General features: G+C 63.9%; 34 protein-coding genes and 1 other RNA gene (1 of these 35 cut by a window edge). 21 read left to right on the top strand and 14 right to left on the bottom strand.

The window, feature by feature from the left end:
* From ASF90_RS04610 to ASF90_RS04545, 14 genes are all read left to right on the top strand, one after another.
* Nucleotides 1-780 (top strand): methyl-accepting chemotaxis protein (locus ASF90_RS04610; RefSeq protein WP_236699200.1); only part of this gene is annotated, 780 nt, incomplete at its 5' end.
* A 107-nt stretch (nucleotides 781-887) separates the two neighbouring features.
* Complete coding sequence (locus ASF90_RS04605) at nucleotides 888-3,359, top strand: methyl-accepting chemotaxis protein (protein WP_055846554.1); 2,472 nt, start codon at nucleotides 888-890, stop codon at nucleotides 3,357-3,359.
* A 785-nt stretch (nucleotides 3,360-4,144) separates the two neighbouring features.
* Nucleotides 4,145-6,409, top strand: coding sequence for a methyl-accepting chemotaxis protein (locus ASF90_RS04600; protein ID WP_055846551.1), 2,265 nt, complete (start codon nucleotides 4,145-4,147; stop codon nucleotides 6,407-6,409).
* 755 nt (nucleotides 6,410-7,164) lie between these two features.
* Nucleotides 7,165-9,426, top strand: coding sequence for a methyl-accepting chemotaxis protein (locus tag ASF90_RS04595; protein WP_055846548.1), 2,262 nt, complete (start codon nucleotides 7,165-7,167; stop codon nucleotides 9,424-9,426).
* 469 nt (nucleotides 9,427-9,895) lie between these two features.
* A complete protein-coding gene (locus ASF90_RS04590; RefSeq protein WP_055846545.1) occupies nucleotides 9,896-12,568 on the top strand; it encodes a Cache 3/Cache 2 fusion domain-containing protein in 2,673 nt (890 codons plus the stop codon).
* A gap of 1,426 nt (nucleotides 12,569-13,994) precedes the next feature.
* Nucleotides 13,995-14,783 (top strand): flagellar brake protein, encoded by a 789-nt coding sequence (locus ASF90_RS04580; protein WP_055846540.1) that lies wholly within the window; start codon nucleotides 13,995-13,997, stop codon nucleotides 14,781-14,783.
* Between the two features lie 121 nt (nucleotides 14,784-14,904).
* Nucleotides 14,905-15,390, top strand: a complete 486-nt coding sequence (locus ASF90_RS04575; protein ID WP_011037040.1) for a chemotaxis protein CheW — start codon at nucleotides 14,905-14,907, stop codon at nucleotides 15,388-15,390.
* A gap of 313 nt (nucleotides 15,391-15,703) precedes the next feature.
* Nucleotides 15,704-16,087 (top strand): hypothetical protein, encoded by a 384-nt coding sequence (locus ASF90_RS04570; RefSeq protein ID WP_005993867.1) that lies wholly within the window; start codon nucleotides 15,704-15,706, stop codon nucleotides 16,085-16,087.
* A gap of 82 nt (nucleotides 16,088-16,169) precedes the next feature.
* Nucleotides 16,170-18,548, top strand: a complete 2,379-nt coding sequence (locus ASF90_RS04565) for a methyl-accepting chemotaxis protein (RefSeq protein ID WP_055846537.1) — start codon at nucleotides 16,170-16,172, stop codon at nucleotides 18,546-18,548.
* Between the two features lie 53 nt (nucleotides 18,549-18,601).
* Nucleotides 18,602-18,677: non-coding RNA, sX9 sRNA (locus ASF90_RS21385), on the top strand.
* A 219-nt stretch (nucleotides 18,678-18,896) separates the two neighbouring features.
* Nucleotides 18,897-19,763, top strand: coding sequence for a CheR family methyltransferase (locus ASF90_RS04560; RefSeq protein WP_055846534.1), 867 nt, complete (start codon nucleotides 18,897-18,899; stop codon nucleotides 19,761-19,763).
* Nucleotides 19,760-20,356: a chemoreceptor glutamine deamidase CheD gene (gene cheD, locus ASF90_RS04555; RefSeq protein ID WP_005993860.1), complete on the top strand. Its 597-nt coding sequence runs from the start codon at nucleotides 19,760-19,762 to the stop codon at nucleotides 20,354-20,356. Before ASF90_RS04560 ends, cheD begins: the two co-directional genes overlap by 4 nt.
* Nucleotides 20,353-21,429, top strand: a complete 1,077-nt coding sequence (locus ASF90_RS04550) for a chemotaxis response regulator protein-glutamate methylesterase (protein ID WP_055846532.1) — start codon at nucleotides 20,353-20,355, stop codon at nucleotides 21,427-21,429. The genes cheD and ASF90_RS04550 overlap by 4 nt, the downstream gene beginning before the upstream one ends.
* A 6-nt stretch (nucleotides 21,430-21,435) precedes the next feature.
* Complete coding sequence (locus tag ASF90_RS04545; protein WP_115559964.1) at nucleotides 21,436-23,799, top strand: EAL domain-containing protein; 2,364 nt, start codon at nucleotides 21,436-21,438, stop codon at nucleotides 23,797-23,799.
* A 958-nt stretch (nucleotides 23,800-24,757) separates the two neighbouring features.
* Here ASF90_RS04545 and ASF90_RS04540 read toward each other — a convergent pair.
* The 4 genes from ASF90_RS04540 to ASF90_RS04525 all read right to left on the bottom strand — a co-directional run bounded on the left by ASF90_RS04540 (nucleotide 24,758) and on the right by ASF90_RS04525 (nucleotide 29,079).
* Nucleotides 24,758-25,573 (bottom strand): alpha/beta fold hydrolase, encoded by an 816-nt coding sequence (locus ASF90_RS04540; RefSeq protein WP_055846567.1) that lies wholly within the window; start codon nucleotides 25,571-25,573, stop codon nucleotides 24,758-24,760.
* 193 nt (nucleotides 25,574-25,766) lie between these two features.
* Complete coding sequence (acnB, locus tag ASF90_RS04535) at nucleotides 25,767-28,358, bottom strand: bifunctional aconitate hydratase 2/2-methylisocitrate dehydratase (protein ID WP_055846528.1); 2,592 nt, start codon at nucleotides 28,356-28,358, stop codon at nucleotides 25,767-25,769.
* Between the two features lie 65 nt (nucleotides 28,359-28,423).
* Nucleotides 28,424-28,834, bottom strand: coding sequence for a type II toxin-antitoxin system VapC family toxin (locus ASF90_RS04530; protein ID WP_011259444.1), 411 nt, complete (start codon nucleotides 28,832-28,834; stop codon nucleotides 28,424-28,426).
* Entirely contained in the window at nucleotides 28,831-29,079 is a 249-nt protein-coding gene (locus ASF90_RS04525) for an AbrB/MazE/SpoVT family DNA-binding domain-containing protein (protein ID WP_016903180.1), read from the bottom strand. The genes ASF90_RS04530 and ASF90_RS04525 overlap by 4 nt, the downstream gene beginning before the upstream one ends.
* A gap of 148 nt (nucleotides 29,080-29,227) precedes the next feature.
* On the opposite strand from ASF90_RS04525, the gene acnA reads away from it, so the two are divergent.
* Nucleotides 29,228-31,996 carry an aconitate hydratase AcnA gene (gene acnA, locus ASF90_RS04520; RefSeq protein ID WP_055846526.1) on the top strand — a complete coding sequence of 923 codons (2,769 nt, stop codon included), beginning with the start codon at nucleotides 29,228-29,230 and terminating at the stop codon, nucleotides 31,994-31,996.
* 224 nt (nucleotides 31,997-32,220) lie between these two features.
* Here acnA and ASF90_RS04515 read toward each other — a convergent pair whose 3' ends face one another.
* Nucleotides 32,221-32,670, bottom strand: a complete 450-nt coding sequence (locus ASF90_RS04515) for a nuclear transport factor 2 family protein (protein ID WP_055846524.1) — start codon at nucleotides 32,668-32,670, stop codon at nucleotides 32,221-32,223.
* A 97-nt stretch (nucleotides 32,671-32,767) separates the two neighbouring features.
* Between ASF90_RS04515 and ASF90_RS04510 the strand changes: the two genes are divergently transcribed.
* The 3 genes from ASF90_RS04510 (at nucleotide 32,768) to ASF90_RS04500 (ending at nucleotide 36,409) form a co-directional block, all read left to right on the top strand.
* Nucleotides 32,768-34,450, top strand: a complete 1,683-nt coding sequence (locus ASF90_RS04510; protein WP_055846521.1) for a long-chain fatty acid--CoA ligase — start codon at nucleotides 32,768-32,770, stop codon at nucleotides 34,448-34,450.
* A 184-nt stretch (nucleotides 34,451-34,634) separates the two neighbouring features.
* On the top strand, nucleotides 34,635-34,913 hold the full coding sequence (locus tag ASF90_RS04505; protein ID WP_055846519.1) for a hypothetical protein: 279 nt from the start codon (nucleotides 34,635-34,637) through the stop codon (nucleotides 34,911-34,913).
* 626 nt (nucleotides 34,914-35,539) lie between these two features.
* Nucleotides 35,540-36,409: a crotonase/enoyl-CoA hydratase family protein gene (locus ASF90_RS04500; RefSeq protein ID WP_055846516.1), complete on the top strand. Its 870-nt coding sequence runs from the start codon at nucleotides 35,540-35,542 to the stop codon at nucleotides 36,407-36,409.
* Nucleotides 36,410-36,459: 50 nt separating this feature from the next.
* On the opposite strand, the gene ASF90_RS04495 is transcribed toward ASF90_RS04500, so the two are convergent.
* The 5 genes from ASF90_RS04495 to ASF90_RS04475 all read right to left on the bottom strand — a co-directional run bounded on the left by ASF90_RS04495 (nucleotide 36,460) and on the right by ASF90_RS04475 (nucleotide 43,971).
* Nucleotides 36,460-38,646: an ATP-binding protein gene (locus ASF90_RS04495; RefSeq protein ID WP_055846513.1), complete on the bottom strand. Its 2,187-nt coding sequence runs from the start codon at nucleotides 38,644-38,646 to the stop codon at nucleotides 36,460-36,462.
* Between the two features lie 3 nt (nucleotides 38,647-38,649).
* Nucleotides 38,650-39,786, bottom strand: coding sequence for a two-component system response regulator (locus ASF90_RS04490; RefSeq protein WP_055846510.1), 1,137 nt, complete (start codon nucleotides 39,784-39,786; stop codon nucleotides 38,650-38,652).
* A 139-nt stretch (nucleotides 39,787-39,925) separates the two neighbouring features.
* A complete protein-coding gene (gene lysS / locus ASF90_RS04485; protein WP_055846507.1) occupies nucleotides 39,926-41,443 on the bottom strand; it encodes a lysine--tRNA ligase in 1,518 nt (505 codons plus the stop codon).
* Between the two features lie 195 nt (nucleotides 41,444-41,638).
* Nucleotides 41,639-42,764, bottom strand: a protein-coding gene (prfB, locus tag ASF90_RS04480) for a peptide chain release factor 2 (protein WP_115558961.1) whose coding sequence is annotated in 2 segments (ribosomal slippage) — nucleotides 41,639-42,688 and nucleotides 42,690-42,764 — 1,125 coding nt in all. Because the reading frame shifts where the segments join, the coding sequence is not laid out codon by codon here.
* 256 nt (nucleotides 42,765-43,020) lie between these two features.
* Nucleotides 43,021-43,971 carry a LytTR family DNA-binding domain-containing protein gene (locus tag ASF90_RS04475; RefSeq protein WP_055846506.1) on the bottom strand — a complete coding sequence of 317 codons (951 nt, stop codon included), beginning with the start codon at nucleotides 43,969-43,971 and terminating at the stop codon, nucleotides 43,021-43,023.
* A gap of 159 nt (nucleotides 43,972-44,130) precedes the next feature.
* Between ASF90_RS04475 and ASF90_RS04470 the strand changes: the two genes are divergently transcribed.
* The 3 genes from ASF90_RS04470 (at nucleotide 44,131) to ASF90_RS04460 (ending at nucleotide 47,974) form a co-directional block, all read left to right on the top strand.
* A complete protein-coding gene (locus tag ASF90_RS04470; protein ID WP_055846503.1) occupies nucleotides 44,131-45,342 on the top strand; it encodes an acyltransferase family protein in 1,212 nt (403 codons plus the stop codon).
* 264 nt (nucleotides 45,343-45,606) lie between these two features.
* The gene (locus ASF90_RS04465; RefSeq protein ID WP_055846501.1) at nucleotides 45,607-46,644 is read left to right on the top strand and encodes a DUF1176 domain-containing protein; all 1,038 of its coding nucleotides are present in this window, start codon (nucleotides 45,607-45,609) and stop codon (nucleotides 46,642-46,644) included.
* A gap of 298 nt (nucleotides 46,645-46,942) precedes the next feature.
* Complete coding sequence (locus ASF90_RS04460) at nucleotides 46,943-47,974, top strand: DUF1176 domain-containing protein (protein ID WP_055846498.1); 1,032 nt, start codon at nucleotides 46,943-46,945, stop codon at nucleotides 47,972-47,974.
* A gap of 99 nt (nucleotides 47,975-48,073) precedes the next feature.
* Here the strand turns inward: ASF90_RS04460 and recJ are convergent, their stop codons facing one another.
* The 4 genes in view from recJ to carB are tightly spaced (at most 18 nt apart) and all read right to left on the bottom strand, a layout consistent with a single transcriptional unit that may run on beyond the window.
* Nucleotides 48,074-49,813 carry a single-stranded-DNA-specific exonuclease RecJ gene (gene recJ / locus ASF90_RS04455; protein ID WP_055846495.1) on the bottom strand — a complete coding sequence of 580 codons (1,740 nt, stop codon included), beginning with the start codon at nucleotides 49,811-49,813 and terminating at the stop codon, nucleotides 48,074-48,076.
* Nucleotides 49,810-50,730 carry a hypothetical protein gene (locus ASF90_RS04450; RefSeq protein WP_055846492.1) on the bottom strand — a complete coding sequence of 307 codons (921 nt, stop codon included), beginning with the start codon at nucleotides 50,728-50,730 and terminating at the stop codon, nucleotides 49,810-49,812. The genes recJ and ASF90_RS04450 overlap by 4 nt, the downstream gene beginning before the upstream one ends.
* Before the next feature lie 18 nt (nucleotides 50,731-50,748).
* Complete coding sequence (gene greA / locus ASF90_RS04445; RefSeq protein WP_193552439.1) at nucleotides 50,749-51,213, bottom strand: transcription elongation factor GreA; 465 nt, start codon at nucleotides 51,211-51,213, stop codon at nucleotides 50,749-50,751.
* A gap of 8 nt (nucleotides 51,214-51,221) precedes the next feature.
* Nucleotides 51,222-51,869 carry the 3' end of a carbamoyl-phosphate synthase large subunit gene (gene carB, locus ASF90_RS04440; RefSeq protein ID WP_055846488.1) on the bottom strand. The gene runs 2,595 nt beyond the window's last position, so only the last 648 of its 3,243 coding nucleotides appear in the window; the start codon falls outside the window, past its right edge; the stop codon is at nucleotides 51,222-51,224.

Raw genomic sequence — 51,869 nt, 5'->3', positions numbered from 1 at the left:
CACATCGGCGACCAAACAGGTGGCCAAGCCCGCGACCAAACCGGACAAAGCGAGGGTGCACGCCAGGCCAACCAGCTCGCCATCGGCGCCGCCAGCGTGGCAGTGCAAGGTGGCGAAGTGGTCGGCAAGGTGGTCCAGACCATGTCCGGCATCGAAGCCTCGTCCAAGAAGATCGCCGACATCATCTCGGTCATCGATGGCATCGCCTTCCAGACCAATATTTTGGCCTTGAATGCGGCGGTGGAAGCGGCACGTGCCGGTGAGCAGGGCCGCGGGTTTGCGGTAGTTGCCTCGGAAGTGCGGACGCTGGCCCAGCGTTCCTCGGGTGCGGCCAAGGAGATCAAGGACCTCATCGACGACTCCGTGCACCGCGTCGCCGAAGGCTCCGCCTTGGTGCACACCGCCGGCAAGACCATGAGCGAAGTGGTTGCCAGCGTGCAGCGCGTCACCGACATCATGGGCGAGATCTCCGCCGCCTCGCAGGAGCAGTCGGCCGGCATTGAACAGGTCAACCAGACCATCACCCAGATGGACGAAACCACCCAGCAGAATGCCGCGCTGGTGGAAGAAGCCACTGCCGCCGCACGTGCACTGGAAGAACAGGCGATGGGCCTGACCGAAGCGGTTGCCGTGTTCAAGACCGATGCGACCTATGCGGCCCCGGCCGTGCGTGCCGCACCCGCGCGGCCGGTGGTGAGTTCGGGGGTCAAGGCGAAGGTGGCTGCAGCCGGGCGGACTCCCGCCGCCTCCAGCAACGACAGTAGCTGGCAGGAGTTCTAAGCAAGCGGACTGAACTGCCTGAACGGATCCGGTCGGCAGCGATGCCGGCCGGCTCAAGGCATAACAGGTATTGGCCGATAGCCTGCGTACGCCCATGAGACGCACCGATGACCACTGCTTCCGCGCTGCTGCCGCAGACCGCTTCACCCGCCCCGCGTCGCTGGACCAGCCGCTGGGACGACTTGGCCATTGCCAAAAAACTCGGTGCGATCGGTGTGCTGGCATTGGTCGGCCTGGTGATCCCGGTGCTGCTCTATAGCGGCAAGCTCAATGAGAGCGTCACCATCAGCAACAACGAATTGCGCAGCTACGCCCCGCTTGGGCAGATGCTGGGCCTGATCACCGATCTGCACGCGGCACACGTCGATAGCGGCAGCGCCGCCGACGCCGCAGCACAACGCGCCGAACGCGATCTGCAGCAACTGCTCGCCACGACCGCCGCCATGCCCGGCTTCGAACGCAGCCAGACACAACTGCTCGCCCTGCAGCAGCGCCACGTCGCCACCACGGCGGCCAGCGGCTATAGCAGCGTGAGCGAACAAGCCTTCGCTGCGCTGGATGCACTGCGCGACGACAGCCAACTGGTCTACACCCCGTATATCGAAAGCTACCACCTGGTGGTGGCGACCTTGATCTATAGCCCCGACGCCACCGAATCGCTGACCCGCCTGGATGCGGCCAACGATCCGTCGCAGGCAGGTGGCGAGCGCGCCATGCTGCGCGAACAGCTCAATCAGCTGCAGCGCAACCACGTGCGTTTCCGGCATGAGCTGGACAAAGCAATGGGCCTGCTGGAACAGCCCGACCCTGCCCTGGCCGATGCCGCCAACGCCGAAGCCACGCGTGCCAACGCCGCACTGCAAGCTCTTGGCGCGGCGCTGAAAGGCAGCGATACGCAGGCCGATACGCAGTGGAATGCCGCACTCGATACGCTTGGCCAGGCCATGCAGGACCTCAGCAGCACCTCGCTGCAGGCCTTGCAGCGGCAATCCGAACGCCACCTGGTGGATGCGCGCAACGCGATGTGGCAAGCCGTCGCCGGCCTGTCGCTGCTCGCGCTGCTGATCGCTGCGTTGGGCTGGTACACCTTGTCCAACCTCACCCGCAACGTGCGCCGCGCCGCGACGGTGGCTGCCAACATCGCGCAAGGCGAGCTGGACGAACGCATCGTGCCGCCCAGCCGCGATGAAACCGGCCAACTGCTCGACAACATGCGCCGGATGCAGGAGCAGGTGCAGCACGTGCTGGCCGCACAGAGCGAGATGGCGCAGCGCCACGACGCCGGCCAGATCAGTTACCGCATGGACGCAGACAGCTTCCCCGGCGCTTACGCCACCATGGTGCGCGATACCAACGCGCTGGTCGGCTCGCATATCGCGGTAAAGATGCAGCTGGCGCAGATCATGTCGCGCTACGCCATCGGCGACTTGAGCCAGGACATGCAACGCCTGCCCGGCGAAAAGGCCGTACTTACCGACACCATGGACACGGTCAAGGCCAACCTGTCGGCGATGAACAACGAGATCAAGCTGCTGGCGCAGGCCGCAGCCAGCGGCGACTTCAGCGTGCGCGGCGATGCGCAGCGCTTCCAGTACGACTTCCGCGCGATGGTGGACAGCCTTAATCAGCTGATGGCCACCGCCGACGCCAACCTGCAATCGCTGTCCAAGGTGCTGCAGGCGATCGCTGCAGGCGATCTCACCGCGCGCATGCATGGCGATTTCCACGGTGTGTTCGCACGCATGCGCGACGATGCCAATGCCACGGTGACGCAGCTGGCCGATATCGTCGGGCGCATCCAGCGCTCCACCGATGCCATCAACGATGCGGCCAGCGAGATTGCGTCCGGCAATCAGGACCTGTCGCAACGTACCGAGCAGCAGGCCGCCAACCTGGAAGAAACCGCGGCCTCGATGGAAGAACTCACCTCCACCGTGCGCACCAACGCCGAACATGCCAAGCGCGCCAGTCAGCTGGTGGTCGGCGCCGCCGCCGTCGCCTTGCAAGGCGGCGACGTGGTCGGCCAGGTGGTCGGTACCATGGCCGGCATCCAGGCGGCCTCCAGAAAAATCGCCGACATCATCGGCGTGATCGACGGCATCGCGTTCCAGACCAATATCCTGGCCTTGAACGCTGCGGTGGAAGCCGCGCGTGCCGGCGAACAGGGCCGCGGCTTTGCCGTGGTGGCCTCGGAAGTGCGCAGCCTCGCGCAGCGGTCTGCCGGTGCGGCAAAAGAGATCAAGCACTTGATCGACGATTCGGTCAGCCGGGTCGAACACGGCAACCAGCTGGTCGGCCAGGCCGGCCGCACCATGCAGGAGATCGTCGATTCAGTGCAGAACGTCACCACGATCATGCACGAGATCAGCGAAGCCTCGCTGCAGCAGTCGCAAGGCATCGAACAGGTCGGCCAGACCGTGGCGCAGATGGATCAGGCCACCCAGCAGAACGCCGCGCTGGTGGAAGAAGCCACTGCCGCCGCACGCGCGATGGAAGAACAGGCGCAGCAGTTGCGCGATGCGGTATCGGTGTTCCAGTTGCAGGTGGCGGTGTCGCCCCGCCTTGGGCGGGCCGCCTAAACGTTGCGGCGCGCGATGACTGCCGCGTGTGCAGCACGCTGCAGATGGCCGGTGATGGGACCGGCGACCTGATCGCCTGGCGATGGAACACACCCGCCATCGCCATCGTATCGATGCCCTGACAAGACGACCGGTGTCGCTACCCTGAGGGCACTGCGGCAACCGCGATGTCACCTTCCATCGTAGGGCGCGCCGTCATCCGCGCGTCCTGATCTGCGTCATGAGCGATGGCACACACCCGCCATCGCCGCCGTGTCAATGCTCTGACAAGACGACCGGTGTCGCTGCCCTGAGGGCACTGCGGCAACCGCGATGTCACCTTCGACTGTAGGGCGCGCCGTCATCCGCGCGTCCTGATCTGCGTCATGAGCGAATGCGGCATTGCGCCGATTCGCTTCCCAAAGCCGGTGCACTCACCCGGGAACCCACCTGCCTGCACACCGCCGTCACGCTTCAGCACGTGATCGAACAGTGAATTCGCAGCGCACCGGTCGCGTGCTGGTAGCGCTCCCATCAGGGTTTCCGGGTCATTTGTGCACACGAGCATCATCTTGGTGACGGCCGCCCATACACAATCAGCCAAGCGAGTTCAGCTGTCGCCACCAGCGCCGTTACCGAGCACAAGCATGCAGACCTGCCTTGCAATCGAGCGCAGCGTGACAGCCGGTCACGCGCACCGATGGATCGGCCGGATGCATGCCCGCCCTGGCAGCGCTCGACGTACCGACGACGCGACCCTGCCGATGCGCACTTCCCCTTCCTGCCCATCGCCTTCGAGACTCAACATGATCGCTCTTCTTCAACGGTACAACGTCGGCAAGCGCCTGACCTTCGCGTTCGGCACGCTGATCCTGCTGTCGTGCGCACTGGTGGCCGCTGGTCTTTACACGCTAGCGCAAGCGCGTCAGAGCCTGGATACGCTCACCAATCGCAACATGGTCATCGTCCAGCATCTGCAAGAGATGAATGACGCCGTCTCGGTGATTGCCGTGCAGCTGCGCAATGTCGTGCTGCCGACCACCGCTGAAGAAAATCGTCGCTTCGCCGCCATCATCGAAGAACAGCGCAGCACCTACGACAAGGTGCGCGAGCAGCTCTACGCCTTCTCGGCGACGCCGACGGCACAAGCCATCCGCGAAAAGATCGACCAGAACAACAAGACCGCCACCGCGCTCAACCGCCAGGTGCTCGATCTTGGGTTAGCAGGCAAAACCGATGAAGCCTTGCCGTTGATGCTGCAACGTGCGGCGCCGGCCACACAGGCGTGGCAGGACACGTTGCTGGAATACACGGCGCTGCAGCGCAAGCGTGCCCAGGAAGCTAACGCGGTGGCCACCACCGCGATGGCACGCGGCCGCACGATGTTGATCGGCGGCGGTCTGGCGGTGGTGTTCATCAGTGGCCTGCTGGGCTGGGCCATCACCCGCAGCCTGGTGCGCCCGCTGTCGCAGGCCACCCGTGCCGCCGAAGCCATTGCCAACGGCAATCTGGACAACGATGTGCTCACCACCAGCAACGACGAAACCGGTCGCCTGTTGCAGGCGATGGACAAGATGCAGGACCAGGTACGCAACCTGATCAGCGCGCAGCTGGAGATGGCCAAGCGCCACGATGCAGGCCAGATCAGTTTCCGCATGGATGCCGGCGCGTTCCCCGGCGACTTCGGCCGCATGGTTAAGGACACCAACGAGCTGGTCGCCGCGCACATCAAGGTCAAGATGCAGACCATCCACCTGGTGGAGCGCTACGCCATCGGCGATCTGAGCGAAGACATGCCGCAATTGCCAGGCGAAAAAGCCGCGATCACCACGGCGATGAATCAGGTCAAGCACAACCTGTCCACGATGAATCACGAGATCAAGCACCTTGCCCAGGCGGCAGCCAATGGCGACTTCACCGCACGCGGCAATGCCGAGCAGTTCCAGTTCGACTTCCGCGTCATGGTGGAAAGTCTCAACACCTTGATGGCCACTGCCGATGGCAACCTGCAGTCGCTGTCGGGCCTGTTGCAGTCGATCGCCGCCGGCGACCTCACCGCACGCATGACCGGCCAGTACCAGGGCGTGTTCGCACAGATGCGCGACGATGCCAATGCCACCGGCGAACAGCTGGCCAATATCGTGGGCCGCATCCAGGAAGCAGCCGGCGCGATCGGCCTGGCCTCCGGCGAAATCGCCACCGGTAATCAGGATCTGTCGCAGCGCACCGAACAACAGGCCGCCAATCTCGAAGAAACCGCCGCCTCGATGGAAGAACTCACCTCCACCGTCAAGCAGAATGCCGAACACGCCAGCCAGGCCAATCAGCTCGCCATCGGTGCCGCTGCAGTGGCGTCCCAGGGTGGCGCTGTGGTGGCGAGCGTGGTCACCACCATGTCCGACATCCAGGCGTCTTCGAAGAAGATCGCCGAGATCATCAGCGTCATCGACGGCATCGCTTTCCAGACCAACATTCTTGCTTTGAATGCGGCGGTGGAAGCGGCACGTGCCGGCGAACAGGGCCGTGGTTTTGCGGTGGTGGCCTCCGAGGTGCGCACGCTGGCACAGCGGTCGGCCGGCGCAGCGAAAGAGATCAAGCACCTCATCGACGACTCGGTGGAAAAGGTGGCGCAAGGTGCAACCCTGGTCGACCAGGCCGGTACCACCATGGCCGATATCGTGGCCAGCGTGCAGCGCGTCACCAACATCATGAGCGAAATTTCGTCGGCCTCGCAGGAGCAGTACGCCGGCATCGAGCAGGTCAACCAGACCGTGACCCAGATGGACGAAACCACCCAGCAGAATGCTGCACTGGTGGAAGAAGCCACCGCCGCCGCACGCGCCATGGAAGAACAGGCGCAGCAGCTCACCGAAGCCGTCGCAGTGTTCAAGGTGGCCGAACACACGCCGATTGCACGCCGTCTGTCGGCCATTGCCAGCACACCGGCCAATGCACGCACCGCGCCGCGTCCGGTTGCACGCCCCAATGCGGCAACAGCACCGCGACGTGGCACGATGCAGACCACGGCGTCGGCGTCGGCCAACGACGCTGGTGATTGGCAGGAGTTCTAAGCGCAGTAACGCCGCGCAGTACGCGCGACCTGGGTAAACAGCCTGGTCGCGCAACACTGGCGCATGTGCAAGATCAACTCTGCGCGCACCGATCGCTATACGCACCAATAGCAGCAGACGAGACACCGCGCCGCATCAAACACAAGGCCGGCCCGCTTAGCGGGTCGGCTTTGTGCGTTTTGGCAGGCAGGCAACTTGCTCGCGTGCAGGAAGCTAGACAGACACGCAGCAACAACTGGAAGAGATCGCAGCAGCGCCCAAACGCCTCGCAGAATCGCACCGCCCGTCACCAATGATCAACCACGCAGCGCATGCAACAACGAAGCCCCAACGCCCAACGCTAAAGCCCCTCTCCCCTCGGGAGAGGGGTTGGGGTGAGGGTACGGCGAAGCAACAAACTCAAAACCATTACCCCAACCGCACTCACTCGAATCGAAGCCCACGTAGCCAAAACCCGTGCAGCGCACGTGAAACCCAACGATGACAGCCAGATGTCACTTCGCTGCACACGCGCATAAACACCACATTCCAACGCCGAAATCGAACAACTCAGCACAATTTTTCACCAGCGCCAACCCGACCCACACGTGCTGTTCACCAGTGTGATCCAGCGCTGTACAGGCACCGCGCATCCGGTCAATTCGAGGCAGTTGCAGCCGTTACCACTGGGCATGCCGCAAAGCGGACACGAGCGCACGGCGACGTGCCACCCGGTCGATGTCATGCACCCCATCCCTATCGAGCCGAGCGACTCCATGAACTCTTTCTTGCTGCGTTTCAATGTCGGACCACGCCTGGCGGGCGCCTTTGCCGTGTTGATCCTGCTATCGGGCTTCATTGCCTTTATCGGCTATCGCGGCCTGACCTCGGCACGCGGGTTGGTCGATGACCTGGTGAGCCAGAACATGACCAAGATCCGCCTGTCCAACGACATGATGAATGCGAACTACATCATCGCCGCGGAATTGCGCAACCTGGTGCTGCCCACCAGCGATGCCGACAATCTGAAGTTCATCGAAAAGATCAAACGCGCACGCGCCGACTACGCCAAAGCGCGCGACGCCTTGTACGCCATGCCCGTCTCGGAACAAGGCAAGGCCATTCGCAACGACATCGATCAGCTCACCCCCACGGTGCGCGACTTGAACAACCACGTCATCGATCTGGTGACGTCCGGCCACAGCGACGAAGCGCTGCCGCTGCTGCTCACCAAGGCAGCGCCCGCGCTGCAGCAGTGGCAGGACAAGATCGGCGACAACATCGTTTTGCAGGACAAACTCGCCGCCGAAGCCGCTGCAGTTGCGCTGCAATCGATGAACGATTCGCGCAAGCTGCTGGTGGGCGGTTCGCTGCTGGTGGTGCTGCTCAGCAGCACGCTGGGCTTGCTGATCACCCGTAGTCTCACTCGGCCGCTGAGCCGTGCCACACGTGCTGCCGAAGCGATTGCAGACGGCAAGCTGGATAATGCCGTGCATACCGATGCCGGCGACGAGACCGGCCGCCTGTTGCAGGCGATGGACAAGATGCAAACGCAGGTGCGCAACCTGATCACCGCGCAGCTGGACATGGCCAAACGCCACGATGCCGGCCAGATCAGCTTCCGCATGGATGGCGGCGCATTTCCTGGCGATTTTGGCCGCATGGCAGGCGATACCAATGCGCTGGTCGACAGCCACATCCAGGTCACCACACGTCTGGCGCAGATCATGGGCCGCTATGCAATCGGCGACCTCAGCGAAGACATGCAGCAGCTCCCCGGCGAAAAGGCCGCACTCACCAACACCATGGCGCAGGTCAAGGCCAACCTGGCTGCGATGAACCAACAGATCAAGCACCTGGCAAACGCTGCTGCCAATGGCGACTTCAGTGCACGCGGCGATGCGGCGCAGTTTCAGTACGACTTCCGCATCATGGTCGAAAGCCTCAATCAATTGATGGCCACCGCCGATGGCAGCCTGCAATCGCTGTCGGGCATGTTGCAGGCCATTGCAGCGGGTGATCTCACCGCACGCATGGACGGCGACTTCAAGGGTGTGTTCGCACAGATGCGCGACGACGCCAACGCCACCGCCAGCCAGTTGGCCGACATCGTCGGGCGCATCCAGACCTCTGCGTTGTCGATCAACGCCGCGGCCAGCGAAATCGCCACCGGCAATAACGATCTATCGCAGCGCACCGAGCAACAGGCGGCCAATCTGGAAGAGACCGCCGCATCGATGGAAGAGCTCACCTCCACCGTCAAACAGAACGCGGAGGGCGCACGCCAGGCCAACCAGCTCGCCATCGGTGCCGCCAACGTGGCCTCGCAAGGTGGCGAAGTGGTCGGCAAAGTGGTCGACACCATGGCCGGCATCGAGGCCTCATCGAAAAAGATTTCCGACATCATCAGCGTGATCGACGGGATCGCGTTCCAGACCAATATCCTGGCCTTGAATGCGGCAGTGGAAGCGGCGCGCGCCGGCGACCAAGGCCGTGGTTTTGCGGTCGTTGCTTCTGAAGTGCGCACGCTGGCGCAGCGTTCGTCGGCGGCCGCCAAGGAGATCAAGGACCTGATCGGCGATTCGGTACAGCGCGTGGCCGATGGCTCGCAACTGGTGGATCAGGCCGGCAAGACCATGGCGGAGATCGTTTCCTCGGTGCAGCGTGTCACCGACATCATGAGCGAGATCTCTGCCGCCTCGCAGGAGCAGTCGGCCGGCATCGAGCAGGTCAACCTCACCGTGACGCAGATGGACGAAGCCACTCAGCAGAACGCAGCGTTGGTGGAAGAAGCCACCGCCGCTGCACGCGCCATGGAAGAACAAGCGCAGCAACTCACCGCAGCCGTGGCCGTGTTCAAGGTCGAGGCACAGGCGCCGGTCGCGCGTCACCTGTCTGCCATCACCAGCGCGCCACGCAATGCGCGCCTGCCAGCGCGTCCGGCGGCACGCACCACCGCCACGCCAGCGATGGCGCGCCGCCCTGCGGTGAGTGCGTCTGCGTCGACAGCCAACGCCAGCGGGTGGCATGAGTTCTGAATTCACCCGCAACAAGGAATGCGCTGATACCCGTCAGCGCATGCACCGACGCAGCCATGTACCACCGTTGCAGCAGGTAACTGCGCGGTGAGTGATCTACGCGTTGCGCACCACCACCATCAACATCAGCACTACAGAAAGTTCGAGAGTCGTTCGAGTCCGCGCTTCGCGGATCTTGTGGGCCGCATCCCGTGCAAGGGGATGCGGCCCTTTTTTATGTTCGCGTTTTTATGTCCGCGTCGTCGGCACGCGCAGATCGGGGTCGATGGTGTCCTTCACGCTCCCAACTTCACATAGTCCTTACATATGCCGATTGTCGGCGGCGTAGCTGGAAACGCTTCCAATGAGCGGAAACTGAATACAGCGCACCCTGTTGTGCTGATTTCTACAAAAACGATCAATTTCGCGCATAGACGGCCGTTATCGCATTCACGCATCCGTAACGCCCTCCCCCGGGCAAGGCACTCTCATGCATTTCTTCAACCGACTTTCCGTTGGTACGCGGTTGTCCGCATTGCTGACCCTGGTCATCGCGATGTCGCTGGGGCTGCTCGCCCTCACCATCTACCGGCAATCGGCCGGCGACATCGAATCGCAGGTCAAGGCCGAACTGCGTTCGAGCACGCGGCTGATGCAGCAGTCGGTGGCGATGTACGACGTCACCCTGACCGAAGGCACCGAGCGCCTGGGCAGCGTCTTCGACGACATGCTGCCGCGCGGCGCACGCGAGCTGGATACCGCCAGTACCGTGAGCATCGGCGAGCAGAACACGCCCACGCTGCGCTCCGGCAAGCAGGCCCTGAATCTCAACTTCGACGCGGTGGATCGCTTCGCGCAGACCACCGGCGGCGTTGCGACCATCTTCGCGCGCACCGGCGACGACTTCGTACGCATCACCACCTCGCTGCGTAACAAACAGAACGAGCGCGTGATAGGCACCCTGCTCGATCGCAAGGGCAAGGCCTACGCCGCGCTGTCCGAAGGCAAGCCCTTCACCGGCCAGGCGCAGTTGTTCGGCGACCAGTACATGACCTATTACGCGCCGCTGCGCAACGCTGCTGGCGAGGTGATCGGCGCGCTGTTCGTCGGTCGCAACTACACCCAGGGCCTGGCCGCGCTCAAGGCCCAGGTCAGCACGACCAAGCTGGGACAGGACGGCTATTTCGTCATCGCCGACATGGCGCCTGGCGAGCACCAGGGCCAGATCATCGCCGCACCGCCTGGTGCTCCGGCGACGTTGTCGGCACTGGTGCCGGCCGAGCAGCAAGCGGCATTGCAGTCGGTGCTGGACGGCAAGCAGCCCAGCGCCAGCCTGCAGCTGCGCGATGCCAAGGGCAACGCGCAGGCGTTCGAAGTCACCGCACAGCGCTATGCGCCGTGGCAGTGGGCGGTGATCGGCACCCAGCCGCGCAGCGCCATCGACGGCCCGCTCGACCAGCTGATGGGCAGCATGCTGTTGTTCTCGCTGGTGGTGCTGGCGCTGTGTATCGCGGTGGTGTTCATCGCCGCACGCAAGATGGTCACCCGGCCATTGATTGCAGTGGAACGCGTGCTCGGCGATGTTGCCGCCGGCCGCCTGGACAACCCCATCGAGATCGATCGGCACGATGAACTCGGCCGCCTGCTGCTCAGCGCCCGCACCATGCGCGACGACCTGCGCGCGCGGCTGGAGCGCGATCACCTGATCGCCAGCGAAGCACTGCGTGTGCGTACCGCGCTGGACGATGTCAGCACCAACGTGATGATCGCCGACATCCATCAGCGCATCATCTACGTCAACCGGCCGCTGCAACGCCTGCTCAAGGGCGTGCAGGAACAGTTGCGTGGCGTTGCGCCCGGCTTCGATGCGGACAAGCTGATCGACACCAGCATCAATCAGTTCCATGCCGCACCGAAGGAGCACGAGCGCATGCTCGAACAGCTCACCGGCACCAACGTCGCCCAGATCACCGTTGGCGACCGCATCGTGCGCCAGGTGGTCAGCCCGGTACTGGATGCCGCCGGCGAGCGCATGGGCTTTGTCATCGAGTGGGCCGACCGCACCCAGGAAGTGCAGGTGGAAGAAGAAGTCGCGCGTATCGTGCAGGCCGCCGCAGCTGGCGATCTGAGCGGCCGTGTGGACACCGCCGGCAAGCAGGGCTTCCTGCTCCAACTCGCCCAGCAACTGAACATGCTGCTGGACAACAACGCCGATGGCCTCTCGCGTGTCTCCGCGCTGCTATCGTCGTTGTCGCAAGGCGACCTCACTGCGCGCATGGACGGCGATCTGCAAGGCGTGTTCGCCACCATCCGCGACGACGCCAACGCCACCGCCGACCAACTGGCCGGCATCGTACGTCGCATCAAGGACGCGTCGCTGGCGATCAACTCGGCCGCCAGCGAAATCGCCACCGGTAACGGCGACCTGTCGCGTCGGACCGAACAGCAAGCCGCCGCACTCGAAGAAACCGCCGCGTCGATGGAAGAGCTCACCGCCACCGTCAAGCAGAACGCCGACAACGCCGACCAGGCCAACCGCCTGGTGCTGGATGCGGCCGGCGTGGCCGCCAAGGGGGGCGACGTGGTTTCCCGCGTGGTCACCACCATGTCCGATATCGACGCCTCGTCCAAGAAGATCGCCGACATCATCAGCGTCATCGACGGCATCGCCTTCCAGACCAACATCCTGGCCTTGAACGCTGCGGTAGAAGCCGCGCGTGCTGGCGAACAGGGCCGCGGCTTTGCCGTGGTGGCCTCGGAAGTGCGCACGCTTGCCCAGCGCTCGGCCGGTGCGGCCAAGGAGATCAAGCACCTGATCGAGGACTCGGTGACCCGCATCGGCAACGGCGCCGCACTGGCGTCGGAAGCGGGCAGCACCATGCAGCAGGTCGTCAGCTCGGTGCAGCGAGTCACCGACATCATGGGCGAGATCACCAGCGCCTCGCGCGAGCAGGCCGCCGGCATCACCCAGGTCAACCAGACCGTCACCCAGATGGACGAAACCACCCAGCAGAACGCAGCACTGGTGGAAGAAGCCACGGCAGCCGCACGCTCGATGGAAGAACAGGCTACGCAGCTGGTGGACGCAGTGGCGGTGTTCCGTCTCGAACAGCAGGACAGCCTGAGCACCTTGCTGGCCAACGCACGCCACGCATATCACTGATGCGACAAACGCTGTCTGAGGCAAACGCTGGGTGAGTCGAGAGAGGTCCAGGCGTTGTTGGTTGCCGTGCTCAAACACTGCGCGCCGACCACCTTCACTGGCCCTTGCCCGCTCACCGTCGCAGGACCCTTGGCGGCATGGATGCCGCCACGGAGCTTACATGGACGTACTTGCAGCGTGTCCTNTGGCCCTTGCCCGCTCACCGTCGCAGGACCCTTGGCGGCATGGATGCCGCCACGGAGCTTACATGGACGTACTTGCAGCGTGTCCTGCGATGGTGAGCAGGCAAGGGCCCTGAAGCAAACTCGCAGTATCGAGCGCGCGGCGCCCTCGCCGCTCGCGGGACACGCCGTGAACCCATCCCTGGGGGCTCGATGGCGGCATCCATGCCGCCAACGGTCCCGCAATCGGCAAGGGCCCCGCACCAGAACGTTGGTTGGCTGTTTGATGAAAGCAGCCAGTGATGCGACGGCACCGCGGGCGAACGTCGCCTGTCGCTTGCACCAGCGCGCCGACCACCTTCACTGGCCCTTGTCCGCTCACCGTCGCAGGACCCTTGGCGGCATGGATGCCGCCAAGGAGCTTACAAGGACGTACTTGCAGCGTGTCCTGCGATGGTGAGCGGGCAAGGGCCCTGCAGCAAACTCGCAGTATCGAAGGCGCGGTGCCCTCGCCGCTCGCGGGACACGCCGTGAACCCATCCCTGGGGGCTCGATGGCGGCATCCATGCCGCCAACGGTCCCGCAATCGGCCAGGGCCCCGCACCAGAACGTTGGTTGGCTGTTTGATGAAAGCAGCCAGTGATATGACGGCACTGCGGGCGAACGTCGCCTGTCGCTTGCACCAACGCGTCGACCACCTTCACTGGCCCTTGCCCGCTCACCGTCGCAGGACCCTTGGCGGCATGGATGCCGCCACGGAGCTTACATGGACGTACTTGCAGCGTGTCCNCGACCACCTTCACTGGCCCTTGCCCGCTCACCGTCGCAGGACCCTTGGCGGCATGGATGCCGCCACGGAGCTTACATGGACGTACTTGCAGCGTGTCCTGCGATGGTGAGCGGGCAAGGGCCCTGCAGCAAACTCGCAGTATCGAACGCGCGGTGCCCTCGCCGCTCGCGGGACACGCCGTGAAGCCGTCCCTGGGGGCTCGATGGCGGCTTCCATGCCGCAAGCGGCGAGGACACCGCACCAGGCTGGTGGCTGGTGGCTGGTTGCCTTGCCGAAGAACGAAGACATCGCGCCCCAGAACCTCGATGGATGCTGCGTTAAAAGCTCTGCACACCGCCCATCGCGACGGGTCATGAGCAGCGTCAGGCGTACGAGTTTTATCAGCGGCACTTAAAGATTTCGCTTTGCCGCCGATATCAAGGCGACGCCGGGACAACCCTCCGGGCTTCTTCCCGCTACCACTGTGCTTGTGCCCATGTCCCAAGGCGATACCTCAGAGTCAGAGCTGGACCACGACGATCACCTTGCAGAAGGTGACGAACGCTATCTGCTGCGCAACAAACGGCAGATCCGTGGCTTGCTGCGCCAGCTGCTCGACCAACGCGCCGTAGTGACCATGCATGTGGCAGGCCGCGACATGGCCGTGCCCACCGCCGTGCTCGAAATCGATGAAGACGACGATTGCGTGATTCTGGACGGCAGCCACAACGACACCTCCAACCGCGCCATCGAAGATGCCAAGTACCTGCTCTGCTATGCGCAACTGGAGCGGGTCAACGTGCGTTTCCGGTTGGAAAAGGCCGAGCGCATCGAGCGCGACATCCACGTTGCCTTCCGCGCCGAGCTGCCGGACGCGATGTACCACATGCAACGCCGCGAATCGTACCGGCTGGAAACGCCGATCACCGACTCGCCCATGTGCATCATCCGCCAGGACGAATCCGAGGGCGGCAACCTCAATCTGCAGCTGCGCGTGATCGACATCAGCAGCGGCGGCCTGGCGGTGTCGCTCACCGCCGGAATGCCCTTGCTGGAGCCGCAACGCACCTATCGCGACTGCACGCTGCACCTGCCCGACGTCGCACCGATCGCCCTGCCGCTCACGGTGTGCAGCCAATACAAGCAGACTCTACCCAATGGCAGCGAAGGCTTCCGCGTCGGCCTGCAGTTCAGCGATCTGCCGCGTGGCGCCGACGAAACCATCCAGCGCTACATCTTTCGGGTCGACCGCCAGCGCAACGCGCGCAAGAGCGGCGTGTTCTGAACCCGCACGTACCACTTGGTCCACGCACCTAAAGTTGCCGAGCGCTGCGCCGATGTTGCTATGGCAGCCTTCTCAACCTAGTGCCGCAACCTGACACTCAGCCGCAACGCCCGGAGTTTTCATGAACGACAAAAGCACTGCCACCGGCACCGGTGGTGAATTCCTCAGCTTCGCATTGGGCGAAGAACACTACGGCGTGGACATCCTGAAAGTGCAGGAAATCCGTGGCTACGATTCGGTCACCCGTCTGCCTGACGCGCCCGACTACATCAAGGGTGTGATCAACCTGCGCGGCACCATCGTGCCGGTGATCGACCTGCGCCTGAAGCTGCGCCTCAAGGAAGCGCGCTACGACGCGTTCACCGTGATGATCGTGCTCAACGTCGAAGACCGCGTGGTCGGCATCGTGGTGGACAGCGTCTCCGACGTCATCCCGCTCAATGACGACCAGATCCGCCCGACGCCCGAGTTCGGCGCCGCAGTGGACACCCGCTTCATCTCCGGCATCGGCACCCAGGACGATCGCATGCTGATCCTGCTGGATATCGAAACCCTGCTGGACAGCACCGAGCTGGGTCAGCAGCAGCTGGCTGAAGAAGCTGCCTGATTCACGGCGGTTGAGTGCGGCGACCTGCGGTCGTCAGAGGGATGCAGTGGTTGGCAAGCGCGGCAATGCAGCAGGTGTGCATCGCCGCGTTTGAACACCCGGCGGCCCTCTGACGGCCGCAGTGGTTTATGCCTAATGCGCATACCACCATCAGGTGTCGGGAGCTTCCCGACACGAGACGCACTACTAGATAGAAGTGCCATGTGAATCACATTTTTTTTCTTCAAGTTGAATCCCAGTTAGCCGATAGCTGAATAGAAGCCCGCGTTCATAAGCGGGTCACCGTTCGACTTTCGATTCTGGAGAATCCCCAATGAAGTTCCTGCTCTCGCTCCTCCCCGTCGCTGCTCTCGTGATCGTTGCCCCCACGCTGTCGGCTCAGTCGCAGGAAATGATTCCGCCGGAGATGGCCACCCGCTTCGTCGGCAAGGACGGCATGGTGTGCGGCAAGGTCGAAAAGGCCAAGTACGCGCAGAGCTCGGAAGGCGAACCCACCTTCCTGTACATGGGCGGCATGTTCCCGCGTCACACCTTCTCGGCCCGCATCGACGGCGCCAACCGCGGCAAGTTCAGCTTTGCCCCCGAATCGTTGGAAGGCAAGGACGTCTGCGTCCTCGGCAAGATCCAGCGCGACAGCTCGCGCGCCGAAATCGAAGTCAGCTCCCCGGCCAGCCTGAAGCTCGCCACCATCAAGTAATCGCATCGCACATCGCCACGCCCATGCGTGGCGATGTGCTGTCTGGATTATGCGGACTGACTTCTACGGGGGAATCGTGTCAATGCAATGGATTAATAATCTGAAATTGATGCCGCGGCTTATGCTGGCGTTCGGCATCGTGCTGCTGATCATGCTGGTGCAGGGAATCATCGCGTATTCGGGCCTGGCATCGCTCAACAACGTGACGCGCGATCTGGCCGGCAACACCATGTCCAGCGTGCGCGAAGCCGGCGATCTGCGCGGCATGCTCGGCGAATACCGGAATGCGTCTTATCAAAATCTGGTGCGCGCCAGCGATGCGGTCAAGCAGGAAGCCAGGGTCCGCGCCAAGAAGCTCAACGGCGAAATCGAGGCAACGATCAAGGGCTATCCCCGCCTGATCGAAAGCCCGCAACAGAAAAAACTCTTCAACGTGTTCGTGGCCGACTGGAAGAAGGCCTCGGCCTCGTACGCCAGCGTCGATGAAATGATCGAGCTCAATCTCCCCGACGATGCCATCGACACCTTTGTCGGCGAGACCCGCACCCTGCACAACAAGGCCAAGGATTCGCTGGCTGCGTTGATCGCCGAGGACAATCTGCTGGCACAGGCCGCCAAGACCAAGGCCGAAAAGGTCCACGCAACCTCGGTCTCGCTGACCATGGTGGTGTTGCTGATCGGCATTGCCGGTGGCCTGGGCCTGGCATTCCTGTTCGCCCGCTCCATCGTGCGCAGCATGCGCGGCGCGGTGAGCACCGCCACCGAAATCGCCGGCGGCAAGCTGGATGGCCAGATCAATGCGCACGGCAAGGACGAAGTGGGCGAACTGATGCGCTCCATGCAGCGCATGCAGCGCGATCTGAAAGAGCGTATCGAACGCGATCAGAAAGTCGCCGACGAGAACCTGCGCATCCGCACCGCGCTGGACAAGTCGTCCACCGGCACCTTCATCACCGATCCCGACCGCGTCATGATCTACGCCAACGATGCCTTCAAGAAGATCGTGACGCAGTACGAAAGCAGCATCCGCCTGGCATCGCCCGAGTTCGATGCGAGCAAGGTCATCGGTCAGCACATCAGCTACCTGGGCCTGTCGGACGCGACCGTGCGCAAGGCCGTTGCTGCGCTCGAACGCGATGGTGTCACCAGCTTCGAAGAGCGCTTCGGCGAAGTCGTGCTGGCGCAGACCGTCACCGGCATCAAGAACGAGCAAGGCGAAACCACCGGCGAAGTCTGCGAATGGCGCGACCGCACCATCGAAGTCCAGGTTGAAGAAGAAGTCGCCCGCATCGTGCGTGCCGCTGCCAGCGGCGACATGAGCGGCCGCGTCGAAACCGACGGCAAGCAGGGCTTCTTCCTGCAGTTGGCGCAGCAGCTCAACGGCTTGCTGGATGCCAATGCCGGCAGCCTGGAGCAGATCTCTGCGCTGTTGTCTGCGCTATCGCGTGGCGACCTGACCGTGCGCATGCAAGGGCAGTTCAGCGGCGTGTTCGCGCAGATGCGTGACGATGCCAACGCCACCGCCGAGCAACTGGCCGATATCGTCGGTCGCATCAAGCTCTCCTCCAGTGCGATCAACTCGGCAGCCGGCGAAATCGCCTCTGGCAACAGCGATCTGTCGCACCGCACCGAACAGCAGGCCGCCAACCTGGAAGAAACCGCTGCCTCGATGGAAGAGCTCACTTCCACCGTCAAGCAGAACGCCGAAAGCGCACGTCAGGCCAATCAGCTGGCCATCGGCGCCACCGGTGTGGCCTCGCAGGGCGGCGACGTGGTGTCGCAGGTGGTCACCACCATGTCCGGCATCGAAGCCTCGTCCAAGAAGATCGCCGACATCATCTCGGTCATCGACGGCATCGCCTTCCAGACCAATATTTTGGCCTTGAATGCAGCGGTGGAAGCGGCACGTGCCGGTGAGCAAGGCCGCGGGTTTGCGGTGGTCGCCTCGGAAGTGCGCACGCTGGCACAGCGTTCGGCCGGCGCCGCCAAGGAGATCAAGGGCTTGATCGACGACTCCGTGCACAAGGTCGCCGAAGGCTCTGCGCTGGTGCGCAAGGCCGGTGCGACGATGGCTGAGATCGTTGCCAGCGTGCAGCGCGTCACCGACATCATGGGCGAAATTTCTGCCGCCTCGCAGGAACAGTCGGCCGGCATCGAGCAGGTCAACCAGACCATCACCCAGATGGACGAAACCACCCAGCAGAACGCAGCCCTGGTGGAAGAAGCCACTGCCGCCGCCCGCTCGATGGAAGAGCAGGCCGGTCATCTGGCCGAAGCGGTGTCGGTGTTCAAGCTGGACGAATCGGCAGCGGTTGCACAAGCGCGTGTGCGCCCGGTGGCCTCGCGTCCGGTTGCGGTCAAGACGGCGGCCAAGCCGGCCGTGCGGACAGCCGCAGCGCCGTCGGCGCGATCTGCCAAGCCACAGGCCGCACTGGCCGACGGTAACTGGCAAGAGTTCTAAGAGCAGCCAACAGAAGGGCTGTGCAGGCGCCAGGCGGGCGCGGCGGATGCGGCAGGTACCACGCGTACACTCCGCCTCCTTCGCGCCGTCCGCACCCAACTGACGACTGCTCGCTACGTTCTGGTAACCGCTCCAAGTCACCGCTGTCACCCACAACGCCCCGGCACTGCCAGGGCGTTGTGTTTCTGCCTCTCGCAACGACAGGCAGCCTCCACCCCGCCGCGTCGTCGCTGCACGCCGCCGCACCGCAGCATTGCTGCGACACCGAGCCCAACCGCAGTCATCGATGCATTGGTGCTTCAGTTGCACGGCTACATGGCCGATACCACGTTATAGCTCCCGACGTGTATGGATATGACGACTACGACTCCCGCTTCAGACACGCGCGAATTCGATTTTGGCGACCGCGACTTCAAGCGCGTTTGCGACCTGATTTACCAACGCGTCGGTATCTCGCTGGCACCGGCCAAGCGCGACATGGTGTATGGCCGCCTGTCGCGCCGCCTGCGCGTGCTCGGGCTGCGCTCGTTTCGCGAGTACATCGACCAGCTGGAAGCCGGCAACGACGAAGAAGAATGGCAGGCGTTCACCAACGCCCTGACCACCAACCTGACCTCGTTCTTCCGCGAGCCGCATCACTTCGACAAATTGCGCGAAGAACTGCAGAAGCGCGCCTCGCAGGCGCCGCTGAAGATCTGGTCGTGCGCCGCATCCACCGGTGAGGAACCCTACTCCATCGCCATCACCGCCTGCGAGGCGTTCGGCACACTGACCCCGCCGGTGAGCATCGTCGCCACCGACGTCGACACCCAGGTGCTGGAAACCGCCTCGCGCGGCGTCTACGCCATCGACCGCGTCGCCTCGCTGGATGCGGCGATCAAGCGCAAGTATTTTCAGCGCGGCAGCGGCCCCAACGAAGGCAAGTGCCGGGTGATTCCTGCGCTGCGCCAACTCATCGAATACCGCCAGTTGAATCTGCTGTCGCCGCGTTACGACGTCGGCGGCCCATATGCGGCGCTGTTTTGCCGCAACGTGATGATCTATTTCGACAAACCGACCCAGCGCGGCATCCTGTCGCGTCTGGTCAGCCACATGGGCGACGACGGTCTGCTCTACACCGGGCACTCGGAGAATTACCTGCACGCAGCCGATCTGATCCAGCCGTGCGGGCGCACGCTGTATCGGCGCGCTCCGCGTTCGGGAGCCTCTGCATGAGTACCGCCGTGCAAGTCGACGACGTGATGCGCTACCGCGATTCGCGGTTCCAGACCATTACCGCCAAGCTGCTGCCCACTCAATATCTGGTGGTGGACGACGACACCGCGTTGACGACCACCTTGGGATCGTGTGTTGCGGCCTGCTTGCGCGACCCGGTGCTCAAGATCGGCGGCATGAATCACTTCCTGCTGCCCGAAGGACAGGTCGGCGACGGTGCACCGGCGCGCTACGGCAGTTATGCGATGGAGTTGCTGATCAACGACATGCTCAAGCGCGGCGCGCATCGCAAACGCATCGAAGCCAAGGTCTTCGGCGGCGCCAACGTGCTCAAGGGCTTCACCAGCAATCCGGTCGGCACCCGCAACGCCGAGTTCGTGCGCCAGTACCTGCAAGCCGAACACATCCCCATCATTGCCGAAGATCTGTGCGGCATCCATCCGCGCAAGGTGTGGTTCTTTCCGACGACCGGCCGGGTAGTCGTGCAGCGTTTGCCGCATGCGCACGAAGCCGAAGTCGCCGCCACAGAATCGGCCGTGCGCGCCCGTCTGTCCAAAGCACCGGTCACCGGTGGAGTGGAGTTGTTCGAATGACGCTGGAAACTCCCGTACGTGTACTCATCGTCGACGACTCGGCGGTGGTCCGTCAGATGCTCACCGAAATCCTCTCGCGCGATCCGGGCATCGAAGTCATCGGCTCGGCCGCCGACCCGATCCTGGCGCGCGAAAAGATCAAACGCCTCAATCCGGACGTGATCACGCTGGACGTGGAAATGCCGCGCATGGACGGCCTGGTGTTTCTGGAAAACCTGATGCGCCTGCGCCCGACGCCGGTGGTGATGATTTCCTCGCTCACCGAGCGTGGTGCCGACACCACCTTGCAGGCCTTGTCGCTGGGTGCGGTGGACTTCATCTCCAAGCCCAAGATCGACGTCGTGCGTGGACTGGAAGGCTATGCCGAAGAAATCGTCAGCAAGGTCAAGATGGCCGCCAAGGCCAAGGTCAGTGCACTGCATCGCCCCAGCACGCCCAAGCTCACCCTGGACATGCAATCGGCACCGGTGCCGGGCAGCGCGCTGCGCTTCCGCACCACCGACCGCCTGATCGCCATCGGCGCTTCTGCCGGCGGCACCGAAGCGCTGCGCGTGGTGCTCGAACACATGCCCGCCGATGCACCGGCCGTGGTGATGACCCAGCATCTGCCGGCCAGCTTCAGCACCGCATTCGCCGAGCGCCTCAATCGCCACTCGGCGATGTCGGTGCGCGAAGCCAGCGACGGCGAAGCCATCCTGCCCGGCCACGCTTATCTGCCGCCGGGCGGCCAGCACCTGCGCATCATTCGCGACGGTGCGCGTTGGCGCTGCCGTATCGACGACGGCCCGCCGGTCAATCGCCACAAGCCGGCGGTGGACGTGCTGTTCCGCTCGGTCGCCGCCAACGCCGGGCCGAATGCGGTCGGCGCCATCCTCACCGGCATGGGCGACGACGGTGCGCGCGGCCTGCTGGAAATGCTGCAGGCCGGCGCCCCCACACTGGTACAGGACGAAGCCAGCAGCGTGGTGTGGGGCATGCCCGGCGCCGCCTACAAGCTGGGCGCCGCGCAGGAAGTGGTACCGCTGGACCGTGTTGCCGAACGCCTGATCGCATTGTCGGCACAAGCGCGCTGATCGCCCATGCGCGCCCTGCCCCCGCATCCGACCGATCTGCCGCCGCACGACGGCGCACCGGACACCGACGCCAACACGGCGACGGATGCGTGGGCGACAGCGGAACTGGTCGGCGATACGTCGTCGGTTACCGCATTCGATCATGCGCGCACGCCGATCAAGCACGGCCCGCTCACGGCCGGCATGGCCAAGCCCGGCGAAGCGCCGGATGACCGTCGTTCGCGCTTGCTGGCCGAAGCGCTGGATGGCAGCAGCAGTGCCATCCTCATCTGCGACCTGCAATCGCGCCTGCTCTATGCCAACGATGGCTTCCAGCGCATGTTCGGCTACACCGAAGCCGAGCTGGTCGGCCAGCGCCCGTCGGATGTGTTGACCCGCGCGCAGAGCGACCAGGGCGAGGTTGCGCGCATCCGCGATCGCGCCGATGCCCTGCAGCAAACCCGTGCCGACTTGCTGGTCTATCGCAAGGACGGCTCGCCGTTGTGGATCTCGCTCAACTTCAATCCGATCTACGACGCCAAACACAATCCGTCGCATTACGTGGCGGTGCTGACCGACATTACCGACACCAAGATGCACGAAGTGCTGCAGCACCGCGTGCTGGAAGCGCTGGTGCAGGAGCGCCCGCTGATCGAGGTGATGACGCTGATCTGCACCGAGGTCGAACGCATCGCACCGGAAGTGTTGGCGACTGTCATGAGCGCCGACAACCAGGGCTGCCTGCATTCGCTGGCCGCGCCGAGTCTGCCGCCCGAGTATGCCGACGCCGTCAACGGCCTGAAGATCGGCCCCGGGGCAGGTGCATGCGGCACCGCTGCCTGGCGCGGCCGTGCGGTGATGGTGGAAGACATCGCCACCGACCCGTTGTTTACCGCCTACCGCGACCTGTTGATGCCGATGGGTCTGCGCGCCTGCTGGAGCACCCCGATCCGCGCCAATAGCTCGCGCGTGCTCGGCACCTTTGCGCTGTATTACCGCAAGCCGCAACGTGCCGATGCCTGGCACGTACGGCTGACCGAACTGTGTCAACAGCTGTGCACGCTGGCACTGGAGCGCGAGCAGATCCGTCAACGCGTGCATCAGCTCGCGTTCTACGACGCGCTGACCGGCCTGCCCAATCGCATCATGTTCAGCGCACGCGCCGAGCAGGCGCTGACCCAGGCCGAATACGCTGCCGAGCCGGTCGCGTTGATGTTCATCAACATCGACCGCTTCAAGCTGATCAATGACAGTCAGGGCCATTCTGCCGGCGATGGTTTGTTACGCGACATCGCGCTGCGCGTCGGCGACCAACTTACCGCCACCGCCATGCTGGCACGCGTGGCCGGCGACGAATTCGCACTGGCCCTGCCGCAATGCAGCGCCGAGCAGGCCAGCGCCGCGGCCGAACGCGTGTTGGGCACCATCGCCGGCCCGCTGTCGGTAGGCCACATGACCGTGCATCCCTCGGCCAGCATCGGCGTGGCGATGTTTCCCGAAGACGGGCGCGACATCAACATCCTGCTGCGGCATGCCGATCTGGCGATGAATCGCGCCAAGAAGGAAGGCGGCGGACGCTTCCGTTTCTTCAGCTCCGACATGAATCGCATGGCGCAGGAGCGCGTGGCGCTGGAAGCGGAACTGCGTCAGGCCATCGGTCGCGATCAATTGCAGCTGCATTACCAACCGCAACTGCATAGCGCCGCCCCGCACGCGCTGTACGGCGTGGAAGCGTTGCTGCGCTGGAATCATCCGCAACTCGGCGCCATTTCGCCGGCACGGTTTCTGCCGGTCGCCGAAGAGCAAGGCATGATGCCCCAGCTCAACGCCTGGGTCCTGCGCCGCGCCTGCGAACAAGTGGCCGACTGGCGTCTGCGCGGCATTCCGGTCACACGCGTGTCGGTGAATCTGTCGGCCAGCGGCTTCGAAAGCCCACGCATGCTCCCCGACCTGCTTGGGCTGATCGCCGACACCGGCGTGCAAGCCTCCGACCTCACCCTGGAATTGACCGAAAGCGTGATGCTGTCCGGGCAACCGGGCGTGTTGGAGAACCTGCACGCCATCCGCGAAGCCGGCATCTCGTTATCGCTGGACGACTTCGGCACCGGCTATTCCAGCCTGAGCCATCTACACCGCCTGCCGATCGACGAACTCAAACTGGACATGAGCTTCGTACGCGATATCGAACACAGCGAAGACGCACGCGCGCTCACCACATCGGTGCTGCGCATCGGCGAGCACCTGCGCAAGCACGTCGTCGCCGAAGGCGTCGAGAACGAAGCACAGCGCCTGTTCCTGGCCGACCTGGGCTGCGAAGTCCTGCAGGGCTACCTGTTCTCGCGGCCCCTCCCGGCCCCGGCACTGGAAGCCTGGCTAGGCGCGCAACCGTAACGACGCAGCGTCCAGACGACTGCAGGCCTTAGACGACCGCAGCGCGTAGACGGCTGCAGCGTTTGTAAGCCCCTCTCCCTGCGGGAGAGGAGTTGGGGTGAGGGTACGGCCACCCACAAATCCCGCCGAAACCCTACCCTCATCCGCCCTAAGGGCACCTTCTCCCGGCGGGAGAAGGAAAGCAGCTGCCGGCACTGGAAGCCTGGCTAGGCGCGCAACCGTAACCACGCAACATCCAGACGATTGCAGGCCTTGGACGACCGCAGCGCGTAGACGGCTGCAGCGCTTATAAGCCCCTCTCCCNGGCTAGGCGCGCAACCGTAACCACGCAACATCCAGACGATTGCAGGCCTTGGACGACCGCAGCGCGTAGACGGCTGCAGCGCTTATAAGCCCCTCTCCCCCCGGGAAAGGGGTTGGGGTGAGGATACGGCCACCCACAAATCCCGCCGAAACCCTGCCCTCATCCGCCCTACGGGCACCTTCTCCCGACGGGAGAAGGAAAGCAGCTGCCGACACTGGAAGCCTGGGTAGGCGCGCAACCGTAACCACGCAACATCCAGACGATTGCAGGCCTTGGACGACCGCAGCGCGTAGACGGCTGCAGCGCTTATAAGCCCCTCTCCCTGCGGGAGAGGGGNGCTAGGCGCGCAACCGTAACCACGCAACATCCAGACGATTGCAGGCCTTGGACGACCGCAGCGCGTAGACGGCTGCAGCGCTTATAAGCCCCTCTCCCTGCGGGAGAGGGGTTGGGGTGAGGGTACGGCCACCCACAAATCCCGCCGAAACCCTCCCCTCATCCGCCCTACGGGCACCTTCTCCCGACGGGAGAAGGAAACACATCTGAAGCTCTCAACGGGAGACGCAAAGCAGCGATAAGCCATCTCACCCTATCGAAGAGCGCTTGGAGTAAGGGCACACGCGTTATTCCACGCGCACCCTCCCCGCTTCAACCTCACGACAAGGTGCGTTTGAACCACCCGAGCAACTGCGCATTGACGAACGCCGGATTCTCCAGCGATGCGATATGCCCGGCATCGGGCACCAGTTCGTAATCGCAGCAGATCGCTTCGGCCATCATCCACAACTCTTCCGGCGGCCGCGCAATATCCGCGTCGCCACCAAGCAGGAAGGTGTTGGCAGGATCCAGCGCAGACATGGCATCCAGTCGGTCGGCACGTCCGAAGATCAGGCGGCCAAGCGGCACGATCGACGTCCGTAGCTGCTCGGCCGTCATCGCCGCCAGGCGCTGCGCGAACGCGGCCGGCAATGCCGATGTCAGATCGATGCCGGGGCGGAAGAAGATCGGCACGATCGCCTCGATCAGCGCAGGCGTCACCTGCCCGGCCGCCTCGATCGCATCCAGCATGCCGAAGTAACGCGCACGCGTGGCCTGCGGCTCGGCGCCCAGGAAGGTGTCCATCAACACCAGGCTGCGCACGCGCTCTGGCGCCATCAAAGCAAGCTCGGCGCCCCACATGCCGCCCACCGACAGGCCCACCACCGCGCACTGCGGCAGCTCCAGCGCGTCCAGCAGGCCAAGCATCTGCCGGGCAAGATCGTCGATTCCCTGCGTGCCTTGCGGCAGTTCGCCCGACTGCCCATGGCCCCACAGCTCAGGAACGATCACCTGGTAGTACTGCGAAAGCGCCTGGATCTGCGGCTCCCACATCGCCGCGTCCCACAGGTAGCTGTGGCCGAGCAGGATCGGAAAACCTTGACCGTGCTGGGTGTAATGGAGTGTTTGACCTGCGATCGTGCAAGAAGGCATCGGCATCGACATAAATGGGAGGGCGGCGGAACTCTAGACCTCTTCACATCAGAAATTTGTTGCAGTGCGGCAAGCGGTTTAACTGCGATTTGTTTTGACGCACGTCACGCTCTACGCGAAGCGAAGTCATTGCCCGATAAACGAAAAACGCCCGGCATTGCCGGGCGTTTTAAGGTCCATCCAATCCGCTGGATCAGGCCGCGACGGTATCCGCAACGTCCTGATATTCCTGGATCTGATCGAAGTTCATGTAGCGGTAGATCTGGTCGCCACTGGTCTTGATCACGCCCACATCGGCCATGTACTCCTCCTTGGTCGGAATCCGGCCCAGGCGCGAGCAGATCGCCGCCAGTTCCGCCGAGCCCAGGTACACATTGGTGTTGCGGCCCAGACGGTTGGGGAAGTTACGCGTAGAGGTGGAGAACACCGTGGCGCCCTCGCGAGCCTGCGCCTGGTTGCCCATGCACAGCGAGCAGCCCGGCATCTCCATGCGCGCGCCGGCTGCGCCGAAGGTGCCGTAATGGCCTTCCTTGGTCAGCTCGGAGGCATCCATCTTGGTCGGCGGTGCCACCCACAGGCGGGTCGGGATGTCGCGCTTGCCTTCCAGCAGCTTGGCCGCGGCACGGAAGTGACCGATGTTGGTCATGCACGAACCGATGAACACTTCGTCGATCGCCGCACCGGCTACGTCGGACAGCGTCTTGACGTCGTCCGGGTCGTTCGGGCACGCCACGATCGGCTCGTGGATGTCGGCCAGGTCGATCTCGATGACCGCGGCATATTCGGCATCGGCATCGGGCTGCAGCAGCTGCGGGTCGGCCAGCCACTCTTCCATCTTCTTGATGCGGCGGCCCAGGGTGCGCGCGTCGGCATAGCCTTCGGCGATCATCCAGCGCAGCAGGGTGATGTTGCTGGTCAGGTATTCGATGATCGGCGCCTTGTCCAGGTGCACGCTGCAACCGGCCGCCGAACGCTCGGCCGAGGCATCGGACAGTTCGAACGCCTGCTCCACCTTCAGATTCGGCAAGCCTTCGATTTCCAGGATGCGGCCGGAGAAGATGTTCTTCTTGCCCTGCTTGGCCACGGTCAGCAGACCGTCCTTGATCGCATACAGCGGGATCGCGTTGACCAGATCGCGCAGGGTCACGCCCGGCTGCATCTCACCCTTGAAACGCACCAGCACGCTCTCGGGCATGTCCAGCGGCATCACCCCGGTGGCGGCGGCGAACGCCACCAGGCCGGAGCCGGCCGGGAACGAGATACCGATCGGGAAACGCGTGTGCGAGTCGCCGCCGGTGCCCACGGTGTCGGGCAGCAGCATGCGATTGAGCCAGCTGTGGATCACGCCATCTCCCGGACGCAGCGACACGCCGCCACGGGTGGAGATGAATTCCGGCAGCGTGTGGTGGGTCTTGACGTCCACCGGCTTGGGGTAAGCGGCGGTGTGGCAGAACGACTGCATCACCAGGTCGGCGGAGAAGCCCAGGCAGGCCAGGTCCTTCAGCTCGTCGCGGGTCATCGGGCCGGTGGTGTCCTGCGAACCCACCGAGGTCATCTTCGGCTCGCAATAGGTGCCCGGGCGCATGCCCTGGCCTTCCGGCAAGCCACAGGCGCGGCCGACCATCTTCTGTGCCAGCGAGAAGCCCTTGCCGGTGTCCGGCGGGTCCATCGGCAGGCGGAACAGATCCGAGGTCGGCAGGCCCAGGAATTCGCGCGCCTTGGCGGTGAGGCCGCGGCCCACGATCAGCGGAATGCGGCCACCGGCGCGCACTTCGTCGAACAGCACGTCCGACTTCATCGCGAACTCGGCAATCACCTGCCCGTTCTTCAGCGCCTTGCCGTCATACGGACGCAGCTCGACCACGTCGCCGTGCTCCATCTGCGACACGTCCAGCTCGATCGGCAGCGCACCGGCGTCTTCCATGGTGTTGTAGAAGATCGGGGCGATCTTGCTACCCAGGCACACGCCGCCGAAGCGCTTGTTGGGGATGTACGGAATGTCCTCGCCGGTCCACCACAGCACCGAGTTGGTCGCCGACTTGCGCGAAGAACCGGTGCCGACCACGTCGCCCACATAGGCCACCAGATGGCCCTTGTCCTTGAGGTCGGCAATGGCCTGGATCGGGCCACGCTTGCCGTCTTCTTCCGGCACGAACGCCGCGCCTTCGCGGGCGTTCTTCAGCATCGCCAGCGCGTGCAGCGGGATGTCCGGGCGGGTGGTCGCATCCGGCGCCGGCGACAGGTCGTCGGTATTGGTTTCGCCCGGCACCTTGAACACGGTGACGGTCATGCTCTGCGGCACTTCCGGCTTGCTGGTGAACCACTCGGCATCGGCCCAGCTCTGCAGCACGGACTTGGCGTGCGCGTTGCCGGCGTCGGCCTTTTCCTGCACGTCGTGGAACGCATCGAACACCAGCAAGGTGTGCTTGAGCGCTTCGGCGGCGGTGGCACCCAGCTCGGCGTTATCCAGCAGGTCGATCAGCGGCTGGATGTTGTAGCCGCCCAGCATGGTGCCCAGCAGCTCGGTTGCACGCGTGGGGCTGATCAGTGCGGTTTTCTCGGTACCGAACGCCACGGCGGCCAGGTACGAGGCCTTGACCTTGGCGGCGTCGTCGACGCCGGCCGGCACGCGCTGGCTCAGCAGCTCGACCAGGAAGGCTTCTTCGCCGGCGGGCGGAGCCTTCAACAGTTCGATGACCTCGGCGGTCTGCTGCGCGGTCAGCGGCAGCGGCGGGATACCGAGCGCGGCGCGCTCTGCAACGTGGTGGCGATAGGCTTCCAACATGCGGGTTCTCCAAAAGGACAGCAGTGAATGTGTAAAAACGTCAGACGTGGATCAGAAGGCGTGGATCAGGCAACGGGCTTGGGGACGGTGATCTTCAAGCCCTTGAAGTAATCGCGGAAGAAGCCCTCGTCGCGGGTAATCAACCCATCGCACTGGAGCATCGCGTGGGCGCCGATCAGAAAATCCGCCACCACCCGCTCGCGCTTGCCGCCGCGTGCACGGAAGCGCTTGTTCATATGGCCGGCGCGCACTGCCGCCGCTTCCTGGGTGGCTTCGTAGCGCACCCCGATCGAGGCCAGGGTTTCCATCAGGTCGACCTGGGTGTCCAGCATGGCCAGCACTTCGGCCACCACCGCGTCGCAGACCACGACCTCGTCGCGCGCCAATGCATCGCCGATGCAGATTTCCGACACCTCGCCATACACCGGGTCGCCGATGAGGATGTCCAGCAGCACCGAGGAATCCAGGGCGATCATGGGTCGAACGGGTCCCCGGGCGCGCGGCCGCGGATGGCGCGCATGGCCTCGTCGGTGCTGGTCAGGCCATCGACCAGCTTGAACTTGCCGCGCACCTTGCGCAGCGCTTCGCTGACATCTTTACGCAAGATGATGCGCCCACCATCGAGCTCGATCTTGAGGGTGGTGCCCTTGGTCAGGCCCAGGGCATCGCGCACGGCCTTGGGCAGCGTGATCTGTCCACGTTCGGCAACGGTGGCTTCCATGAGCATGCTCCAGAAAGTATGCGCACATGATACGTACTTGGGCGGTCGTACTCAAGCGAGCAGATCGACCCGGACACACCGTGCGTACACACTGAACTGCTCAGAATAGGGCCCCTACCTAAAGCCTTCGACGCCATAGGAGTGATGCATGAGCGATTCCTTTTCCACCCGCGCCTTATTTGAGGTCCACGGCAAGCGCTACGACTATTACAGCCTGCCCAAACTGGGCGAGCGATTCGATATTGCCCACCTGCCCTACTCGATGAAGATCCTGCTGGAGAATCTGCTCCGGCACGAGGACGGCGGGGTGACCGTCGGCAAGGACCACATTGAGGCAGTCGCCAAATGGGACCCCAAGGCCGAGCCGGAGATCGAAATCGCCTTCATGCCCGCGCGCGTGGTGCTGCAGGATTTCACCGGCGTGCCGTGCGTGGTCGACCTGGCCGCGATGCGCGATGCGGTGGTCAAGCTGGGCGGCGACGCCGACCAGATCAACCCGCAGATTCCCTCCGAGCTGGTCATCGACCACTCGGTGCAGGTGGACGTGTTCGGCAAGCCCGACGCCCTCGACCTCAATGGCAAGATCGAATTCCAGCGTAACCAGGAACGCTACGGCTTCCTGCGCTGGGGCCAGAAAGCGTTCGAAAACTTCAAGGTGGTGCCGCCCAATACCGGCATCGTCCACCAGGTCAATCTGGAAAACCTCGCCCGCGTGGTGATGAGCGCGGACAAGGACGGCACCCTGGTCGCCTATCCCGACACCGTGTTTGGTACCGACAGCCACACCACCATGATCAATGGCATCGGCGTGCTGGGCTGGGGCGTGGGTGGCATCGAAGCGGAGGCCGCGATGCTGGGCCAGCCCTCCTCAATGCTGATTCCGCAGGTGGTGGGCTTCAGGCTCACCGGCAAACTGCCCGAAGGCGCCACCGCCACCGATCTGGTGCTCACCGTCACCCAGATGCTGCGCAAGGCCGGTGTTGTGGGCAAGTTCGTCGAGTTCTTCGGCGAGGGCCTGCAGCACCTGCCACTGGCCGACCGCGCCACCATCGGCAACATGGCACCGGAATACGGCGCCACCTGCGGCATCTTCCCGGTCGACGAAGAATCGCTGACCTACCTGCGCCTGTCCGGCCGCAGCGAGGAGCAGATTGCGCTGGTGGAAGCCTACGCAAAGGCGCAGGGCCTGTGGCACGACGCCACCACCCCGCCAGCGCAGTACAGCGCCACGCTGGAACTGGACATGGGTGAGGTCAAGCCGTCGCTGGCCGGCCCGAAGCGCCCGCAGGACCGCGTGCTGCTGGAAGACATGCAGTCCAACTACCGCGAAAGCCTCAAGCCGTTCGCCGAGGCGCGTAGCAAGCGGCTGGGCGACATCAAGCAGGAAGATCGCCTGAAGAACGAAGGCGGTGGCGGCACCGCAGTCGGCGCCAAGGAGGCGCATGCCGAAGGCGCGGCCGACAGCGGCGCCGGCTGGCAGCTGCGCGACGGCTCGGTGGTGATCGCCGCCATCACCTCGTGCACCAACACCTCCAACCCGGCAGTGATGCTCGGTGCCGGCCTGCTGGCACGCAACGCGGCCGCCAAGGGCCTGAAGGCGCAGCCGTGGGTCAAGACCTCGCTTGGGCCGGGCTCGCGTGTGGTCACCGATTATCTGAGCAAGGCCGGCGTGCTGGCCGACCTGGAAACGCTCGGCTTCTACGTGGTTGGCTACGGCTGCACCACCTGCATCGGCAACTCCGGCCCGCTGCCGGAAGACGTGTCCGCCGCGATTGCCAAGGACGATCTGGTTGTCGCATCGGTGTTGTCGGGCAACCGCAACTTCGAAGGCCGCGTGCATCCCGAAGTCAAAATGAATTATCTGGCCTCGCCGCCGTTGGTCGTCGCCTATGCGATCGCTGGCACCACCGATATCGACCTCACCACCGAGCCGCTGGGCACCGGTAGCGACGGTCAGCCGGTGTACCTGCGCGACATCTGGCCGAGCAACAAGGAAATCGGCGACACCATCGCCGCGACCGTCGGCCCGGAGATGTTCAAGCAGAACTACGCCGATGTGTTCAAGGGCGATTCGCGCTGGAACACCATCGCCTCGCCCGATGGCGCGTTGTACGAGTGGGATGCCGCATCCACCTACATCAAGAACCCGCCCTACTTCGATGGCATGACCATGCAGGTCGGCCATGTGGAGGACGTGCACGGCGCGCGCATCATGGGCCTGTTCGGCGACTCGATCACCACCGACCACATCTCCCCGGCCGGCAACATCAAGAAGGATTCGCCAGCAGGACGCTTCCTGCAGGAACGCGGCGTCCAACCGGCCGACTTCAACAGCTACGGCAGCCGCCGCGGCAATGACGATGTGATGGTGCGCGGCACCTTCGCCAACATCCGCATCAAGAACCTGATGTTCGGTGGCGAAGAAGGCGGCAACACGCTGTATTACCCAGCAGCTGGCGGTCAGCCGGAAAAGCTGGCGATCTACGACGCGGCGGTGAAGTACAAGGCCGATGGCGTGCCGCTTGTAGTGCTGGCCGGCAAGGAATACGGCACCGGCTCCTCGCGCGACTGGGCGGCCAAGGGCACCAACCTGCTGGGCGTCAAGGCAGTGATCGCAGAGAGCTTCGAGCGCATCCATCGCTCCAACCTGGTCGGCATGGGCGTGCTGCCGCTGCAGTTCCTGGAAAACGAAAATGCGCAGACGCTGGGTCTGGATGGCTCCGAAATCTTGGACATCACCGGCCTGCAGGACGGTGCCAGCCGTCGCGCCACCGTCGATGCCAAGAAGTCCGATGGCAGCGTCAAGCAGTTCCAGGTCAAGGTGCTGTTGCTGACGCCGAAGGAAGTGGAGTACTTCAAGCACGGCGGCTTGCTGCAGTACGTCCTACGCCAGCTGGCCGCACGCAAGGCGGCGTGATCCTTAGCCGCTGACGCTGGACCGACATTCCCGCCGCTTGGCGGGAATGTCGTTTCTGGGTCCGGTGCGCTTGTAGCGGAGTGCGACGCATGCTGCGGGCTGTCGATGCAGTGCACGCGCTTGCCAGGCAACAACGCGTTCGTCCGCCACGTCATCGTTTTACCCTGCGGCTCGCCCGTCACGGTGATGGCGTTAGGGCCGGCATACGCGGCACCCAACCGCCCTCACTGCCCTGCCGGTTCCCATTGCGCGTGGTACAGCCTCCAATCGCCGTCCTGCAGCCGCCAGCCAGTGACCACCTGATAGGTCTGCGCCTGCTCGGGCACCCAGCCACCACTGCCGCCGGTCAGCAAGGCCGTGAAGCGCACGGTTGCCGTTTGCCCGCGCAGCTCTACCTCCAACGGGCCCACGGTGACGCCAATCTGTCGATTCCCCAGCATCTGCAGCTGCATCAAGCGCCGCAGCCCGGCCGCGTCCAGACCGTTTTCGCCTACGAAATCGGCGGACACCGGCGCCATCGCGTCGCCGATATCGCGCGCTTCGATCGCCTCATGCATGTGTCGCAAGGTTGCACGCAGGCGTTGCTCCGGCGCATCGCGCGCGCAAGCGGCCAGGAGCACTGCACAAATCACCAGCCACCACAGCCGCTTCCACTGCCGAATGCTGCCGTGCATCACGCTTCGCCTTTTCCATCCATGACGGTATGCTGCCAGGAGTTGTAGTGCCGTGGAACACACCGCGTCACGTACTAAACACCCTGGAGGGGGGCAGATGAATCAGGCACGTCCTTGGTTGCAAAGTTATCCGGCCGGCGTCGCCGCCGAGATCGATCTCGAGCAGTTCCGCACCATTGCCGAAGTGTTCGCGACATCCGTCGCGCGCTTTGCCGATCGTCCTGCGTATCACAGCTTCGGCAAGACCATCACCTATCGGGAAGCCGATCAGCTGGTCGAGCAATTCGCGGCCTATCTGCTCGGCGAGCTGCAGTTAAAGAAAGGCGACCGCGTCGCCTTGATGATGCCCAACTGCCTGCAGTATCCCATCGCCACCTTCGGCGTCCTGCGTGCTGGCCTGACCGTGGTCAACGTCAACCCGCTCTACACCCCGCGTGAGTTGAAGCACCAGCTGATCGATTCCGGCGCCAGCGTGCTGGTGGTCATCGACAACTTCGGCACCACCGTGCAGCAGGTCATCGCCGACACCCCGGTCAAGCAGGTGATCACCACCGGCCTGGGCGACATGCTCGGCTTTCCAAAAGCAGCGCTGGTCAATTTCGTCGTCAAATACGTCAAGAAGCTGGTGCCGGAATACCGCATCAACGGTGCCATCCGCTTCCGCGATGCATTGGCGCTGGGCCGCAAGCACAGCGTGCCGACGCTGCAGATCGAATCAGACGACATCGCGTTTTTGCAGTACACCGGCGGCACCACCGGCGTGGCCAAGGGCGCGATGCTGACCCACCGCAACCTGGTCGCCAACATGCAGCAGGCGCACCAGTGGCTGTCCGGCACCGGCAAGCTGGAAGAAGGCGCTGAGGTGGTGATCACCGCGCTGCCGCTTTATCACATCTTCGCGCTGACGGCGAACGGCCTGGTCTTCATGAAGATCGGCGGCTGCAATCACCTGATCAGCAATCCGCGTGACATGCCCGGCTTCGTCAAGGAACTGAAGAAGACCCGCTTTACTGCGTTTACCGGCGTCAACACGCTGTTCAACGGCCTGCTCAACACGCCCGGTTTCGACCAGATCGACTTCTCCTCGCTCAAGATGACGCTGGGCGGCGGCATGGCCGTGCAGCGTTCGGTCGCCGAGCGGTGGAAGAAAGTCACCGGCCAAACCCTGGTGGAGGCCTACGGCCTGACCGAGACGTCGCCGGCCGCCTGCATCAACCCGATGGACCTGAAGGACTACAACGCCTCGATCGGCCTGCCGATTCCCTCCACCGATGCCTGCATCAAGGACGACGCCGGTGCGGAACTGGGGATCGGCGAGATTGGCGAGTTGTGCATCAAGGGCCCGCAGGTGATGAAGGGCTATTGGAAGCAGCCCGCCGAAACCGCCAAGGTGATGGACGCGGACGGCTGGCTGCACACCGGCGACATCGCGCGGATGGACGAGCTGGGCTTCGTCTACATCGTCGACCGCAAGAAGGACATGATTCTGGTGTCCGGTTTCAACGTCTACCCGAACGAGATCGAAGACGTCATCGCCACCATGCCCGGCGTGCTGGAAGTGGCGGCGGTCGGCGTACCGGACGAAAAATCAGGCGAAATCGTCAAGGTCGTGATCGTCAAGAAAGACCCTGCCCTCACCGCCGACGATGTGAAGGCGCACTGCCGGACCAATCTGACCGGCTACAAGCAGCCCCGCGTGATCGAATTCCGCAAGGAATTGCCCAAAACCAACGTCGGCAAGATCCTGCGGCGCGAACTGCGGGATGCACCGAAGGCATAGTCCACCGCGCGACCGCAGAGTTGAAGACGTTCAGTCGTCATGACGCCCGCAACGCCGCAAGGCCTTGCGGGCGTCTACATTTCAGCCCAGGAATCATCAGAAAACGAATACATGCTCTACCTGTCGTACTTCACTGCATGCTTCATGCTAGACGGCCGCAGAGGGATCCAAGACGTCAAGAAGCATGAAAGTGAAAGAAGCGATCGCGATGCAGGCTGGAAGCAAGCAAGGGAGCACCACGCTGCATATACTCAGCCTCACGTTCGCAGCGATGAGGGGAAGTAGGAAGTTTGATAACGGAAAGACCGTGCGTTCCCATTTGATCAAAGCGAAGCATCGAAGCGCGATCGCCACGACTCGGGTGATGGCCGAGAACAATCAGACGAACCGCTGGTTAGAGCGCCTTTGCACCGAGCGTACACCACCCGCCGGCGCGCTCACCAAGGACTCGACTAACCACTAAAATTGCAGCGCTAGCGAGAGCCATATCACCAGCCCACTGATGCGAACGCTTGGCGACATCATCATGAAAATACTGGATTGCGACAGAGCACCATCTACCGCAATGAAAGAACCGCCGACAAGAATTCAGAATAAGCCACAGACGGCTACGCGCAACATTGCGACACCGATTTTTAATAGCGCCATGTACTCGGGGCGCCAATCATCGACATGAAAAACGCTGCCTTACTTTGACTCTTAGCTTAGCGATAAAGGCTCGCCTCTGAAGCAACCGCAACCAGCACGCACCCGATCTTCTACAACGCAACTCGCAATTCGGAAGAGCTCGCTCCTCTAACCGCATCGCAATAAACCTCATCCAGTGAGGAGAAAAATCGACCATCAAAACATAGCTAACGCCAAACTAGATAATTATGACAGCCGGGCTCATTTTCGAAAGAATTGAGCTCACAACGCCACACGCCCTATAACGAAGGCTCACCGAAAGATTCGGTTCGTTGATCCTTCACACTTGGAAGAAACCCCTTGCCATTATGGAGATAGTGCCGGTGTAGCATCGATTTCGAGTGGATCGTGCGCGCCCGCCGACATCCACTCTCCCGAAGCGGGCACTTCCAGGATCAGCCCATGAACACGATTGAAAAGATTTCCCTCGACCGCCCCCACTCCACCATTCGTGTCGACTGCTCAGTAGCTGACGGCACCCATTGGTTATACATGCATGCAAACGCGCATCTCGGTGTACGCCCTTGCTGCAACCCCGAGTTACTGGACGAGATATGGGATGTCATGGGTTCAATCACGCGTGCTCCGCACGAAAGGCGTAATGGCGAGCTGCGTCATTTCGTTCTTGCGTCTGACTCAAGCGCTTTCAATCTAGGCGGGGATCTGGATCTGTTTGCACGCCTGATCCGCGAGCAAAATCGCGATCACTTGTTGCGCTATGCAAAACGGTGTGTGGAAGGTGTGCACCATCTGCACGTGGGCTTTGGTGGCGACGTCCGCAGCATCGCGCTACTGCAGGGCGATGCACTGGGCGGCGGACTGGAGATGGCCCTTGCCTGTCACACCATCGTCGCCGAGGAAGGCATCGGCATGGGACTTCCCGAGGTCTTGTTCGATCTATTCCCTGGAATGGGCGCATATTCCTTCCTATGCCGCCGCGTCGCGCCTCATTTGGCAGAAAAAATCATTCTTGACGGACGCATCTACAGCAGCGAAGAAATGCACGCGATGGGGATCGTGGACGTACTGGTCCCGAAGGGGCAAGGCGTGATGGCGACTGAAAATCTCATTCGTCAGCAAAAACGTATCCCCAACTCCTACCTTGCGATGAATGCGGCGCGCAACGTGGCACAGTCGGTTCCGTATGAAGAACTGCTGCGCATCACCGAAATATGGGTGGATGCAGCACTGGCATTGAGCAACAAATCCTTGCGTACGATGGACCGGCTGGTCAAGGCACAGAATCGACGAATGGGCGTAGGTCCCGCCTGATTTTGGTAGATCCAATGCAGGGGGATCAGGCCCGGCCTATTGCCGGGCTTTCATCCAGGATCGCCATTTCCACTGGCGCCTTCCTGGGACTTCCGTCGTGCACGTTGAGCGAGCGCATCGCGTCCTTGCTGCAATCCATCCTTGAGTTGCTCCAGCCGCTGACGCCACTCGGCCCGCAGCTGCGCCTCTGACAGTCGCATCAACTCTCCGCCCTGTTCGGCCAAGATCACCAGTCCAAGATTGCTGGAGACACCCTTGACGGCGTGTGCATGCTCACGCAACCGTGCCCAATCTTCATCGGCAGCGGATTTACCCAGTTGAACGACACACGCGCTGACATCGCTGAGACATTGTTGAATGAACTCGCGCTCGAATTCATTGCCCATCCCCAGCTCCGCCAGTTCGTCCAGCACGGCAGGATCCAGCACGGTGCCGGTCACAACCGGTCCGCGGATGCCAATCGTCAAATCCGTCTGGCGCAGTTTTTGATTGACGGCGATCTCGGCCAGCGTATCCAGCAGCTTGATTGCCGCCACCGGCTTTGCCAGGAAGGCGTAAGCCCCGGCCTGTTCACAACTACGGATTGACTCTGGGGTTACGTCAGCACTCAGCACCACCACCGGAGTACCCGGTTGGCCTCCGGCCTGCATGACACGGAGCTGCTTCAGCATGTCCAGACCGCTGACGCCAGGCATGTGCAGATCCACGATCGCAAGGTCGAAATCCGTCGCAGCAAGCGCGTCGAGCACTGCTTCGCCACCGTCGACGCAGGTGACGCGATGCCCCGCCTTTTGCAGCAAACGTTGCAGCACAAGACGATTTGCCAGATGGTCGTCTGCCACCAGGATGTGCATGCTGCGCACGCGGGCACGGTGACGCAGAAATGGATCGGCAAACGCGATGACATTGCCCGGAATCGTTGTCGCGTCTGCATCCTGCAACACGGGCAGTGGCGCTAGCGCCGTTGCGGGCTTTTCTGCCACCAGACCAAATGGGAGCTCAAACCAGAACAGACTGCCGCCGGTCGGATTTTCCGCAAAACCAATCGCGCCGCCCATCGACTGCACCAGCCCCTTTGCAATCGTGGTCCCCAGACCGCTGCCTTCGAACCGACGCGCCAGCCCGGTATCCGCTTGCTCAAACGCATCGAACAGACGTGGCCGCATGTCGACCGGCACACCGATACCTGTATCGAGCACTTCAAAGCGCAGCAACACCCCGGCATGGCCGCTAGGCAAGCTTGTCGACACCTTCAACTGCACACTGCCTTGATCGGTGAACTTGACTGCGTTACCGACCAAGTTGAGCAAGATTTGCTGCAAGTGACCGGCATCCCCTTGAATCTGCGGGGGCACGTCCGCGGCGACGGTCATCTCGTAGCTCAAGCCCTTTGCCTTGGCTTGCGGTTTGAGGATGAGGCCAATCGCCTGCAATGTAGAGTGCAGCGCAAAATCCGAAATAGTGATCCGGAGCTTGCCGGCCTCGATGGCCGAGATGTCCAACACCTCTTCCACCAGCGCAAGCAGGCTACGTGTGGAGGCTTGAATCGTTTTAAGACATTCGCGCTGCTCGCTATCCAGACGCGTAGTCGCCAACACCTCGGTCATTCCGGACAACCCGTTGAGTGGCGTACGGAATTCGTGACTCATGTTCGCGAGAAAGCGGCTCTTGGCCTCACTGGCACGACGTGCCTCCGTCGTGGCGCGGGTCAGCTGCCGTAAAAGGCTAGAGAAATACAGCGGAACAGCAGCCAGGCCAATTGTCAGCCCGACCCCAAGGCGTTGGTTGAGACGCCAGTAGTCGGTCATTGCAACTGTCGTGGCAAAACTCGCAACAGCCATCACCACTGCAAGGTAAAGATAGCGGTTGCCGTATCGCAGGCCGTTGCCGACGGTGACCCACATGACCACCACATAGACCCAGGCCAAGGGTTCCCCCATCTGGATCATGCCGGCTGCCATCAAGCCGTAATCGGCCAGCATCCCCAGGATGCGACGCGCATCCGAGTGGCCGGGGCGCCATAGCAACCAGCCGAACAATGCAAGCCCGAGGCTTAAGCCTGTGAGGATAATGCCCAACACGCTGGCGTGTTGGGTCGGGGGCAAGCTGTGATGGACGCTTGGCAGCAGGACGTAACACAGGATCAAGGTGATCAAAACGATGCGAACAATCGCTTGACCATGTTCGCTGTCAGGTCGATTCGTCAGCCGCTGCCGGATCCATCCGAACGAGTTCATGGCCTATACCCCGGGCCGCGCCGATGCGGTGGAGAACTCGCCGCAGATCTGGTCCAGCTGCGCGCGACCACGCAGTAGTGCATCCACGCAGCGCGGGTCGAACAGGCGACCGCGTTGCGCGTAGAGATACGCCAGCGCGGCGTCCATCGTCCACGCTTCCTTGTACGGACGCGGCGACAGCAGGGCGTCGAACACGTCGGCCACCGCCACGATGCGCGCTTCCAGCGGAATCGCCTCGCCGACCAGGCCGTCCGGATACCCGGTGCCGTCGTAGCGCTCGTGGTGGCGCAGCGCGATCAAGGCGCCCACCTGGATGAAGCGGTTCTGGCTGCCGCTGAGCAACTCGTAGCCGATCCGCGGGTGGCGCTTCATCACGCTCATCTCGTCGTCGGTGAGCTTGCCTGGCTTGAGCAGCACCGAGTCGGGAATGGCGATCTTGCCCATGTCGTGCAGCGGTGCGGCCATCTCGATGATGCGCACCTCTTCTTCCGACAACCCCAACTGTTCGGCGATCAGCCCGGCCACATGCGACATGCGCTCCAGAAACGCGCTGGTGCCCGAATCGCGGTATTCGATGGCGCGCGCCAGCCGCGACAAGGTTTCGCGCTCGCGCTCTTCGACCTCGTTCATGCTGGCCAGCAGGCGTTGTTCCAGCGACAGCGCGCGTTGCTTGACGCTCTCGCTCTGCTGACGCAGCTGCAACAGATTGGAGCAGCGTGCTCGCAGCTCGCGCGGGCGGATCGGCTTGACCAGAAAGTCGATCACCCCGGCTTCCAGCGCCGCCTGGCGGATCGGCTCGTCGCCGACGATGGTGATCAGGATGATCGGAATATCGCGATGGCTCGGCAGCCGGCGCAGGCGCCGCGCGAACTCCAGGCCATCCATCCCGGGCATGCGGTAGTCGAGCAGCAACAGATCCACGCGCCCGGCTTCGCACCAGGCCAACGCGTCGAGCGGGTCGCCGAAGTCGTAGACCTTCAGCTCCGGCGCGATGTCCTCGATGACATGGCGCAGCATCGTCCGCGCGGACATCTGATCATCGACAATGACGATGTTCAATCCCAGATCCGCCTTTTCCGCCCAGCTTCCCCATGTATCCGCCGACACCATGCCGTCCGGATTCCCTAAAACATCCTGCATAGCCGTTGCTCCTCTATCCCGAGAACGGAAAAGCGTGACGCCGACCCCTGTGTCGACTCCCCCGGACCTGACGCTGTCCGGAGCTGTGCCCTAGCATATGCAGTATCTGTGCCGTGAGCACGCGTTCGCACAAAAAAAATCAGGCTTCCGGGCGCATGTAAGGAAACAGCAGGACATCACGGATCGAGGTGCTCCCGGTCAGCAGCATCACCAGACGGTCGATGCCGATGCCCAGGCCGCCGGTCGGCGCCATTCCGTACTCCAACGCACGGATGTAATCGGCGTCGTAGTGCATCGCTTCGTCGTCGCCGCCGTCCTTGGCCTGCACCTGCGCCTGGAAGCGCGCGGCCTGATCTTCGGGGTCGTTGAGCTCGGAAAAGCCATTGGCCAGCTCCTTGCCGTTGATGAACAGCTCGAAGCGGTCGGTGTACCCCGGCTCGGTGTCGCTGGAACGCGCCAGCGGCGACACCTCCACCGGATGGTCGGTGATGAAGGTCGGTTGCACCAAGGTGTGCTCGACGGTGGCTTCGAAGATTTCCAGCAGCAGCTTGCCCCAGCCGTAAGACGGCTTGGTGCGGATCTTCAGCCGCTCGCAATGGCGCAGCAGCGCGGCGCGATCGGTGCAATCGGCCGCACTGATTTCCGGATTGTGGTGACGAACGGCCTCATCCATGCGCCAGCGACGGAAAACCGGCGCCAGATCGATGTCGGCGCCATCCCAGCTCACCTGGGTGGTGCCCAGCACCGTGTGCGCGGTGTCGCGGATGACCTGCTCGGTCAGATCCATGATCTCGTGGTACGTGGCGTAGGCCTCGTAGAGCTCGAGCATGGTGAACTCAGGGTTGTGCCGGGTCGACACGCCTTCGTTGCGGAAGTTGCGGTTGATCTCGTAGACGCGCTCCAGGCCACCGACCACCAGCCGCTTGAGATACAGCTCCGGCGCCACGCGCAGGTACAGATCCAGATCCAGCGCATTGTGGTGGGTGGTGAACGGCTTGGCGGTGGCGCCGCCGGGGATGTAATGCATCATCGGCGTTTCCACTTCCAGAAAACGCCGCGCATCCAGCCATGCGCGCATCGCACGGATGATCTTGGAACGCTTGATGAAGACCTCGCGTGCCTCCGGGGTGACGATCAGGTCGACGTAGCGCTGGCGGTAGCGCTGCTCCACGTCCGACAGGCCGTGCCACTTGTCCGGCAGTGGGCGCAGCGACTTGGTCAGCAGCCGCAGCGCGCTGGCCTTGACCGACAACTCGCCGGTCTTGGTCCGGGTCAGACCGCCCTCCACCGCCACGATGTCGCCGACATCCCAGCCCTTGAACGCGGTATAGGCATCGCCGAGCACATTGCCCTGCAGGAACAACTGCACGCGCCCGGATTCGTCCTGGATCTGCGCAAAGCTGGCCTTGCCCATCACCCGCTTGGCCATCAGCCGGCCGGCCATCTTGACGGTGCGACCGCTGGCTTCCAGCGCTTCGGGGGTCCAGCTGTCGGCATCGGCGAATTCGGCCTGCAGATCGCCGGCGAAGTGTTCGCGCACGAAGTCGTTGGGATACGCGATGCCCTGGCCGCGCAACGCGCCCAGTTTCGCGCGACGCTCGGCGATGAGGCTGTTCTCGTCGACGGGAAGGTGTGGCGCGGGGGTCTGCTCGGTCATGGCGGGGTCGGTCTGCTAGAAGTCGGGCGCGTGCCCGGTGGGGAGTGAGCGCCCGGCAGCGCCGGGCTCTCTTACATTGACGGTGTCGCGCGTCGGTGGCCTGACGTCTGGCTGCCGCAACGCGGGGTGGCGCTGCGCTGCATGCAGCCTAGCGTCGTGCAAGGTCGTCGCATCCGCTGCGACCTCGCGCGGCGGTCAGGCGTCCAGGCGTTTGGAGCCTGCCGCCAGACCGGCCTTCAGGCTGGCCTCGACGAATTCGTCCAGATCGCCGTCCAGCACTTTTTGCGTGTCGCTGCGTTCGATGCCGGTACGCAGATCCTTGATACGGCTCTGATCGAGCACGTAGTTGCGGATCTGGCTGCCCCAACCGATGTCGGACTTGGTGGCTTCCAGCGCGTCGCGTTCGACGTTGCGCTTTTGCACTTCCAGTTCGTACAACTTGGCGGCCAGCATCTTCATCGCGTTGTCGCGGTTCTGGTGCTGGCTGCGGCCGGTCTGGCAGGCAACCACCGTATTGGTCGGGATATGCGTGATACGCACCGCCGATTCGGTCTTGTTGACGTGCTGACCACCGGCGCCGGACGAGCGGTACACGTCGGTACGCAGGTCGGCCGGGTTGATGTCGATCTCGATGTTGTCGTCCACCTCCGGCGACACGAACACCGAAGTGAAGCTGGTATGCCGGCGGTTATCGGAGTCGAACGGCGACTTGCGCACCAGCCGGTGCACGCCGATCTCGGTCTTCAACCAGCCGTATGCGTATTCGCCCTCGATGCGGATCGTGGCCGATTTGATGCCTGCCACTTCGCCGCCGGACACTTCCATCAGCTCGGTCTTCCAGCCACGCGACTCGGCCCAGCGCAGATACATGCGCAACAGGATTTCCGCCCAGTCCTGCGCCTCGGTACCACCAGCGCCAGCCTGGATATCGACGAACGCGTTGGAACCGTCCATCTCGCCGGAGAACATGCGCTGGAATTCCAGCTTCTCGACATGGATCTGGTACTTGTCCAGATCGGCGATCACCGCCACCGCGGTGTCCTCGTCCTGCTCGCTCTCGGCCAGTTCCAGCAGATCGCCGGCATCGGTGAGGCCGGCCAGCACATCGGCGATGCCGATGACGGTCTTTTCCAGCATGGAACGCTCACGTCCCAGGGCCTGGGCACGCTCGGCGTCGTTCCACACGTCCGGGCTTTCGAGCTCCCGGCTGACTTCCTCTAGACGCTCTTTCTTGGCGTCGTAGTCAAAGATACCCCCTGAGCGAGAGCACGCGATCGTTGAGATCGGTGATGCGCTGGCGGATCGGATTGGTTTCGATCATGACGGACTTCCGGCAAACAAGCGGGCTAGTTTAGCAAGCGGGCGACGGTGGCGGAACGCGGTTGCGCCGTGGCTGCACACGCTTCAGAACCGGCAGTCTCGATGCCCGCCTTGCGGTTGCGCGCGACCGCAAGGGCTTGCAGGTCCCCCTCCCCCAGCGCGCTGATGTCGCAGCAGCGGCGACATGGGCGAAGTGGCTGCTACGAATAGCAAGCCGCCGTGGCCAGCTTTGCCGCCCCGCAATGGCTCTAGCGGCCTCAGACCGTCACTGCATCTGTGCGGCGCGCAACGGCACCCTGCCCTGCCCGCGCGCGTACATCGGTCAGATGACTGCGACTGCACGGCAACACCGTGGCGTCGCGCAGATGCACGCGCGCATCGCCAGAATCGACCTGTTCGATCGCCTGCACCTGGTCCAGATTCACCAGATAGCTGCGATGGATCCGCACGAACACTGCGGGGTCCAATTTGGCTTCGATCGCCGCCATCGTGCTGCGTAACGGATAGTCGTGGCCGCGCACGCGCAGGTTGACGTAGTTGCCGGAGGCCTGGACCCATTCGATATCGGCGGTAGCGACCAGGAAATCGCGGCCGAGCTTGCGCACCAGAAAGCGCTCCGGGCGGTCCAGCGGCTCCTCCGGCGCGCCTTCATCCGGCGCCGCAAGCAGATGCGCCTCGCCCTGGCGCCGCCGCGCGTACCAGCCCAATGCGTGCTGCAACGCCACCAGCATCGCAAAGGTACGCAGATCCTTGGACAACTCATAAAACCACTGCAGCGGCCAGCCTCCGAAGTCGTAATGGCTACCGGCCAGCGCGTAAACCAGCTTGCGCAACAGCACCATGCCGGCAACGTGCGCCAGCCACCAACCCAATGCAGCCGCCAGATACACCGGCACACGGCGACGCCAGACATCGGCATGCAGCGGCCAACGTGCGCAGAGCCAGAACACCGCGGGTAGCAACAACAGCGATGCCGTGGCGCTGGTCAGCTCCCAGCTCAGCACCTGCCACAGCACGATCGCCTCGCCATCGCGACGCCCCGCCAACCATGCGGTCAGCGTGTTGCCCAGTGCGCTCAGGTAAAACACCAGCAACCAGATCGTCACTGCCCAGCGCGTGGCGAAGTGACGCGCACCGTCCTGAGGTGTCGGCGGGCGCGGCCCGATGGTTTCCATTGCAGAGGTCCGCAGTTGGCAGCTGCCGATGATAGAGGCCTGCGCAACGGGGCGACACCGTCATCCCCACTGCTCCCGTTCGTCCCTGGGAGGATGCAACTGGTCACTGCGCGCGGGCGTTTCCACCCCTGGCCCCTTTCTTCATGCGGGTCGGCGGGCAGGATGCGTGCACTTCACCGACCAACCACCCCCATGACCGAGCGCCGCCACGATATCGATGCCTTGCGCGTCTTCGCCTTTGCCCTGCTGATCCTCTATCACGTGGGCATGGCCTACGTGGCCGGCTGGGACTTTCATTTAAAGAGTGCGTACACCACCGACTGGCTGCAGGCGCCCATGATCGCGCTCAACCGCTGGCGGATGCCATTGCTGTTCATGATCTCCGGCATCGCGATCGGTCTGGCGCGCCCGGAACGTACGCCGTGGCAGTTCGCCTGGCGGCGCTGCGGCCGGTTATTGCCACCACTGCTGTTCGGCATGTTTGTGGTGGTGGCGGTGCAGGCGTACTGCCAGGGCGTCAGCAACGGCAAGGTCGTGCCCGGCTTCGGCAACTTCCTGCTGCGCTATTGGCAGGTCCGGCCGTGGCCCGCCGGCAGCTTCGATGGCTGGGAACACGGCATCACCTGGAACCATCTGTGGTACCTGGCCTATCTGCTGCCTTACACCTTGTTACTGATGGCCATGGTCGCGCTGGGCCGCATGCTGCCCGTGTCGCTGCGAGCCTTGCCGGCGTCGATCGCGCTGCCGGCCCTGCTGCTGGCCCCGATCCTGTGGGAGGCCTTCTGCCTGCTGTGGGTGATGCCGCGCCACCCACCGACCCACGCCCTGGTTGGCGACTGGTTTGTGCATGCCGAGTCGTTTCCGTTGTTCGTGCTGGGATATGCGCTGGCCCATCACCCACGCTTCTGGACGTGGTCAGTGCAGCTGCGTTGGCCAACCCTGATCGCCGCGCTGCTGGCGATCGCCACCGAGCTGAGCATCCGCCATCTGGGCCGCTCGCTCGATCCGGTGCAGCTGCCCGCCCTGCTGGCGACAGTCCGCTGGGACGTGGTCGAGCGGCTGGCGCGTGCCGCCTACACCTGGCTGGCACTGCTGACCCTGTTCGGCTGGGCAAAGCATGGCTTGAACCGCCCATTCGCGTGGCTGCCGTACTGCACCCAGGCCGTGTTCCCCTGGTACATCCTGCATCAGAGCCTGATCATCCTGGCGCTGTACTGGTTGGCGCCGTTGCACCTGGGCCCGTGGCTGGAACCGTCGCTGGTGTTGGCCTCCACCGTTGCCGGCTGCCTGCTATTGCACGAATACCTTATCCGCCGCGTGCGCTGGCTGCGTCCGCTGTTCGGGATGCCGATGCGGGAATCGCCGACCAGGGTGCGCGCCACGGCAACGCTGACGCAGGTGTGATCGCTGAAAGCGACAGGCCGGCAGACAAGACCGCACAGACAATGCCGTTAGCGCATCGTCGCCAGAACAACCCGGGCACCGCGCGAAGATCGCAGTCCATCTGCAGCGCGCAGTGTGGTCGATCGCGGGGACGCGCAGATGCACTGCAGCGACCGGACACACTCGCCGTCATGAATTGTGTTCACTGCCTGCGGACGATTCGCCTGGACGCCCTGCGGCAGGCATCGCAAGATGCCGGCCCGGACCTACGATGAAGGAACTTCGATGCGTTACGACCTGCTTGCCGCGGCCTTGCTGTGCAGCCCCGCACTCGCGCTTGCCGCGCCTGCCACCAGTGTCGATTTCAGTCATGACGACTGGACCATCGCCTGCGACAACACCCGCACCTGCCGCGCCGCCGGATATCAGCCGGACGAAGGCGAGCACCTGCCGGTATCGGTGCTGCTGACGCGCAAGGCCGGTGCCGGCCAGGCGGTGACGGCCGAGCTGATGCTGGGCCAGTACGACGAGATCAAGCTGCCGGCGTCGCTGAGCCTGCAGATCGATCAGCGCGATCTGGGCAAGCTGGCGCTGGATGGCAAGAGCGGCACCGCAGTCTTGAGCAGCACGCAGGTCACCGCGCTGCTGGCGGCACTGACCCGCAGCAGCAAGATCGTGGCGCTCGGCAACGATGGCCGCCGCTGGCAGCTGTCCGATCGCGGCGCGGCAGCAACGCTGCTGAAGATGGACGAATTTCAGGGCCGGCTGGGCACGCGCGGCGCGCTGGTACGCAAGGGCGATCGCGACGAGGCCACCGTGTTGCCGGCGTTGCCGGTACCGCAAGTCCGCGCGGCCAAGCTGGCCGCAGCGCAGGCCGGCGACGCACGTCTGGGCAGCTTGCCGGCGCTATATCAGGCGCTACGCGCCACGCTTCCGGCTGATGAAGAATGCAAGGGCCTGGATGCCAGCGATGCTGCCGAACCGCTGACCATCGCCCGCCTGAGCAGCGACAAGCTGCTGGTGTCGACCGATTGCTGGATGGGCGCCTACAACATCGGCACCGGCTTCTGGGTGGTCAACGCGCGTGCACCGTTTGCACCGACGTTGATCACCACGCATGCCAGCGATCTGGATGGCTCCACCATCCTGTCCTCGCAAAAAGGCCGCGGCCTGGGTGATTGCTACAGCGAGGAGCGCTGGACCTGGGACGGCCGTCGCTTCGTGCAGACCTCCAAATCCACCTCGGGCCTGTGCCGACTGGTGGCCGCCGGCGGCGCCTGGGAACTGCCAACGGTGGTGGCCGAGGTCAAGCAGTCACCTTGATCCAGTCAAGGGACAGTACGGCCGCTCGTAGCCATGCGGCCGCGACCGCCGCAGAGAACAGCCGCCACCGGATTTCTGCTCAGCGATGTCGTTCGACCGAGCCGGCTCCAGCCTGAATCTCTGCACTGCGGATCGCATGAACGGACAAGATTTCGCAAGGCCGCAGCGGTAGCGCTGCCGGCCACGCGCGTCGAACTGAACGGCTCCACGGATCTACTAGGTAGCAGCGCGAGACCGTATAGACGGCGTTGGAAACGAGCGCTCAAGATGCCGGCTCGATCCACCCTGAAAGAAAGACATGCGCATCAACCTGATCGCCGCCGCACTGATACTCTCGCCTGGCGCAGCACTTGCCGCCGCCTCCGCAACCGGTATCGACTTCAGTCACAAGGACTGGACGATCGCCTGCGACAACACCCGCACCTGCCGTGCCGCCGGCTACCAACCGGAGGACACCGAACCGGCGGTCTCTGTGCTGCTCACCCGCAAGGCCGGAGCTGCACAACCGGTGACCGCGCAGCTCAAAATCGGTCAGCTCAAGCAGGCTACCGCTCCCTCGACCCTGACACTGTCCATCGGCAAGCGCGATCTCGGCCCCCTGAATCTGCAAGGCGCGACAGGCAGCGCCACGCTGAGCGCCGCCCAGACCAGCGCACTGCTGACGGCACTGACCGGTGAGAGCGCAGCCATTGCGGCGGTGGGTAACGATGGCCGCCGTTGGCAGCTCTCCGATCAGGGCGCCAGCGCCGTGCTACTCAAGATGGATGAGTTCCAGGGCCGCCTGGGCACCCGCGGCGCCCTGGTCCGCAAGGGCAAGGGCAATGAATCGGCGGTGTTGCCGGCACTGCCGGCTCCACAGGTGCAATTGGCCAAGCTCGCTGCCGCGCAACCCGGCGATGCCAAGCTGGCGCGTCTGCCGGCGCTGTCTGCCGCGCTGAAAACCGCTCTGCCTGCCAAAGAGCAATGCCAGGCACTGGAGCCGGGCGGCGCGCAGGAGCCGCTGAACATCGCGCGCCTGAGCAACGACAAGCTGCTGGTGTCGGCTGCCTGCACGCTGGGTGCCTACAACCTCGGCATGGGGTATTGGGTGGTCAACGCCCGCGCGCCGTTTGCACCTGTGCTGGTGACCCTGCAGGGCACCGATCTGAGCGGGTCGACCATTCGCTCGTCGCAGAAGGGACGTGGGCTGGGCGATTGCTCGGTCGATGCCAGCTGGGGCTGGACTGGACAGCGCTTTGTGCAGACCGCCAAGTCCAATTCCGGTCTGTGCCGCGGAATCGCCGGCGGTGCCTGGCAGCTCCCCACGCTGGTGACCGCAGTCAAGAAGTAACAGCGTTGTTGTCTGACAGCTGCGGGCGCCATTGGGCGCCCGCAGTTATTTGCACTCATATCAAAACAGCGCAGGCAGGCAAGTCGCCACGCGTTCGGCTCAGGCGGTGACCACGACCGGCTCGCAATGCTCCACGATCAACTGCACCGCAGTGCCGCCGCGGTAATCGTCGCTGACCAACCGATACGCCAGCCGCACCTTGCGTGCCGGTTCGCTGCCACGCCATCCGTTGAAATGGATGGCATTGAGCGGCTCGGCACGACCGGCGCAACGCAAGGTCAGCTTGAGATGGCGTTCCTTGAGCAGACGCCATTGCAATATCTCGAACTCGCCGTCGAACAGCGGCTCCGGAAAGCCCTGCCCCCACGGTCCGGCCACACGCAGCGCCTCGGCATGCACGTGATCGAGTTCGTGCGCGGCCAGCTCGCCATCGCTGTGCAACTCGGCATGCAGCAGCGACGCATCCACCATCGCGTGTACCTGCGCCTGAAACGCCTGCTCGAAGGTGGCCAGCGCGGCATGATCCATGCTCAAGCCCGCCGCCATCGCATGGCCGCCGAACTTCTGCAGTAAGCCTGGATGACGCGCATCCACCGCCGCCAGCACGTCGCGGATATGCAGGCCGGGAATGGACCGCGCCGAACCGCGCAACTGGCTGCTGCCCGGCTCGGCCGGGGCCAGCGCGATCACCGGACGGTGCAACCGGTCTTTCAATTTGGAGGCGACCAAGCCGATCACGCCGGGGTGCCATTCCGCATCGAACAGGCAGGCGGCGATCGGCAAGGCGCCATCGGCATCCAGCACCACCTTGGTCACCGCCTGCTCGGCATCGTCGGTCATCAACTGCTGCACCGCGCGGCGCTCGGCATTGATCTCTTCGAGCGTGGCGGCGATCTCGCGCGCCCGGTTCCAGTCTTCGCTGAGCAACAGCTCGATGCCCAATGACATGTCTTCCAGCCGGCCGGCCGCGTTCAAGCGCGGCCCGAGCGCGAAGCCGATATCGCTGGCGCTCAGACGCGCGACATCGCGGCCGCTGGCATCGATCAGCGCGCGCAATCCGATGCAGCCCTTGCCCTCGCGCAGTCGACGCAACCCGGCCGACACCAGCGCGCGGTTATTGGTGTCCAGCGGCACCAGATCGGCCACCGTGCCGACGGCGACCAGATCCAGCAACACCGACAGATCCGGCTCGGCACGGTCGGCAAAGGCGCCGCGCGCGCGCAGCGCACTGCGCAGCGCCAGCAACACGTAAAAAATCACGCCGACGCCGGCCAGCGATTTGCTGGGAAAGCTGTCGACCGCCAGGTTCGGGTCGACGATCGCATCGGCCGGCGGCAGCACCTCGCCCGGCAAATGGTGGTCGGTGACCAGTACCGTCCAGCCGCGCGCCTTGGCGGCGGCCACGCCGGCATGGCAGGCGATGCCGTGATCGACGGTGACCAACACCTCCGGTTGCAGCGCAGCCAGCTCGTCCACCAAGGCAGGCGACAGGCCATAGCCGTGCACCATGCGATTGGGCACGGCGTGGTGCACATCCAGCGCGCCGAGCATGCGCAAACCGCGCACGCCAACCGCGCAGGCGGTGGCGCCATCGCAGTCGAAATCACCCACCACCAGGATACGCCGTTGCTGGGCGATCGCATCGGCCAACAGATTGGCGGCCACGTCGCTGTTGTGCAGCAACTCGGGCGAGAGCAACTGGCCCAGCCGCGGTTGCGCGCCCTGCGCATCGCGGACACCGCGCGCGGCGTAGATGCGGCGCAGCAGCGGCAACATGGCATCGGGCCAACTTCCGGCCTGCCCTGGCGGGCGCCGGACGATCCGGGGAGTGGAGGTCATTGCGTCAGTTGCTGTCGCGGCGTGCGCCAGAACCGCCAGCGTTGCGTGCGTGCCAACGTCAGCGTTTCGCCGTCCTGGAAATCCAGCACCAGCCGATCCAGTTCGCTACGTGCCATCGCCGCCAGCAGCGGTGCCACTGCGTCGTCGCCGAACTGCTGCAGCGAGCGCAGATGGCGCAGGTCCACCAGCGCATCCACGCGTTGATCGCCCTGCGCATCGGCACTGGCCGCCAGCGCCAGCGCGCGCAGCAACGACTCGCGGCTGCGCACCTGCCGATGCGGCGATGTCACCGCATGCGGCAGTGCGCCGCCGCCCCAGAACCACAGCGAATTGATCGCCGGCTTGCCGCTGGCCACGCGGCCTTCGTTCCACGGATGCTGATGCAGCAACACCTGCGCTTCGGTCAGCAAGGCACGCCAGCGCCGGCCAGAATCGCCGGCCGGCAGATGCTCGAACAGATCGTCGCCGATCGCCACATCCGGCGGCGCGAAGTCCGGCAGCTTGGCATCCGGCGACAGACGCAGATACCAGCGCGATGGGGTCGGCGCATCGAGCACAAATCCGGCATCGCCGAACATCGGCTTGAGGATCGGCAGCAGCACCGCCAGGTCCTCAGCGGTGGCGCCAAGCGCCTCGCCGTAGCCCATCAGGCGTGCGCCCTGCATGTCCGGCACCACATAGGCCGGGTCGGCACGCACCCAGGTGGCGCCTGCGGCATCGCCGGCATCCAGTTGCCGGGTCAATGCCGCCACCGGCCACTGCGCTGGCGTCAACGTGAAATGCCGCTGCAACTGCGCCACTTCGCCGGCATCGGCGGTGTGCAGATCGGCGCGCGCCAGGGCACTGGCCACCACCGCGTTGTCCAGCGTTCCGGGCAGACGGCGTTTTTCGGGCAGCAGCAGCGTTGCGGTCGTCATCGCTCAGGCGTCAGTGCGTCAATCCAGATACGCGACGGTGACCACTTCGTACTCGCGTTGGCCGGCCGGCGCGTCGATGGTGACCGAATCGCCTTCCAGCTTGCCGATCAGGGCGCGCGCCAACGGCGAAGAAATCGCGATCATGCCCATCTTGATGTCCGCCTCCAGATCGCCAACGATCTGGTAGCGCTTCTCTTCGTCGGTCTCGGTATCGGCCAGGGTCACGGTGGCGCCGAACACGATCTTGCTGCCGGCCGACAACTTGGTGATGTCGATGATCTCGGCATGCGAGAGCTCGCCTTCCAGCTGCTTGATGCGGCCTTCGATGAAGCTCTGCTGCTCACGCGCGGCATGGTATTCGGCATTTTCCTTCAGGTCGCCGTGCGCGCGCGCTTCGGCGATCGCACTGATCACCGCCGGACGCTTGACCGACTTCAACTGATCGAGTTCTTCGCGCAGGCGCAGCGCGCCCTTCGCGGTCATGGGTGCTCTCATGCTTCCAGCTCCTTGTGCAGTTCCTGCAGCGACCAGACAGGGCCGGTGCCGCGGAATTCCAGCGAATGCACCAGCGCCTTGGCGCCGGCGACAGTGGTCGAATAGGTCACGCGATGCTGCAGCGCTTCACGACGGATCGAGAACGAATCCGAGATGGCGGCGCGACCTTCGGTGGTGTTGACGATATAGACGATCTCGCCGTTCTTGATCGAGTCGACGATATGCGGGCGGCCTTCGGCCACCTTGTTGACGATCTCGCAACTCAGCCCATTCTGTTGCAGCCAGGCACCGGTGCCGCGCGTGGCCACCAGGGTGAAGCCGCGTTCCACCAGCGCCTGCGCCACCGGCAGCACGCGCTTCTTGTCCGGGTCGCGCACCGAGACGAAGGCCTTGCCCACCGGCGGTGCCTTGATGCCGCCGGCTTCCTGCGCGCGCGCAAACGCGGCGCTGAAGCTGCGGCCCACGCCCATCACCTCACCGGTGGAGCGCATCTCCGGCCCGAGGATCGGGTCCACGCCCTGGAACTTGGCGAACGGGAAGATCGCCTCCTTCACCGAGTAATAGTCCGGCACGATTTCCTTGGTGGCGCCCTGCTCCGCCAGCGTCTTGCCGGCCATGCAGCGTGCGGCGATCTTGGCCAGCGG

The sequence above is a fragment of the Xanthomonas sp. Leaf148 genome, assembly GCF_001423585.1.
In the GTDB taxonomy this organism is placed as follows: Bacteria; Pseudomonadota; Gammaproteobacteria; order Xanthomonadales; family Xanthomonadaceae; genus Xanthomonas.
The sequence above is the reverse complement of the archived record's forward strand: the minus strand, read 5'-3'. Positions and strand labels throughout refer to the sequence as shown.

What these genes read in the sequence shown, in the direction of transcription:
- ASF90_RS04605 (WP_055846554.1), top strand. Translation starts at nt 888, where the DNA reads ATGACCACTGCTTCCGCGCTGCTGCCGCAGACCGCTTCACCCGCCCCG.
- ASF90_RS04600 (WP_055846551.1), top strand. Translation starts at nt 4,145, where the DNA reads ATGATCGCTCTTCTTCAACGGTACAACGTCGGCAAGCGCCTGACCTTC.
- ASF90_RS04595 (WP_055846548.1), top strand. Translation starts at nt 7,165, where the DNA reads ATGAACTCTTTCTTGCTGCGTTTCAATGTCGGACCACGCCTGGCGGGC.
- ASF90_RS04590 (WP_055846545.1), top strand. Translation starts at nt 9,896, where the DNA reads ATGCATTTCTTCAACCGACTTTCCGTTGGTACGCGGTTGTCCGCATTG.
- ASF90_RS04580 (WP_055846540.1), top strand. Translation starts at nt 13,995, where the DNA reads ATGTCCCAAGGCGATACCTCAGAGTCAGAGCTGGACCACGACGATCAC.
- ASF90_RS04575 (WP_011037040.1), top strand. Translation starts at nt 14,905, where the DNA reads ATGAACGACAAAAGCACTGCCACCGGCACCGGTGGTGAATTCCTCAGC.
- ASF90_RS04570 (WP_005993867.1), top strand. Translation starts at nt 15,704, where the DNA reads ATGAAGTTCCTGCTCTCGCTCCTCCCCGTCGCTGCTCTCGTGATCGTT.
- ASF90_RS04565 (WP_055846537.1), top strand. Translation starts at nt 16,170, where the DNA reads ATGCAATGGATTAATAATCTGAAATTGATGCCGCGGCTTATGCTGGCG.
- ASF90_RS04560 (WP_055846534.1), top strand. Translation starts at nt 18,897, where the DNA reads ATGGATATGACGACTACGACTCCCGCTTCAGACACGCGCGAATTCGAT.
- cheD (WP_005993860.1), top strand. Translation starts at nt 19,760, where the DNA reads ATGAGTACCGCCGTGCAAGTCGACGACGTGATGCGCTACCGCGATTCG.
- ASF90_RS04550 (WP_055846532.1), top strand. Translation starts at nt 20,353, where the DNA reads ATGACGCTGGAAACTCCCGTACGTGTACTCATCGTCGACGACTCGGCG.
- ASF90_RS04545 (WP_115559964.1), top strand. Translation starts at nt 21,436, where the DNA reads ATGCGCGCCCTGCCCCCGCATCCGACCGATCTGCCGCCGCACGACGGC.
- ASF90_RS04540 (WP_055846567.1), bottom strand. Translation starts at nt 25,573, where the DNA reads ATGCCTTCTTGCACGATCGCAGGTCAAACACTCCATTACACCCAGCAC.
- acnB (WP_055846528.1), bottom strand. Translation starts at nt 28,358, where the DNA reads ATGTTGGAAGCCTATCGCCACCACGTTGCAGAGCGCGCCGCGCTCGGT.
- ASF90_RS04530 (WP_011259444.1), bottom strand. Translation starts at nt 28,834, where the DNA reads ATGATCGCCCTGGATTCCTCGGTGCTGCTGGACATCCTCATCGGCGAC.
- ASF90_RS04525 (WP_016903180.1), bottom strand. Translation starts at nt 29,079, where the DNA reads ATGGAAGCCACCGTTGCCGAACGTGGACAGATCACGCTGCCCAAGGCC.
- acnA (WP_055846526.1), top strand. Translation starts at nt 29,228, where the DNA reads ATGAGCGATTCCTTTTCCACCCGCGCCTTATTTGAGGTCCACGGCAAG.
- ASF90_RS04515 (WP_055846524.1), bottom strand. Translation starts at nt 32,670, where the DNA reads ATGCACGGCAGCATTCGGCAGTGGAAGCGGCTGTGGTGGCTGGTGATT.
- ASF90_RS04510 (WP_055846521.1), top strand. Translation starts at nt 32,768, where the DNA reads ATGAATCAGGCACGTCCTTGGTTGCAAAGTTATCCGGCCGGCGTCGCC.
- ASF90_RS04505 (WP_055846519.1), top strand. Translation starts at nt 34,635, where the DNA reads ATGAAAGTGAAAGAAGCGATCGCGATGCAGGCTGGAAGCAAGCAAGGG.
- ASF90_RS04500 (WP_055846516.1), top strand. Translation starts at nt 35,540, where the DNA reads ATGAACACGATTGAAAAGATTTCCCTCGACCGCCCCCACTCCACCATT.
- ASF90_RS04495 (WP_055846513.1), bottom strand. Translation starts at nt 38,646, where the DNA reads ATGAACTCGTTCGGATGGATCCGGCAGCGGCTGACGAATCGACCTGAC.
- ASF90_RS04490 (WP_055846510.1), bottom strand. Translation starts at nt 39,786, where the DNA reads ATGCAGGATGTTTTAGGGAATCCGGACGGCATGGTGTCGGCGGATACA.
- lysS (WP_055846507.1), bottom strand. Translation starts at nt 41,443, where the DNA reads ATGACCGAGCAGACCCCCGCGCCACACCTTCCCGTCGACGAGAACAGC.
- ASF90_RS04470 (WP_055846503.1), top strand. Translation starts at nt 44,131, where the DNA reads ATGACCGAGCGCCGCCACGATATCGATGCCTTGCGCGTCTTCGCCTTT.
- ASF90_RS04465 (WP_055846501.1), top strand. Translation starts at nt 45,607, where the DNA reads ATGCGTTACGACCTGCTTGCCGCGGCCTTGCTGTGCAGCCCCGCACTC.
- ASF90_RS04460 (WP_055846498.1), top strand. Translation starts at nt 46,943, where the DNA reads ATGCGCATCAACCTGATCGCCGCCGCACTGATACTCTCGCCTGGCGCA.
- recJ (WP_055846495.1), bottom strand. Translation starts at nt 49,813, where the DNA reads ATGACCTCCACTCCCCGGATCGTCCGGCGCCCGCCAGGGCAGGCCGGA.
- ASF90_RS04450 (WP_055846492.1), bottom strand. Translation starts at nt 50,730, where the DNA reads ATGACGACCGCAACGCTGCTGCTGCCCGAAAAACGCCGTCTGCCCGGA.
- greA (WP_193552439.1), bottom strand. Translation starts at nt 51,213, where the DNA reads ATGACCGCGAAGGGCGCGCTGCGCCTGCGCGAAGAACTCGATCAGTTG.